The organism is Geminicoccus harenae, assembly GCF_019800005.1.
Lineage (GTDB): Bacteria > Pseudomonadota > Alphaproteobacteria > Geminicoccales > Geminicoccaceae > Geminicoccus > Geminicoccus harenae.
The window spans coordinates 169,803-226,017 of record NZ_JABGCL010000006.1; the positions used below are offsets into that span (position 1 = coordinate 169,803).

A 56,215-nucleotide genomic window follows, 5' to 3' on the forward strand; every position below is an offset into this window, starting at 1 on the left:
CAGCACTCGCCGGCTACCGGGTGAAGCTGGTCGACATCAATCCCGAGCAGCTTGCGGCCGCGATGAGCAAGATCGCGGTCGGCCTCGACCGGCAGATCAGGAAGGGCCTGTTGGACGAGGCGGCCAGGACGGCTGCCATGGATCGCATCACCGCGTCCGGTGCGCTGGAGGATCTCGCCGACTGCGAGCTGGTGGTGGAGGCCGCCACGGAGAACGAGCAGGTCAAGAAGGCGATCTTCCGGGACCTGCTCGTCCATCTGCGCAAGGACGCGATCATTGCGTCCAACACCAGCTCGATCCCGATCACCCGGCTGGCAGCGGCGACCGACCGGCCGGAACGCTTCATCGGCATGCACTTCATGAACCCGGTGCCGGCCATGAAGCTGATCGAGGTGATTCGCGGGATCGCGACCGAGGAGGATACCTATCTTGCGATCCGCGAGGTGACGGAGCGGCTAGGCAAGACGCCGGTCACGGCCGAGGACTTCCCGGCCTTCATCGTCAACCGGATCCTCCTGCCGATGATCAACGAGGCGGTCTACACGCTCTACGAGGGTGTCGGGAACGTCGAGAGCATCGACACGGCGATGCGCCTGGGCGCCAACCACCCGATGGGCCCGCTGGAGCTCGCGGACTTCATCGGCCTCGATACCTGCCTGGCGGTCATGCAGGTCCTCTACGAGGGGCTGGCCGACAGCAAGTACCGGCCTTGCCCGCTGCTCGTGAAATATGTCGAGGCCGGCTGGCTCGGCCGCAAGGTCAAGCGCGGCTTCTACGACTATCGCGGCGAGCAGCCTGTCCCGACCCGTTGACGCGTCCGGCGTCGGCGTGGCGGAATGTCCTGCCCCGGCCGGCTGCCGTGAGGCTCTGGTGAGGAAGGAAGGCGCGGTGGCAACACGGAACGGGCTGTTCTGGGCGTTCCTCGGGCTCCTTTGCCTGCCGGCGACGGCACAGGCGGTAGAGCTCGCCTCGCATCGCGCTGCCTACCGGCTGAGCCTGGCCGAGGGCGGGGACGGCGCGGTGACCTCCGTCCGCGGCGGTCTGGTCATGGAATGGAAAAAGGCCTGCGACGGCTGGACGAGCAGCCAGCGTCTGGCCTTCCAGGCCGGGCAGGCCGAGGGGCCGCCCTTCTCCTATGACGTCCGCTTCTCCTCCTGGGAGTCGGACACGGACGACCGGCTGCATTTCTCCATGCGCTCCTTCGACAATGGCAAGCCGGCCGAGGAGTTCAGGGGCGAGGCATCCCTGCCGGAGAGCGGCGGCGACGGGCGCGCAGAATTCTCCGTCCCGCCGGGCAAGTCGGTAGCCCTGCCCGCCGGCACCCTGTTCCCGACCAGGCACATCAAGGCGCTGATCGCGGCCGCGGAGCGGGGCGAGAGCTTCGTGTCCGTGCCGGTGTTCGATGGCAGCGGCCTGGATGCGCTCAGCAACGTCAGCGCGGTGATCGGCCGGAACTGGCCGGGCGAGGCCGGACGGCCCGCCGCCTGGACCATGAACCTCGCCTATCACAAGTTCACCGACTACTCCGAGGAGCCGGAGTTCCAGCTGAGCTTCCGCCTGCGCGCGGATGGCGTCACCGACGACATCACGCTGGATTACGGCCAGTTCGTGTTGCATGGCACGCTGGACGAGCTGGAGCAGCTCCCGGCCCCCACCTGCGACTGACGCCGACGGCCCCGTCGCCGGAACGACGGGGCCGCCAGGACCAAGGTCAGGAGGGGACGGCTTCCAGTTCCTCGCGCACGCTCGGGCGGCCGGTCACGGCCTGACGAGCCCGGCTCGACCTGCGGCGTGCGGAGGGTGCTGCCTGGGCGCAGCCGATCGCCAGGATCGCCGTATAGAACATCGCGATCGCCGGCATCTGGATCGAGAAGTCGACCAGGGCATGCAGCCCGACCAGCAGGGTCGCACCCACGGCCGCCAGAGTGAACACCCGGTCGCGCCGCCGCCGGAACAGGCCGCGCAGGCAGGCCCCGAACAGGATGGCCATCGCACCGTAGAGCAGGATGGTGGCCGGGATCCCGATCTCCAGGAGATGCTCGACGTAAGTGTTGTGCGCGAGGTCGTAGATCAGGTGGAAGCGCTCGTCATTGTGCGCCTGGAACACCGCCTGGAACGAGCCCAGGCCATGGCCGAGCCAGGGGCGGTCCGCGATCAGGCCGAACGAGATGATCCAGGCGGCGAGCCGGCCGGCACCCCCCTGGTCGAACTGCATGTCGAGCTGCTCCAGCCGGGCCAGCACGCCCTCGCCGCTGGCTGCGACGATCCACACACCCGCTGCCGCCACGACCAGAACCGCGGTGGCGATCATGCTGGCGCGCGGCCGGGTGGCGACCAGCGCGATGATCACCATCATGGGCAGCGCCAGCGCGGCGCTCAGGAAGCCGCCGCGCGAGTGGCTGAGGATCGAGGCAGTGGCGACGACGAAGAAGGCGCCGAGCTTGATCAGCAGCGCCGGCCGGACGTTCTGGAAGGTGTCCACCAGATAGGCGCGCAGGCTGGAGCCGGGTGATTCCTCGAGATCCTGGATGATGTGGGCGAGGATCAGGACGAGGCCGAGATTGGCGAAGGTCGCCCAGGAGTTGCGGTTGACGAAGGTCGAGGTGACGTCGCCGACATAGGCCACCGGCCCGAACCCGGCCACGGTCTCGAACTCCAGGCCCCACGCGATCAGGCCATAGACGGCATAGAGAGTGATCACCGCCATCATCACGTGGTGGAGCAGGACGGCGAGCCGGCGGTCGGTGGCCGCCACCAGCACCGCGATGAACAGCCCCACATAGCCGGTGAAGCGGACGAGCTGGAATATGCCGGCGTCGGGGTCGATGGAGATGGACCCGACGCCGGTGCCGTCGGGGGCATAGGACCAGCCGGGATGGGCGAAGGGGGTGCCGATCTGTGGCAGCACCTGCACGATGCACCAGCCGATCACGACCAGGACCAGGAGGCCGGCCAGCAGGACCGGTGCGGTAAATGGTCGCCGCTCGGGCAGTGCCGGCAGCAGCACCGCCAGTGCCGCGGTCGCCAGGCCCAGCACCGTCAAGGTGAGGGCCGCCAGGGGGATGACGCTGCCGAGGGGCCAGGGGGCGATCGCCAACAGCAGGGAAAGCCAGACTGTGAGGGCTGCACGCAGATGCCACGCGGACATGGGGTTCCTTGCCGTATTCTTGCCACGTACCGGTTTGAGACCTGAAATTCACCCCAGACAACAAAAGAATGTGCGTCAAAAGCGAACATGATGCACCCTTGTTCAGAGGGACGAAATCCGTATCATCGGAAGGAGAGAAATGGAGGTACGTCCATGCGACGGGTACTGCTTTCGGCATGCGCTGGCCTTGCGCTTGTGGCCGGTATTGGTTTTGCGGGCGCGGCTTCGGCCCAGGAACAGGTCGTGCCGCGCACCGAGGTGATGACGGTCTTCGGTGAGGCCACCGACGTCACCGTGGTTCGCGCCACGCTGTTCGAGCTTTATGGCGCCTGGCCGCAGGGCTTCGAGCCGCGGGCGACGCGGCCGGTGCCGGCTGGCTGGAGCGCGGATCTGCCGGTCACGCTGCGCGGTGAGGGCTACTACAACGCGAAGCTCTACTGGAAGTTCAACAGCGACTCCGGGCTGTTCGAGCCGAAGGCGCGTATCGCGTTCTATCGCTCGCTCTCGCCCGAGGACGTGATCGCCAACGGCGATTTCCGCCTCGGCCTGGCTTCGCCTGGCGGTGAGCCCTTCCAGGATGCGAGCGGCAATCCGATCATCAATCCCGTGACCCTCACGCCGGTTGAAACGGTCAGCCCGACCGCCACCGGCTTCGGTGCGTGAACCTGATCAGGATTGTTGGCTGATGCGCGCTTCGTCCGTGGGGAGGCTCTTTCCGTGGGCGGGGCGCGCCGCCGTCTGCTTACTGCTGGCGGCGGGCCTCTACTTCGCCGCCGGTCAGTTCGCGGCGACCATCGAGCGCGTGGGTGCACCCTCGGCGGTGGCCATGCTCGCTGCCTCCGACTCCGTTGCGCCACAGGCAGTGCGCCGTGCCGAGGACGTATGCTCTGTCGGCCTGGAGCAGGCGAGGACAGCGGATGCGCTGCGCTACTGCGGCATGATCGGCCTGGTCGAGCTCCCGGGTGCGACACCATCGGAGCAGGCTGATCGGTATCGTCAATCAGCCGAGTTCTTGAAGGCGTCGCTCGACCGGTCACCGTTCAACGGCGCCACCTGGCTCTATCTCGCCGTGGCCATGCAGGCGATGGGTGATCGGGCGAATGCCGCGGAAGCGTTCGACACTTCCTACGAGGTAGATGCGATCGCCGCGGGCATGGCCGGAATGCGCGTGAGCATCGGGCTCGGCATGCTGGACGCGCTGAAGCCGATCACGCTGTGGAGCCTCGACGCAGAGATCCAGTCGCTCGGCCGGCGCAACATCCGCTACCTGCACGGCCTCGCACGCACGCCTGGTCAGTTGCAATATGTGGCTACCACCTTGATGGTGGACCCACAGCTGTTCGCCCGCTTCATGCGCGAGGTGAACGCACCACCTCCCGGGGTTGCTCGTCGATGAAGTTCATGCTCGGCGTTGTCGCCGCCTTGGCCCTGGCGCCGATCCTTCCTTCCCAGGCAGCGCAGTACAGCACGGTCACCGCAGCGGATATCGAATCGCTGCTGAATGGGCCGGACCAGGACAAGTCGGTCGCGACCTTCTACATCGCCGGCGTGATGGATGCGCTGTCCCTGCAGAACTCGATGCTCGAGGAGCAGGGCATGCCGCTCTTCTGCCCGCCTGAGCAGGAGGACCTGCGTGCCGTGACGCTCGGGCCGAAGCTCGCAGAGCATATCGGCGAACTGCGCAAGCGCGCCCGGTCCAAGGACTCGCTGGGGAGCATCACCGCCGGCACCATCCTGACCGTCATGCTGTCGGGCGAGTACCCCTGCGAGATCGACCCGCAGGGGGGCACGCTGGTGCCGCCTACCACGGCACCCTGACGCGTCGGCGGTTAGCGCCCCCAGCGCAATGCGGGGGTGTGCACCGGCGCATCCCATAGCCCGGTCAGCCGGTCATCGAGGGCGGTGACCGTCAGCGAGCAGCCGGCCATTTCCAGCGAGGTCGTGTAGTTGCCGACCAGGGAACGCGCGACCTTCACCCCCTTGGCGTCGAGCTGCCGGCTGGCCTGCTCGAACATCAAATAGAGCTCCATCAGCGGCGTGCCGCCGAAGCCGTTGACGTGGAGCAGCACGGGCTGGCCGGGCTTCGGCGCCAGGTCCTGCAGGATCGCGGTCACCATCTCCTCGGCGATCGCGTCGGCGCGGGCCAGCTTCTCCCGCCGGCGACCCGGCTCGCCATGGATGCCGACCCCCATCTCCATCTCGTCCTCGCCGAGCGTGAAGGTCGGCGAGCCGGCGGCCGGCACGATGCAGGAACTGAACGCCACGCCCATCGAGGCGGTGCGCGCGGCGACATCGTCGCCCAGTGCCTTGAGGGCGGCCAGGTCGGCGCCGGTCTCGGCCGCGGCACCGGTGATCCGCTCGACGATCATGGTGCCCGCGACGCCGCGCCTTCCGACGGTGAAGCTCGAGTTCTCGACCGCCACGTCGTCGGCCACCAGCACGGTGGCGCTCTCGCCCTCCAGCATCTCGGCAGCCATCTCGAAGTTCATGACGTCGCCGGAATAGTTCTTCACGATCCAGAGCCAGCCGGCGCCACCGTCGACCGCCGCCGCCGCGGCCACCATCTGGTCGGGCGTGGGCGAGGTGAAGACGTGGCCGGGGCAGGCGGCATCCAGCATGCCGTGGCCGACGAAGCCGGCATGGAGCGGCTCGTGGCCGGACCCGCCGCCCGAGAGCAGCGCCACCTTGCCCGGCCGCGGCGCATCCTTGCGCCGCACGAAGGTCGGGTCGAACGCGACCTCGACCAGATCGCCGTGGGCCAGGGCGAAGCCGCGCAGGCTCTCGCTCAAGATGTCGTCGACGTCGTTGATGAACTTCTTCATGCGTTTCCTCCCTCGGATGGTTCGAGCGGCTGCCGGGTGACCGTGCCGGCCTCCTTGTCGATCACCAGCCGGCCACGATGGAAGCCCGTCACCGAGGGCCGGTGCGCGATCGACACGATGGTCGCCTCGGGCAGGCGCTCGACCACCATGCGGTACATGGCCTCCTCGGTGGCCTCATCCAGCGCCGAGGTGGCCTCGTCGAGGAACAGCCAGTCGGGCCGGAGCAGGAGGGCGCGGGCGAAGGCCAGGCGCTGCTGCTCGCCAGGGGACAGGCTCATTGCCCAGTTGGCGACATCGTCCAGCCGGGTGACCAGATGCCCCAGGCGGCAGGCGGTCAGCGCCGCGCGCAGGGCCTCGTCATCCTCGGCGCCGGGCGTGCGGGGATAGAGCAGCGCCTCGCGCAGCGTGCCGATCGGCATGTAGGGCTTCTGCGGGACGAACAGCACATGGCTGTCTGCCGGGGTGCGGACGCTGCCGGAGCCGAACGGCCACAGCCCGGCCAGCACCCGGAACAGGGTGGTCTTGCCGCTGCCGGACGGGCCTTGGAGCACCAGCCGGTCGCCGGGCTCGATCGTCAAGTCGACGTCGCGCAGGAGCGGCGTGCCGTTGGGCAGGTGGACGTTCACCTGCCGGATCGTCAGCTCCCTGCCCGGGTGCGGTGCCACCTCGATCCCGGGTTCCTCGCGCTGCTGGCGGCGGGCCTCGATCATCGCGTCGCTGAACGTGGTCAGCCGGTCGACCACCGCCTTCCAGTCCGCCAGGACCGTGAAGTTGTCGACGAACCAGGACAGGCTGCTCTGGACCTGGGCGAACGCGCCCGCGGTCTGGGTGAGCGCGCCGAACGGGATCTGGCCCGAGAAGTAGCGTGGCGCCTGCATGACCACCGGGAAGATGCTGGCGACCTGGCTGTAGAAGACGGTCAGCCAGGTCAGCCGCTTGTAGTAGGTCATGTACTGCCAGTAGGTGTCGTAGATCCTGCCGAACGCCTGCTGGAGCCGGCTGCGCTCCTGCATCTCGCCACCATACAAGGCAATGCTCTCGGCGTTCTCGCGGGTGCGCACCATGCGGTAGCGGAAGTCCGCGTTGTAGCGCTCCAGCTCGAAATTGACCCTGACCAGGGGGCGGCCGATCCGGTAGGTGAGCCAGGAACCCAGCACGGCATAGACGATGGCCGTCCAGAACATGTAGGCCGGCACCTCGATGCCGCCCATCACCGGCAGGGTGATGGAGCCGGACAGGTTCCAGAGCACGACCGTGAAGGTGATCAGCGTCGCCACCTCCATGATCAGGCCTAACCCAAGGCTGAGCGTGGTCCGGGTGAAGGATTCCACGTCCTGCTCGATCCGCTGCTCCGGGTTGTCCGTTCCGGTATGGGCCAGCTCCATCCGGTAGTAGGTGCGGTCGCGCAGCCAGTCGCTGAAATAGACATCGGTCAGCCAGCGCCGCCAGCGAATGGTCAGGAACAGGGTGAGCCAGTAGCGATAGACCGCGATCACCAGATAGACGACAACTAGGCCAACCCAGGAGAAGAACAGGGCCTCGAAGCTGTCGAAGGACAGCAGCAGCCGCCAGAAGGTCGCCGCGTCCTTCTCCTGCAGGGCCGTGTAGAAGTCACGGTTCCAGCTGTTGAGGTTCTTGCTCATCCAGACGAGGAAGAACCCCATGGCGATGATCACGCCCAGCAGGCCCAGGGCCAGGAACCGTTCCTCGGACTTGAGGAAGTAGGGCTTGGCCAGCGCCCAGACCTTGCCCAGGACATGGCCGGTATCGGCGATCTTCCTGGTCAGGTCGCGGCCGCGCCCCGTCTTCGCAGTCTTGCCCTCGGCCGTACCGATCAATGCGGGTCTCCATGGTCCTGGCGTGGCGCCGGATCATAGGAACAGGGGTTTGGCGCGAAAGCCACACCCATGCAATTCCCCGCGAGCGGCGCGTGAGATCAGCCGCCGGCAGCCCGCTCCCGGGCGAGCTTCTGCCGATAGGCCTCGGCCTCCCAGCCCATCAGGGCTGCCACCTCCTCGGGCGGCAGATAGACCATCTCGGCATCGGCCGGGAAGCGCTCCAGGACCAGGGCCAGGCACAGGGCTAGCTCGTCACCCGCCGGCCCGAGATCGGCCCGGACCAGGGCGCCGACGCCCTCGACCAGGGCCAGCTTCGCCGTCTCGCCCTCCGGGACTGCTTCGGCGGTGATCGGCAGTTGCGCTATCCGGTCGGCCAGGAAGATGGCGTGGTCCGGCCAGCCGACCCCGCCCGTGGCGAGTGCGACCCGGCGCGGGTCGAGGGCCACCTCGTGGACCTTGGCGTGGACCGGCAGGCGCCAGCCGGGCGAGGCGGCCAGCACCCGCTGGAGCTGCGGCAGGTCGGGCTCGTCCGAGGGGGCGACCGGCAGGGCCACCCGCGCCTCCAGCTCGCGATGCAGCTCCTCCAGTTCCTCGGCACTGTCGGCACCATAGACGAGGCCGTGATTCTTCAGGACCAAGACGTCGGCCGGGTGCTCGGCCATGGCCTTGGCCACCGCCCGGGTGAGCGGCACGCCCGGCATCACGTAGGGGATCCAGTGCCAGTCCAGCCCGTCAAGCCGGGCGGCGATCCGTTGCCTGCCGTCCTTCGCCGCGGCGAACGCGATCCCGGCCACCGAGTGGGTGTGGCTGACGAACCGGTGCGGCAGGAGGGCATGCAGGCTGGTCTCGATCGACGGGCGGAGCTTGCCTTCCAGGACCTCCGGCTTGGCCGGCTCGTCCTCGCCCGCCTCGATCCGCCGGCGCACGCCGGAGAGGCGCAGCGGCACGAACACGTTCTCGGCGAGCGCGTCCTTGAGCTGCAGGCCGGACGCCTTCACCCAGAGCGTGTCGTCGATCTTGACCGAGGTGTTGCCGCCGGCCGCCTGCACCACCGCCGGGTCCGCCCCGATCGCGGCCGAGAACCGTCGCAGGGCTTCCAGATCCTTGTCCACGCTCGAGGCTCCTCTGACTGCCTGGGGCGCTTGTAGCGCGCCGCATGGGCGAGCGCGAGCGTCTGGAACAGATGTACAGGAGGTGTTCAAACGAACTGGGACCGGCAGTGTCCCGGGCCCGGTTGCCGGTCGGCTCGGGTTCGTTCGTGCAGATTCGCTCCAGCGGATGACGGGCCACGACAGATCAGTCGTTGCGGCCCGCAGTGGGCCAAGCACTGAAATTGCTCGGTTTCTCGGGTTCGTTCGTGCAAAAAGACCTTTCAAGTCCCAGCATGGCGAGCATCCAGGTGTCGGGCCGCAGGATCAGGCATGATAGCTGATGCAGGACCTGGATCCTAGCAGTGGAAAGGTCGGGCCAGCGGCCTTGTGGCAGCCTGAGCTGGCGCTGCCGGAACGGCGCCGAGTTGGCGCAGCTTGCCAGCCGAGTTTGGGTCCCGGTGCAGGTCCGCTGACCTGATGCGCGCCCATCTGGCGCCACCCGTCTGAGGTGAACACGCCCGAGTTCCGTAAATCACAGTGGTATATACGAATTCACGGCCCTGTGACCAATTATCACGGTCCCGTGATGGCGGCAGGGCTTTATCCTGCTCTGTGCCGATGCCGGAACCAAGGCTGCAATAGGTTTGCCTGGGTGCCGAGGTTGCCGGGCCGGTTATCGAAGACCTGAAGATTGATCGCCGCAGTGCCATAGGGCCCCCGGAAGAGTTCTGTAGATTACTCAAGGGCGCGTGAACAATTCATGTGCGTGTCGTCGGCTGACTTCTTGAAGGGTCTGCCAAAAGCAAGCGGGGGTCATCCATGATCATCAAGAACGGTACCGAGGGCAACGATGCCATCTATGGCACATCCCAGGCAGAGCTGATTCGCGGCTTCGGCGGGCTCGACCGCATCTTCGCCCGGGCCGGCGACGACGTGGTGCTCGGTGGCGACGGCGACGACCGGATCTATGGCGGGCTCGGCGCCGATACGCTGTGGGGCGGTGCCGGCAACGACATCATTTTCACGGACCGGGAATATGTCCTCACCCTGCCCGAGGACGGGTCCGGCGACCGGGTCTATGCCGGGGACGGCAACGACCAGGTCTATGGCGAGTTCGGCGACGACTATATCGACGGCGGTGCCGGCAACGACACGCTCCATGGCGGCTTCACCGGCAACGACATCATCACCGGTGGGGCGGGCGACGACGAGATCGAGGGCCATAACGGCAGCGACCTGATCTTCGGCGCCGGTGGTGACGACCATATCAGCGGCGATGGCGACAAGTGGACGGTCGATGGCGATGACCGCCTCTTCGGTGGCATCGGCGACGACGTGATCGAGGGCTGGGAGGGCGACGATCTGCTGGAAGGCGGGTCGGGCAACGACCGGCTGGACGGCGGCGAGGGCAACGACCGGCTGATCGGCGGCACGGGTGACGACGTGCTGGTGGGTGGCGACGGCGACGACGAGATCAACGGCCTGTTCGGCGACGACGTCATGACCGGCGGGGCAGGGGCCGACACGTTCATCCTCCTGCGCATCGACGGGGATGCCGACACCATCACCGACTTCCAGGCCGGGATCGACAGGATCGATCTGCGCGGCGCGGGCAACCGGGCCGACGACGTCATCGCTTCTGCTGAAGTGATCAATGGCAGCACCGTGCTGCATCTTGGAGAGAGCCACACGGTCACGCTGACCGACGTGACCGGCATCAACGCCACCTGGTTCGGCTGAGTTCATTCGGCCCGCGGCAAGCCGCACCGGCAGTTCCCCGACCAGGAGCAAGGTGATGATGCCTACCTCCGTCCAGACCGCTCCCCGGACGCTCCCCGCGCAAGTCGCGCGAGGGCCGGCCGCGGGGCTGCCGCGCGTCGCTTTCCTCGGCCAGCCGCGCGATGGCCTGACGACCTCCGGCCCGCAGCATGGATCGGTGGCGATCGTTCTTGCCGAATTGATGCGTGCGCTGGCCGGGCAGTTCCAGCCGAGCGCCATCGCACCGGTCATGACGGGGCAGGTGCCGGGCGAGGAGCGGAATGCGGAGGGGCAAGCCGTCTATCGGGTTCCGGCAGATAACCGTCAGATCGAGAAGGCACTGGAGCTCCTGGACCCCAGGCCGATGCCCCGCTCGTTGCGGCCAGCCTACTATCGCTCCTACTTTCAGCAGGCTGCCTCGGTGCTCGCCCGGTCCAGGCCGGACCTGATTCACGTGATGTCCTGGGCGCAAGCGGCTCCATTGCTGCGTGAGGCCCTGCCGCATGTCCCCCTGGTGCTGCATCTGCACGACGACATGCTCACGCGCGTGAGCCCGGAACTGGCCGAACAGCGTATCACTCCCTTCGCTGCGGTCGTGACTTGCAGCCGCTGGCTGGCGGCTACGTTGCAGCGCCATGTTCCCCTCTATGCCGACCGGATCGTGGCGATCGGCAATGGCATCGATCCCTTGCTGTTCGGCGGACCGCCGCGGCCTCGGCCTGCCGAGGTCAGAAAGCTGGTGATGGTCGGCCGCATCTCCCCGGAGAAGGGGCCGCATGTGCTGCTCGATGCGTTCGTGCGCATCGCATCGTCCTATCCCTCCCTCACCCTGGACCTGATCGGCCCGCCCGGCTTCCTGCCCCTGAGACAGGCCAGGCTGATGGCGCGCGGCATGCCGGCGATGCAGGAGGCCGTCGACCGGCTGTACGGCAAAGGGCTCCGGCCGTTCTGGACGCAGTTGTTCAAGCCCGGCCGGCAGTTGCAGGAGCGGCTGCTCGCGACGGTCCCGAAGGAGCTGCACCGCCGCATCCGGTTCCTGGGGCCGCAGTCGCACGACCGGCTGGCGGAACTCTATCGCGAGGCCGATGTGCTGGTTCAGCCCTCGGTCTGGAAGGAGGCCTTCGGCATGCCGGTCGCCGAGGCGATGGCTGCGGGCCTGCCGGTGATCGCGTCCGCCGATGCGGGGCTGCTCGATCTGGTGGAACACGGCAGAACCGGTCTGCTCGTACCGCCGGGCGACGCCGCAGCCCTCGCCGCGGCGATCGCCGATCTGGCTGCCCATCCGGCAAGAGCACACGCCTATGGCGCTGCCGGCAGGAAGCAGGCACTGGCTTCCCACACCTGGGACGTCGTGGCGCAGCGGCTCGCCGGAGTCTACGACAGGGTGCTCACTGGAACGCTCGGGATCCGTTAGTTCTCGAATCATCCAGGGGCAGGTGCGGGACAGAGGCGTCGGGTCGAGCCTGGACGTCCGGCAGTCCGGCCAGGTCCGGCAATGGCGTGCATTGTGGACGCCGATATCGGCAGCCGTGAGCCAGTTATACACGCCGCTATTGCAGTATACGCCAGTTGCCCGGCAGAAAGGCGCCAGCACCCGGAGCCGGTGAAGGACGTCATGAAAGCCCGACTGCTTGCCCTAGCCCTGTTCGGCCTGTGGTCCTGCGGCATCGCGCAGGCCGCGGAGCCGGCCGGGATGATCGTGTACCAGACTGATTTCGGCCTGCGCGACAGTGCGGTGGCCGAGATGAAGGGGGTGGCCAAGCAGGTCGACCGGGAGCTCGAGCTGTTCGACAACACCCACGAGATCCCGCCCTTCGACATCTGGGCGGCTTCCTTCCACCTGGCCCATCTGGTGCCCTACTGGCCGCAAGGTACGGTGTTCGTCTCGGTGGTCGATCCGGGCGTCGGGACGGAGCGCGGGGCGGTGGTCGCGAAGCTGAAGTCCGGCCATTACTATGTCGGGCCGGATAACGGCTCGCTCACCCTGGTGGCCGAGCAGATCGGGGTCGAGGCGGTGCGCAGCATCGATTCCGAGAAGAACCGGCTGCCGGGCTCGGAGCACTCGCACACCTTCCACGGGCGCGACATCTTCTCCTACAACGCCGCACGCCTCGCCGCGGGCCAGGCGACGTTCGAATCGTTCGGCCCCGCCCTCGAGGGCGACGTGGTCCGGATCCCCTACCAGCATGCGGAAGTGGTGGATGGGACGGCACGGGGCGTGATCCCGATGCTCGACGTCAACTACGGCAATGTCTGGAGCAATATCGACCGGCTCACCTTCGAGAAGCTGGGCATCGCGAAGAAGGAGCCGGTCCGGGTGCGGATCTCGCGCGGGGGCGAGCAGGTCCTGGACATGGTGATGCCCTATGTCGACACGTTCGGCGACGTGCCGGAGGGCCAGCCGCTGCTCTACCTGAACTCGGTGGACGAGATGGCGCTCGCCATCAATTATGGCAGCTTCGCCGACGCCCACAGCATCGGCTCCGGCCCGGACTGGACGATCAGCCTGTCACGGCCCTGAAGGCCGCCAGTCACCGGTAAATCACCCACTGCTCCGCAACGTCGGACGCGCCCAGCCGTTGACCACGGCTGACCGTTGCCGGCGGGAATTCTGCATGACATCCGATCAGATCCTGTCCTTCCTCGTCGTGGGCGGCATGATGCTGCTCTTCATCTGGGGGCGCCTGCGCTACGACCTGGTGGCGATCATCGCCCTGATCGCGGCGCTGGCACTGGGCATCGTCCCCTATGAGGAGGCGTTCACCGGCTTTTCCGACGAGATCGTCGTCATCGTCGGCAGCGCTCTGGTGGTGAGCGCCGCGGTGGCCCGCACCGGCATCATGGAGGCGATCCTGCAGCTTGTGGCACCCAGGGTCCGGGCGGTGCCGGTGCAACTGGTCCTGCTGGTCGGCACGGTGACGGTGCTGTCCGCCTTCGTGAAGAATATCGGCGCCCTGGCGATCATGCTGCCGATCGCCTTCCAGATGGCCAAGCGCTCCCACGTCTCGCCTTCGGTGTTCCTGATGCCGATGGCGTTCGGCTCGCTGCTGGGCGGCCTCATGACCCTGATCGGGACCTCGCCCAACATCATCGTCTCCCGCCTGCGCGAGGAGATGACCGGCGAGCCGTTCCGCATGTTCGACTTCACGCCGGTGGCGCTCGGCCTGTCGGTGCTGGGCGTCGGTTTCCTGGCGCTGGCCTACCGCCTCCTGCCCGAACGGCGCGGCGCTGCGACCATGAACGAGGCGCTGGACATCAAGGACTACATCACCGAGGCCAAGGTGCTGCCGGAATCGGTGGTGGCCGGCACCAGCCTGGGCAGCCTCAACGAGCGGTTCGACCACGAGGTCAAGGTGACCGGCCTGATCCGCGGCGCCGGCCATCGGCTTTCGCCCCTGCCCGACCTCCGGCTGGAGGCGGACGACCTCCTGCTGCTCCAGGGCGAGCCGGAGGCGCTGGAGCGCGCGGTCAAGCGGGCGGAGCTGGAGCTGGAGGGGCGGCGGCGGATCGCCGAGGGCAGCAACAGCGACGACGAGATCGGCAGCATCGAGGCGGTGGTGGGCCCACGCTCCTTCCTGGCCGGGCAATCGGCAGGCCGGCTGGCGCTCTACGACAGCTACGAGGTCAACCTCCTGGCAGTCAGCCGCAGCGGGCAGCGCTTCACCGAGCGGCTGCGCGACATCACCCTGCAGGGCGGCGACGTGCTGCTGCTGAAGGGCAATCTGGCGCGGCTGCCCGAGCGGCTGAAGGAGCTGGGCTGCCTGCCGCTCGCCAAGCGCGAGCTGCGCCTGGGCAACGTGCGCAGCAGCCTTGTCCCGGTCGCGATCCTGGCCCTGGCGATGGGGCTCACTGCCGTGGGCCTGGTCCCGGTGGCGGTCGCCTTTTTCACCGCGGCCGGCGCCATGGTGGTGACCGGCGCCCTTTCGCTCCGCGAGGCCTATGACTCGGTCGAGTGGCCGATCCTGGTGATGCTGGGTGCCCTGATCCCGGTCAGCGCCTCGATCCACGCCACCGGCGGCACCGAGTTGATCGCGGGCTGGCTGTCCATGGCAGCCAATATGCTGCCGGCCTGGGGTGCCCTGGCGCTGATCATGGTGGCGGGGATGGCGGTGACGCCGTTCCTCAACAACGCCGCCACCGTCCTGGTGATGGGCCCGATCGCGGCCAGCTTCGCCACCCAGCTCGGCTACCGCCCCGACGCCTTCCTGATGGCGGTCGCGATCGGCGCCGGCTGCGACTTCCTCACCCCGATTGGCCACCAGTGCAACACGCTGGTGCTGGGGCCGGGCGGCTACCGGTTCGGCGACTACGCCCGGCTGGGCGCCCCGCTCTCGCTCCTGGTGGTGCTGGTGGGCGTGCCGCTGATCATCCTGGTCTGGGGGCTCTAGCGAGCCGGCTGCTTCGCCTCGACCTTGGGCAGGAAGCGGTCCCAGCGCACCACCATGCGCTCGTGCCGCCCCTGGCCGATCCGGTCGACCCCGTCATGCAGCTCCACCTTCCAGCCGATCCGGCGGCCCTCGACCTTGTCGACCTCGAGCGTCACGGTGACGGTGAGCCCGGGCGGGGTGGCGGCTTCGTGGCTGGCCTCGATGAACACGCCGAGCGAGCCTTCGCCCGCCTCGAAGCAGGGCTTGAGGTGGTCCAGGCAGGCCCATTCGATCAGGCCGACCATGAAGCCGGTGGCGAACACGTCCGGCATCGCCCGCCAGTCCGGGCTTTCCGGGTAGAGATGCGGGACGGTCTTGTCCGGCGGCACCAGGTAGGTGAAGCGGTGGCGGTCCCCGACCTTCAAGAGCGGCAGCATGACGGCATCTCCCCCTGGTGGGAGCGGTCGGCTTGTGTCACGAGAATGTCAAGGAACGTGGTCATGAGCGCCACGACCATGGCGGTCAGGGGAACGAAAAGCATGCTGGACAGGCTGAAGACGGTGGCACTGCACGGGGTGGCCGCGCTGGCACTGGTGGCGCTGGGTACCGGCACGGCGCAGGCGCTCGATGCGCGCTACACGGACGCCAACGGTGATCTGGTCGCCGACACGCCGACCGATCCCGCCGAGCAGATCGACCCGGACACGCTGATCTTCGCCTACACGCCAGTGGAGGATCCCGCGGTCTATGCCCAGGTCTGGCAGGGCTTCCTCGACCATATGGAGGAGGTGACCGGCAAGTCGGTGCAGTTCTTCCCGGTCCAGTCCAACGCCGCGCAGATCGAGGCGATGCGGGCCGGGCGCCTGCACGTGGCGGGCTTCAACACCGGCTCCAACCCGCTGGCGGTCAACTGCGCCGGCTTCGTGCCGTTCGCGATGATGGCGTCCAAGGACGACCAGTTCGGCTACGAGATGGAGATCATCACCTATCCCGGCTCGGGCGTGGAGAAGGTCGAGGACATCAAGGGCAAGAAGATGGCCTTTACCGCCGAGACCTCGAATTCCGGCTACAAGGCGCCCTCGGCCCTGCTGAAGCAGGAGTTCGGGATGGAGGCCGGGGCCGACTACGAGCCGGTCTTCTCGGGCAAGCACGACAACTCGGTGCTGGGTGTCGCCAACAAGGACTATGTGGCGGCCGCGATCGCCAACTCGGTGAAGGAGCGGATGCTGGCCCGCGAGGTGGTGCCGGCCGACTCGCTGAAGGTGATCTACACCTCCGAGACCTTCCCCACGACCGGCTACGGCTATGTCTACAACCTGAAGCCGGAGCTGGCGGAGAAGGTCAAGGAGGCGTTCTTCAGCTTCGAGTGGGAAGGCAGCGACCTGCTCAAGGAGTTCTCGACCTCCGAGCCGCCGCAGGAGAAGTTCATGCCGATCACCTACCAGGAGAACTGGAAGGTCGTGCGCGACATCGACCAAGCCATGGGCGTTTCCTACGCCTGCAATTGAAGGCGGGGCCGATGCTGCGGATCGAACGGCTGGTCAAGAAATACCGCACCGGGGACGCCGCCTTGCGCGGCGTCGACCTCGAGGTCGCCAAGGGCGAGGTGATCGGGCTGATCGGCCCGTCCGGGGCCGGCAAGTCCACGCTGATCCGCTGCGTCAACCGGCTGGTCGAGCCCAGTGGCGGGCGGATCTTCCTGGGCGACGAGGAGCTCACCGCCATGTCGGGCGGGGCGCTGCGCCGTGCCCGGCGCCGGATCGGCATGATCTTCCAGGAATATGCCCTGGTCGAGCGGCTGACCGTAATGGAGAACGTGCTGTCCGGCCGGCTGGGCTATGTCGGCTTCTGGGCCAGCTATTTCCGCCGCTTTCCCCCGGAGGACGTCGAGCGGGCGTTCGCGACGCTGGACCGGGTGGGCCTCCTCGACCATGTCGACAAGCGCGCCGACGCGCTTTCCGGCGGGCAGCGCCAGCGGGTGGGCATCGCCCGGGCCTTGGTGCAGAGCCCGGAGCTGCTGCTGATCGACGAGCCCACCGCCAGCCTCGACCCCAAGACCTCGCGCCAGGTGATGCGCCTGCTGCTGGAACTGTGCCAGGAGCAGGGGCTGGCGGCGATCGTCAACATCCATGACGTGATGCTGGCGCAGATGTTCCTCCCCCGGATCGTGGGGCTGCGCGCCGGCGAGGTCGTCTATGACGGGCCGGCTACCGGCCTCTCGCCCGACGTGCTGACCCGGATCTATGGCGAGGAGGACTGGTCGAAGACCGGGCCGCGCGACGAGGACGAGGACGTGCATCCGCGTCCGCCCATGCCGCGCGCCGACGAGATCGCGGCCGAGGCGCCATGAGCACGGTCGCGGCGGCGGGCTACCCCAGGGCCTGGCGCAGGCCGCCCTTCTTCCGCAACCGCACGCTCAAATGGGCGCTGGTGACGGGTGCCGTCGTCTATCTCCTGCTGGCATTGGCCTCGGTCGAGGTGAACTGGGCGCGGCTGAGCGAGGGCTGGCTGCGCGCGGCCCGGCTGTTCGCCGGCTTCCTCACCCCGGACTTCGTCAGCCGCTGGGGCGACATCTGGCAGGGCCTGATCGAGAGCCTGACCATGACGGTCACCTCGACGGTGGCCGGCATCCTCCTGTCCGTGCCGATTGCCCTCGGGGCGGCGCGCAACCTCGCGCCCTGGTGGCTCTATGGCATCTGCCGCGGGATCATCGCGCTGGCGCGCGTGTTCCAGGAGATCATCATCGCGATCTTCTTCGTCGCGATGGTGGGCTTCGGGCCGTTCGCGGGCTTCCTCACCCTGTCGCTCTCGACGATCGGCTTCCTGGCCAAGCTGCTGGCCGACGACATCGAGGAAGCCGATCCCTCCCAGGTCGAGGCGGTCCGGGCGACCGGGGCCGGCTGGTGGCAGACGGTCGACTACGCCATCGCCAGCCAGGTGATGCCGCGCCTGATCGGGCTCTCGGCCTACCGGTTCGACATCAATTTCCGCGAGTCGGCGGTGGTGGGCATCGTGGGCGCGGGCGGGATCGGCGCCACGCTGAACACGGCGCTGGACCGCTACGAGTTCGATTCCGCTGCCGCCATCCTGCTCATCATCATCGGCATCGTGATGCTGTGCGAGTACGGCTCGGGCATGATCCGCAAGAGGATCCAGTAATGGCCGTGCTCACCGACGCATCCGGGTCGCCCAGAGGCTGGCGGCTGCGCACCGGCAAGGACAGCCTCGTGCGCTGGTTCGGCTGGCTCGCCCTGGTGGCGCTCACCGTGTTCTGCTGGCGGGTGATGACCGCCGACACGATCTGGGTGTTCGTCCAGGACGCGCCGACCCAGGCCGCCGACATCTTCGGCCGGATGGTCCCGCCGCGCTGGGACTATGCCAACCGGCTGTGGTGGCCGCTCTGGGACACGCTCAACATCGCGACACTCGGCACGATCATCGCGCTGGTCCTGGCCGTGCCGCTGGCGTTCCTGGCCGCGCGCAACACCACGCCCAGCGTGATGTTCGTCCGGCCGGTGGCCCTGTTCATCATCGTGGCCTCGCGCTCGATCAACGCGCTGATCTGGGGCCTGCTCCTGGTGGCGGTGCTGGGGCCGGGCGTGCTGGCCGGCATCATCGCCATCGCGCTCCGCGCGATCGGCTTCATCGGCAAGCTGCTCTACGAGGCGATCGAGGAGATCGACGAGCGCCAGGTCGAGGCGATCAAGGCGACCGGCGCATCCGGCGCGCAGGTCATGGCCTACGGGATCGTGCCGCAGATCCTGCCGGCACTGGCCACGATCGCGGTGTTCCGCTGGGACATCAACATTCGCGAATCCACCGTGCTGGGCCTCGTGGGTGCGGGCGGGCTGGGCCTGGCGCTGGAGGCGTCGCTCAACACGCTGGCCTGGCCGCAGGTGACGGTGATCCTGCTGATGATCCTGGCCACCGTGCTGGTGAGCGAGTGGGTCACCGCCAAGGTGCGGCGGGCGATCATCTAGTCGCGGCCAGGCAGGCATCGGCCCGGGCGGAGACGAATCCTGCTCGGGCACTTGCCCACGTCATGCTATGGTGCCGCCTCGGGTCGGTCAGGACGTGCGACCCGGGGAGGCCGGACAATGCAAGGGGACGGGACCGACACCTATCATCTGGTCGGCATCATTCTCCGCTTCCTCACCCGCAGCCGGGAGGGCGGGCCGGACTACAGCCTGGTCGAGGCGCTGGTGAGCCCGGGGGGCGGCCCGCCGCTCAACCGGCACCCGGCGGACGACGAGGGCTTCTATGTCCTGGACGGGCGGATGCGCTTCACGATCGGCGAGCGCAGCTTCGAGGCAGGGCCGGGCGCGTTCGTGCCGATCCCGGTGGGCGAGGTCCACACCTTCACCAATGTCGGCACGACGCCGGCGCGGATGCTGATCCTGAACGTGCCGGGCCGGCTCCACGACCGCTTCTTCAGCCAGGCCGGCGACCCGATGCCGAGCGGCACGACCACGTTCCCGAAGAACGTGGCCCCGCCGGACGTGCCCCGGCTCCTGGAACTCGGCCGACAGAACGGGATCGAGTTCCTGCTGCCCGGCCATTGAGGCCGCGGCGCCGGCTGGATCGTCATCCAGCCGTCGTCATGCCGTCACCTGCCGGTGACGGCCGGCGCATGCCCACCTGCTAGGCGTCCACGCGTCCACTGGATGAGGAGAGATCCATTGCAGGCGAAGTCCGACTATCTTCCGTTCGGCACGCTGGACGGCCAGATCCCGATCGTGGTCGGCCATCGCGGGGCGAGCGGCTACCGGCCCGAGCACACGCTCGAATCCTATCAGACCGCGATCGAGATGGGCGCGGACCTCATCGAGCCAGACGTGGTCGCCACCAGCGACGGCCACCTGATCGCCCGCCACGAGAACCTGCTGGCCGGCGTGCAGCTCAACCCGGATGGCTCGATCCTGTTCGATGCCGAAGGCAGGCCGGTGGTCACCGAGGCGACCAACAATGTCGCGGAGTATGACGGCAACGGCGACGGGGAACCCGAGTTTTACGACCGCCTGACGGTCAAGACGATCGACGGCCGCCAGGTCGGCGGCTGGTTCAGCGAGGACTTCACCCTCGACGAGATCAAGCAACTGGGTGCCCGTGAGCGCATCGGCGAGATCCGGCCGGGCAGTGCCGCCTATGACGACCAGTTCGAGATCCCGACCTTCCGGGAAGTGGTGGAACTGGCCCAGCAGGCCAGCACCGAGACCGGCCGGCCGATCGGCGTCTATGTCGAGACCAAGCACCCGACCTATTTCGCGCTGGAGGGCACCCACCAGAACGAGGACAAGAACGGCAACGGCGTGCTCGACGCCGGGGAGGACATCAACGCGAACGGCTCGCTCGATGTGGTGAACGGCGGCGGGAAGATCGGGATCAGCCTCGGTCAGGCGGTGGTGGACACCCTAGTCGAGGCCGGCTTCACCCATCCCGAGCAGGTCTACATCCAGTCGTTCGAGGTGGCGAACCTCATCGAGCTGCAGAACGAGATCATGCCGAAGGCCGGGGTCGACCTGCCGCTCGTGCAACTGATGAGCGGCACCGGCTCGCAGGCCTACGACATCGCCTACAACTTCCTTTCAGGCGACCCCGCGGCCGATCCCTCCGTCTATGACGGCTTCCTGATCGGGGTGAGCGGGGCCACGACCTATGGCGACCTCGCGACCGCGGACGGGCTGAAGTCGATCGCCGCCTATGCGGAGGGTGTCGGCCCCACCACCAGCCTGATCCTGCCGACCGAGGCGCTGGCGACCCCGATCGATGCGGACGGCGACGGTATCGCGGAGACCGGCAGCAAGCTGACCGGCCAGGTCACCGACTTCATCCGGCTCGCCCATGATGCCGGCATGCAGGTGCATCCCTACACGCTGCGCGCCGAGCCGGTGTTCCTTCCGGCCGATGCCGAGGGCAATGCGCAGAGCATGGCGGACTTCGCCCGGCTGTTCATCAAGGCCGGGGCCGACGGCTTCTTCACCGACAACCCGGACATCGGCCGCGCGGTAGTGGACGGGATCACGTCAGGCTACCCGTTCCTGCAGCTGAACGAAGAGCAGCCGTTCCTGCCGGCAGAGGCACTCGGCATCCAGGGCGACCTGTTCGACCTGTCCGCGCAAGACGGGCCGATCACGGTCGAGGTCGACCTGCTGGAACAGGTCGGCAAGCTCGACAACGTGCTGGGCGCCTATACCTACGATGCCGATGGCACCATAACCGGGGTGGATGTCCTGTTCGCCCATGCGGGCACCGGTGATACCGAGGCTTCGGTCCGGGTGGAGGAGGACGAGAATCTCGGCTTCTTCCTGATCTCGGACGGGGCCGCGCTGAACGAGGGCCTGGATGGCGGCGAGCTGCGTTTCGTACGGGGCGGCAGCGAGGAAGCCGGCTCCATCCATGACGGTACCGAGCTGGCGCTGATGCTCGAGCAGCCGGACGGCAGCCTGGAGGCGGTGCTGGGCGAGGTGTTCCACAGCGTCGATGCCGACCCGGATGCGCCAGGCAACGCGCTCAACCCAGGCGGTGGCACCCAGGTGGTGAGCGGCTTCTACCAGGGGCGGACCGCACTGGGCTTCGAGGACCTGAACGTCGCCTCGGGCCGGGCCGATGGCGACTACAACGACCTCGTCGTGAGCGTCCGCTCGGTGGCGGTCGAGCCCGGCTGAGCCCAAAGCCTGAGCAGGGCGAGGGAGCGGCCATACGGCCGCTCACCTTGCCTGCCTTTTCCGGCCGGAGGAACCGCCGGAAGCCGCGGCCGGTTGCTGCTGCGCACTGGCCGGACGTGCCGTGCTTCCGTTCACGCCCGCTGCCGGAGGCGAACACTTGCTGGCCCTGCACGCCCGGTCCTGGCTTCTGGCCCTGCTGCTCGGGATCGGCCTGCTGAAGGTCCTGCCGATCCATGCGCAGGAGCAGGAAGGCGGGGACCAGCCGGCCCAGCCGCCGGTGGTGACCGTGGCGCCGGTCGAGGAACGGCCGCTTGCGACCGAGACCAGCTTCATCGGCCGGGTGGAGGCAATCCGCGCCGTGGACGTACGCGCCCAGGTCAGCGGCTTTGTCGAGGACGTCGCCTTCGAGGAAGGTGCCCTGGTCGAGGCGGGCGACCTGCTGGTCACCCTGGATGCGCGGCGGTTCGCTGCGGCCGCGCGGGCGGCGGAGGCACGGCTGGCAGGTGCCAGGGCCAGTGCCGCGCAGGCGCGGCAGACACTGGCACGCCAGGAGGAGCTGGTGGAGCGGCAGACCGTGTCGGAGGCGGCGTTCGAGGATGCCCTGGCCGCGAGCGAGAGTGCGGAGGCCGACGTGGCGATCGCCGAGGCCGACCTACAGAGCGCCAGGCTCGATGTCGAGGATGCCACGGTCGAGGCACCGATCAGCGGCAAGATCGGGGCCGCCCTTTTGACGGAAGGAGCGGTGGCCGGGCCGCAGGGCCAGCCGCTCGCCCGCATCGTGCAGCTCGACCCGATCCGGGTGGTGTTTGCGCTCACCGAGGGCGAGCTGGTCGACCTGCGCCAGGCGGGGCCAGAGGCGCGGGGTGAGTGGGTGCTGAGCCTGCGCCTGCCCAACGGCACGACCTATGCGGAGGAAGGGCGCTTCGACTTCATCGGCGGCGAGGTCGATCCCAGCACCGGCACCGTGCCGGTCCGGGTGGAGTTCGCCAATCCCGACGCGATCCTCCTGCCCGGCCAGTTCGTGACCCTGGTCGCGACGGAGGCGAACCCACCGCGCCTGCCGGTGGTGCCGAGCGCTGCCGTCCTGCAGGACCGGGACGGGCGCTATGTGTTCGTGCTGGGCGACGATGACAAGGTCGCGCGCCGCGATGTCCGGCTGGGCAGCACCATGAACGGTGTGGTCGCGGTGGAGGAGGGGCTGGAGCCCGGCGAGGTGATCGTCGTCCAGGGCCTCCAGCGGATCGGCGACAACCAGCAGGTCCAGGCACGGCGGGAGGATCCGCCGGCGGATGAGCACGGCGGCAGCGGCCGGGACCGCTCATGATCTCGGGGCCGTTCATCTCCCGGCCGCGCTTGGCCGGCGCCATTTCCATCGTGATCGCCCTGGCCGGCGCGATCGCCGCCCTGTTCCTGCCGATCGAGCAGTATCCCGACCTGTCGCCGCCGAGGGTCAACGTGGCGGCCACCTATCCGGGCGCGGATGCGCAGGTGATCGCCGACACGGTCGGGGCGCCGATCGAGGCGGCGGTCAACGGCGTCGATGGCATGATCTACATGTCCTCGACCAGCGCCAATGCCGGTACCTACCGGCTGTCGGTGAGCTTCGAGGTCGGCACCGACCCCGACATCGCCCAGGTCAACGTGCAGAACCGGGTGCAGCTCGCCACGGCACAGCTGCCTACCCAGGTGGCCGAGCAGGGGGTGACCGTCCGCACCAGCTCGCCCGACTTCGTGATGTCGCTGGGCTTCACGGCCGATGAAGGCACGCTCACGCCGATCGAGGTCGGCAACTATGTGAGCACCCAGGTCGCCGATGCCCTGTCCCGGATTGACGGGGTCGGCGAGGCCAACCCGATCGGCAGCACCGATTACAGCATGCGGGTCTGGCTGGACACGCGCCGGCTGATCGCCCTGGGGCTGACCCCGCAGGACGTGGCGACCGCGATCTCCCAGCAGAACATCCAGGCCTCGCTGGGCCAGGTCGGCGCCAGCCCGGCGCCGGAGGGGCAGAACGAGACACTGACCATCTCTGCCCAGGGGCGGCTGGAGGACCCGGAAGCGTTCGGCGACATCATCGTCCGGACCGGCGAGGGCGGCGCCACCGTGCGGGTGCGGGACCTCGGCCGGGTGGAACTGGGCTCCCAGGACTATCAGTCGGTCGCCTATGTGGATGGCCAGGTCGCGACCCTCCTGCAGATCCAGCAAGCGCCGGGCGCCAACCAGCTGGCCACCGCCGATGCGGTCCTGGCCGAACTGTCCCGGCTGGAAGCGAACTTCCCCGAGGGGCTGCGCTATACGCTGGTCTACGACGCCACCGCCTTCGTGCGCGCCTCGCTGGAGGAGATCCTGTTCACGCTCGGGATCACCTTCGCCATCGTGGTCGCGGTGACCTACCTGTTCCTGCAGAACTGGCGGGCGACGCTGATCCCGGCACTCGCCGTGCCGGTGTCGCTGATCGGCACCTTCGCCGTCCTGCTGGCGGTCGGCTACAGCATCAACATCATCACCCTGCTGGCGGTGCTTCTGGCGATCGGGCTGGTGGTCGACGACGCCATCCTGGTGGTGGAGAACGTGTCCCGCCTCCTGGAGGACGAAGGCGATCTGACCCCCGCCGAGGCGGTGCGCCGCGCGATGGACCAGGTCACCGGCCCGATCATCGCGACGACCCTCGTCCTGCTCGCCGTATTCGTGCCGACCGCCTTCCTGCCAGGGTTGACCGGGCGCCTTTATGCCCAGTTCGCGGTCACCATCTCGGCAGCCATGGTGCTGTCCTCGATCGTGGCGCTGACGCTGAGCCCGGCGCTGGCGGCGGCCCTCTTACGCCGCGAGCACGATTCCTGGCGGGTCCTGACCCTGTTCGGCCGGGGGCTGGAGCGGACCCGGCAGGGCTATGGCCGGGTCGCCGGCTGGATCATCGGCCGTTCGGTGGTGGCCCTGCTGGTGGTGCTGGCGGCCGGCGGGCTGGCGGGCTTCCTGTTCCTGAAGCTGCCCTCGACCTTGGTGCCGGACGAGGACCAGGGGGCCCTGTTCTTCGACGTCGCCCTGCCGGAGGGAGCGTCGCTGCAGCGGACCCAGGAGGCGGTCGCCGAGATCCAGGACGTGCTCAGCGAGAACGAGGCGGTTCAGTCGGTGATCACCTCGGCGGGCTACCGGCTCCTCCAGTCGTCCCGCCGCCCCGATGCCGGCTTCGGCCTCGCCAGCCTCGAGGAATGGGGCGAGCGCGAAGGCGAGGCGCAGCAGCTGGACGGGCTGATCGCCGACCTCACTGCCCGGTTCCGGCAGATGCCGCAGGCGCAGGTCCAGGCCTTCCCGCCGCCGGCCATCCCGGGCATCGGCTCGATCGGCGGGCTGGAGCTGCAGTTGCAGGCGCAGAACGGCCAGTCGGTCAGCGAGCTGGGAGAGGTCGCCCGCTCGCTGATCGCCCGGCTGAACGAGGACCCGGCGATCGGCAGCGCGTTCACCACCCTGTCGAGCTCGGTGCCGCAGATCCGGCTGCTGGTCGACCGCAACCGCGCGCAAAGCTTCGGCGTGCCGGTCGCCAACGTGTTCGCCACGGTCGGCGCGCAGTTCGGGCCGCGCTACGTCAATGACTTCAACCTCAGCGACCGGGTCTACCAGGTGCAGATCCAGGCGGAGGCGGAGGATCGCGCCCGGCCGGAAGACATCCTGGCGCTGTTCGTGCGCAACGACCAGGGCGAGATGGTGCCGCTGCGGGCGATCGCCGGGATCGAGCGCGACCTGGGGCCCTACACGATCACCCGCTACAATCTCTATCCCACGGCGGTGGTCAACGTGCAGCCTACGGAGGGTGGCAGCAGCGGGGCGGCGATCGCGGCGGTGGAGGCGGCCGCCGACAGCCTGCCCGACGGCTTCGGCTACGAATGGTCCGGCCTTGCCTACCAGCAGCAGGAGAGTGCCGGGCAGACGCCCTACATCTTCCTCCTGGCCCTGGTGTTCGCCTTTCTGTTCCTGGTGGGCCAGTACGAAAGCTGGCTCCTGCCGCTCGGCATCGTGCTCTCCCTGGCGATCGCAGCACTCGGTGCCGTTGCGGCGCTCCACCTGTTCGGCCTGGAGAACAGCATCTATGCCCAGATCGGCCTCGTGCTGCTGATCGGGCTGGCCAGCAAGAACGCGATCCTGATCGTCGAGTTCGCCAAGCTGCAGCATGAGGAGCAGGGCAAGTCGATCGAGGAGGCGGCGCTGACCGGGGCGAAGCAGCGCTTCCGGGCGGTGGTGATGACCGCGCTGTCCTTCATCCTGGGCACCGCGCCGCTGGTGTTCGCCTCGGGGGCCGGTGCGGGAGCCAGGACTGCCATCGGCGTCACCGTGGTGTTCGGCATGCTTGCCGCCACCGCGGTGGGAAGCTTCTTCGTCCCGGCCCTCTATGCAGTGCTGGAGAACCTAGCCGAGTGGCGGGTGGGCCGGCGGAAGCCGAAGCCGCATCAGGACGGCACGGCTCCCGCGGCAGGGCGCTGAACGCCCGCGCTCAGTCCCGCGCCATCTCCAGCTCACGCTGGCGGCCGAGCTGGGTCATCCATTCCTTGAAGCGCGGCTGGGCCCGGAGCTGGTGGGCGTAGTGCCGGGTCAGCGCCTCGGTCAGCCGGCCGCCACGGTCCAGCGCCTCGTCGGCGAAGCGGACCATGCGCGAGTTGGGCCAGGCCTGCGGGCGGATCTCGCGCAGGCGCTGGAACAGGTGGTCCGCGTCCTCGTCCGGGCGGACCTGGGCCATGAGGGTCAGCATCGCCGCGGTCGAGCGGGATACGCCCATGTGGCAGTGGACCAGGAGATGGCCCTCGGTGCGGCCGGTGCGCGATTCGGTCAGCTCTGCGCCGAAGCGCAGGATGTCCTGGACGTGCTCCGGCTGGGGCAGGATCTGGCCGGGCCTGGGCTCGATGATGTCGTGGAAGCGCAGCGTGGTCCGCTCGTGCGCATCATAGCGGTCGAACGCGGCGATCTCCGGCGCCTCGGGATCCAGGATCGAGAGGACGTGGGTGACCAGCCGCTTGTCGTGCGACGGCAGCTCCTCGATGCCGCAGATCGTGAGCATGGAGATCGAGATCGATTGCATGACGGTCGTCCGCTCGTCAGGTGATCGCCGTCCGGGCCTTGCCCTTCAGGCCGAGAATCTGGCGTGCCTCGTCCGGCGTGGCAATCTCCAGGCCGAGGCCTTCCACGATCTGCCGGGCCCGGGCCACCTGCTGGGCGTTGCTCTCGGCCAGGCGGCCGGGCCCGTCCCAGAGATTGTCCTCCAGGCCCACCCGGACATGGCCGCCTTGCGCTGCGGCGGTGGCGGCGATGTTCATCTGGTTGCGGCCGGCACCCAGCACCGACCAGACATACTGGTCGCCGAACAGCCGGTCGGCGGTGCGCTTCATGTGCGCGATGTCGTCCGGATGGGTGCCGATGCCGCCCAGGATGCCGAACACGGTCTGGACGAACAGCGGACCCTTCACCAGGCCGGCATCCAGGAAATGCGCCAGGTTGTAGAGATGCGCCGTGTCGTAGCACTCGAACTCGAAGCGCGTCCCGGCATCGCCCAGCTCCTCCAGGATATAGGCGATGTCGGCATAAGTGTTGCGGAAGATCAGGCCGCGGCTGTTCTCCAGGTGCTGCTGCTCCCACTCGTGCGCGAACTGCTTGTAGCGCTTGAGCATGGGGAACAGGCCGAAATTCATCGAGCCCATGTTCAGGCTGGCGAGTTCCGGCTGAAAGGTCCGGGCCGGGACGACGCGCTCCTGCACGGTCATGTGCGGGGCGCCGCCCGTGGTGATGTTGATGATCGCGTCCGCCTCGGCATGGACCTTCGGCAGGAACTTCGCGAACGCCTCGGCCGACTGGTCGGGCCGGCCAGTCTCGGGGTTGCGGGCATGGAGGTGGACGATCGCGGCCCCGGCCTTGGACGCGGCGATCGCCTGCTCGGCGATCTGGTCGGGCGTCACCGGCAGATGCGGCGACATGGAGGGCGTGTGGATCGCGCCGGTCAGCGCGCAGGAGATGATGACCTTGCGAGGGGCGGCCATGATCAGTCTCCGATCTCTTGGGACGAGGCCTGCTTCTGGCGGAGCAGGGCCATCAGGCGCCGGTCGCGCCAGCGCGAGCGCTCGGCGAGCTTGTCGAGCGGCAGGCGGGCGCGGCGGTCGGCCAGCACCTTCTGCAGGACTTCCGGTGCTTCCCAGTCGACGCGGCGCTGCTGGTCGACATGCATCTCGCGATACATGTGCTGGAAGCGGGCGATATAGTCGGCGATGCCGCCCGGCGCGTTCAGGTCGATGGTCTCGAACGGGCCCATGAACGACCAGCGCAGCGCTAGGCCGTGCTTGACCGCGGCATCGACATCCTCCGGGCCGGCGAAGCCGTCGGCGACCAGGCGGAAGCCCTCCTCCATGAGCGCGCCCTGCAGGCGGTTGACCACGAAGCCGTCGATCTCGCGGCCCATCACCACCGGCTTCTGGCCGATCGCGGCCATGACCTCGACCGCACGACGCATGGTCTCGGGCGAAGTCCAGGGGGCGGGGACCAGCTCCACGCATGGGATCAGGTGGGGCGGGTTGAGCGGGTGGGAGACCAGGCAGCGCTCCTTGCCCGGCAGGCCCTCGGTGAAGGAGGAGGGGACGAGGGCCGAGGTCGAGCTGCCGAGCACGGCGGTGGCGGGGGCCAGCCGGTCCAGCTCGCGCCACAGCTCCTGCTTCACGTCCAGCTTCTCGGGCGCGCTCTCCTGCATCCAGGCCGCACCGTCCAGCGCCGTGGCGAGGTCGGGGGCGGTCCTGATCCGGGCCAGGACCTCGGCCGGCTGCTGGCCCTGGAGGAGGCCGGCCTGGTGGAGGTCGTCGGCAATGGTGCGGGCCAGCTCCAGGCTCTTCTCCGCAGCCCCCTCGACGGGATCCCACATCGCCACGTCCCAGCCGCCGCGCGCGAACGCGACCGCCCAGCCTCGACCGACCAGCCCGCAGCCGACGATCGCCACCTTCTCCGCCATCACCAGATCCTCACAAGCTCTCGACATTGCCGCACACGCCGAGCGACTGCCCGGACAGGTTGCGGCCCAAGGACGAACACAGGAACAGGACGGTGCCGGCGACGTCGTCACCGCTCACCATCCGCCGCAGCGACACGCGCTCCAGATAGCGCCGCTCCATCTCGGCGGCCTCCACGCCCATCTCCTGGGCGCGGGCCTCGATCACGCCGGCCATGCGCGGGCCCTCGACGATGCCCGGCAGGATCGCGTTCACCCGGATCCCGGCCGGGCCCAGCTCCTTGGCCAGCGACTGGGTGAGGCCGATCACGCCCCATTTCGCCGCGGCATAGGGGGTGCGGAAGGCGTAGCCGAACCGGCCGGCGGCCGAGCTCATGTTGACGATGCAGCTTTCCAGGTTGCGCTTGAGCAGCGGCACCGCCAGGCGGGTGACCAGGAACATGCCGGTAAGGTCGACCTCCAGGCAGCGCCGCCACTCGGCCGGGTCGATGGCCTCGATCGCCCCGGTGGGACCGGCGATCCCGGCATTGTTGACCAGCGCGTCCAGCCCGCCCAGCTCCCGCGCCACGTCGGCGAAGAGTTCTTCGACCTCTTCATCCACGGCCACGTCGCACACGCTGCCCGACAGGTTCAGGTGCTGGTCGGTCAGCTCGCGCAGCGCCGCCGCGTCGGTATCGCAGATATGGACGCGGGCGCCCGCCTTGAGCAGGGCGAGCGTGATGGCTTGGCCGATGCCCGAGGCACCGGCCGTGACCAGCACCCGGTAGCCCGGCGGGAGCAGCAGGCTCGGCTCGACGGTCACCGTTTCCTCCAAGGCTCAGCCATGCAGGGCCTTCATCTCCCCGATGCCGCGGCTCATCGCAGAACGGAGCACCGCGACGTCGGTGCCGTAGCCCAGGCAACGATAGCCGCGCTCGACCTGAGCCTTCATGAACGTCATGTCGGCATCGGCGGTGGCGGCGGTCTTGCCGGTGTTCTTCGCCGCGGCGGCCAGGCCCTCGAAGGCGCGGATCATCACCGGGTCCTCGAACCGGCCGGGCATGCCGAAATCGTCGGACATGTCGAAATGGCCCATCCAGCCGATGTCGAGGCCGGGCGTGGCCAGGATCGCCTCGGCATTCTCCAGGCCCTTCTTCGTCTCGATCAGGGCGATCAGCGCGATCCGCTCGTTGGCGGCTTTTTGCGCCTCCACCGCACCCATGGCCCGATAGCCTTCCTGGGCGAAGCCGAACGCGCAGCCGCGCTTGCCTTCGGGGCGATAGCGCGCCCATTCGACCAGCTCGCGCGCTTCCTCCGGCGTTTCCAGCATCGGCGCCATGATGCCGTCCACGCCGGCGTCGAGCAGGGTGGCGACATGGGCATAGGACTTGGCCGCCGGCCGGGCCCAGACGGTGATGCCGAGCCCGCGGGCATAGGCGACCTGCTGCCTGATCGTCTCGACGCCGACGCCGCTATGCTCGGTGTCGAGCAGCACGAACTCGCAGCCGGAAGCGTGCAGGAGTGCGGTCAGCCCCGGCGTAAAGAACTCGAACGCCATGGTCCCGTACGCCATGCCGCCGCCGTTCAGCTTCGCCCGCAACGCCGTTGCAGCATCCATGTCCAGCACTCCCCCTTCTTGTCGGCGGGCGCAACCTAGACGTGGCGGGGCGGGGAGGCCAGGGGCAGGCTCAACCGGCCCGGCGGATGCGGACGGGGACCGACTTGTAGGACGGCGTCCCGCTGCGCCGGTCATGGTTGGCCAGCACCACCAGCCCGTTGGCTTCAGGATAATAGGCGGCGGCGGTGCCGGCCGCGATGTCGTGGGCTACGGCGGTCATGCCGCGCAGGATGCGTGGCTGGTCCCGGTCATTGCCCCTGGCGAGCTCGACATCCACGAGGTCACCGTGGCCCAGGCCGCGCGCCGCCAGGTCCTGGGCGCTGACGAACACCACGTCCCGCCGGCCGGTGATGCCGCGGTAGCGGTCGTTCAGCCCGTAGATCGTGGTGTTGTACTGGTCGTGGCTGCGGATCGTGGTGAGGATCAGGGCGTCCTGGCAGCTGTCGTCGGCCGCCTCGCCGAGGCCCGGCGCCACCAGGAAGGTCGCCTTGCCGGTGGGGGTATGCCACCGACGTTCCGAGGCGGCGATCGGCAGCCGGAAACCGCCTGGCGACTGGATGCGCTCGTTGTAGCCGGCGAAGTCCGGGAAGACCGCCTCGATCTTGTCCCGGATCCGCTCGTAGTCGGCCACCAGCCATGCCCAGTCGACCTTCGTCTGCGGCAGGGTCGCCAGGGCCAGGCCGGCGACGATGGCGGGCTCAGAGCGCAGATGCTCGGATGCCGGCGTGAGGGTGCCTTGCGAGGCGTGCACCATCGACATCGAATCCTCGACGGTGACCGACTGCATGCCGCTTTCCTGCATGTCGATCTCGGTGCGGCCGAGGCAGGGCAGGATGAAGGTTTCCTTCGCCGTCAGCAGGTGCGACCGGTTGAGCTTGGTCGCGACATGGACGGCCAGGTCCAGCCGGCGCATGCCGGCGAAGGCAGCCTCGGGGTCCGCCATGGCCAGCGGCAGGTTGCCGCCCATGCAGACCAGCGCCCTGGCGCGCCCGTCACACATGGCCTGGATCGCCTCGACCGCACCATGGCCCTTCCTGCGCGGCGGGGCGAAGCCGAAGACCCGCTCGATATTGTCCAGGAGGCTGGCCGGCGGGATCTCGGTGATCCCGACCGTCCGGTCGCCCTGCACGTTGGAGTGGCCGCGCAGCGGGCAGATGCCGGCCCCCTGACGGCCGATATTGCCGCGCAGCAGCAGGAGATTGGCGATCTGCTGGACGTTCTGCGTGCCGTGGCGGTGCTGAGTGATCCCCATGCCGTAGCAGATGATGGTGTTCTTCGCCCGGGCATAGATGCTGGCGGCTTCCCCGAGCTGCGCCCTTGTCAGGCCGGAGGCGGCCTCAATGGCGTCCCAGGACAGTCCAGCAAGATCGGTGCGGAGCGCCTCCAGGCCCACGGTGTGCTCGGCGATGAACTCCCGGTCGAGCAGGCCCGGCCCGCCACGGGCCAGGTCCTCGGCATCCGCTTCGATCAGCGCCTTCATGATGCCCTTCAGCATGGCCAGGTCGCCACCGGCCTTGAGCTGGTAATAGAAGGACGAGATCTTCGTGGAGCGGAAGGTCAGCATCTCCAGCGGGCTCTGCGGGGAGGCGAACCGCTCCAGGCTGCGCTCGCGCAGCGGGTTGAACGCCACGATCGGCACGCCGCGCTTCGCCGCATTGCGCAGCGTGCTCAGCATCCGGGGATGGTTGGTGCCAGGATTGTGGCCGATGCAGAAGATCGCGTCGCAATGGTCGAAATCTTCCAGCGTCACGGTGCCCTTGCCGACGCCGATCGATTCCGGCAGCCCGACGCTGGTGGCTTCGTGGCACATGTTCGAGCAGTCCGGGAAATTGTTGGTCCCGAACTCGCGCACGAACAGCTGGTACAGAAAGGCCGCCTCGTTGGAGGTCCGGCCGGAGGTGTAGAACTCGGCCATGTCCGGATCCGGCAGGGCCTGCAGTGCTTGGCCGATCCGCTGGAACGCCTCGTCCCAGGCGATGGGGCGGAAATGGTCCGTGGCGGCGTCGTAGGCCATGGGATGGGTGAGGCGGCCCTGTGCCTCCAGCTCATGGTCGGAGAAGTTCCACAGGTCCGTGACGGAATGCTCGGCGAAGAATGCCGGCGTCGTCCGCCGTCCGGTCGCCTCCCAGGATACGGCCTTGGCGCCGTTCTCGCAGAACTCGAAGGACGAGGTGTGCCTCGGGTCGGGCCAGGCACAGCCAGGGCAGTCGAAGCCGGAGGGCTGGTTGGCCCGCAGCAGCGCCCGGACCTCGGAGCTCACTGCCATCTCGCCCTTGATGGCCTTGGCCACTGCCTGCAGGGCGCCCCAGCCGCCGGCCGGTCCGCCATACGGGCCTACGCCCGGCACCTTGTCCTTTGCCATCCGCGCACTCCGGTCACGAGGGCGTCATTGCCCGGGGCATCCGGTCTCCAACCGGGAAGAGGAGCAATGGTGCCATAGCACAGGACTTACGGTCGGACCGGCTACCCGAACCGGCAATGATCCCGCAGGTCAGCCCGCGGAGGGCTTGGGCGGCCACCGCCACCCCCGCAACGCCTCCACCAGCCGCTCGCCATCCAGCGCCGGCACCACATGGCCCTTCGGCCGGAAGGTCGGCGTCGGCTCGGACAGCAGCATCGCGTCCAGGACCGCTTCCTCCGTTGCGTCGATCACCGCCTGGTAGATCGGGTCGAGCAGCGGGTCGGTCAGGCAGCGCAGGGACTGGACCAGGGGCGGCTCGGGCGGCGGCATGGGTGCGGGCAGGGCGGTGGAGAGGGCCAGGAACAGGTCGCCGGACGAGTTGCCGCCGACCGCACCGGAGCGGCCGATGCCGAGCCCGGCGCGGCGGGCCACGCGCTGGAGCTGGTGGGGCAGGAGCGGGGCGTCGGTTGCGACCACTACGATCACCGAGCCCTGTTCCTCGCCACGCCAGGAAGAGAGGCCGAGCAGGGGGGCGATCGGGATGCCGTCGACACGGAGCTGGTCGATCCGGCCATGATTGGCCTGGACCAGCACGCCCAGCGTGTAGGGGCCGCCCGGCAGGTCGAGGATGCGGGAGGCGGAGCCGGTGCCGCCCTTCTGCTCATAGGCGATCATGCCGGTGCCACCGCCCACCGAGCCCAGCGGGAACGGGCCAGACCCGGCGCCGTCCAGGGCGGCGCGGACATGGGTCTCGGTGACGTGGCGGCCGAAGATGTCGTTCAGGATGCCGTCATAGGTCTCGGCCACCACCGGCAGCAGCCAGAGATGCTCGGCCTGAACCTGGTCGGCGAAGCGGTCGACCATCCAGCCGACCACGGCATGATGGGCGATGCCGACCGCGGCCGTGTTGGTGATGAGAATCGGCCCCTGGCTCCAGCCGGCGTCCTGGATCCAGTGCGACCCGGTCATCTCGCCATTGCCGTTCAGGACCGCGATGCCGGCCCACCAGGGCGTCAGCAGCTCGGCGGCCGGTCGGGGCAGGAGTGCGGTGACGCCGGTGCGGACACCGTTCTCCGGCCGGACCAGCGTGGTGAGGCCCACCGCGACGCCCGGCACGTCGGTGACGAGGTTGAGCGGGCCGGGCGTGCCGGAGCGGACCAGCCCCAGTTCACGGGCGCGGCACGGCCGGGGCAGGGCGGTGCTCATGCGTTGCCGCAGAGATGGACCCGGCCCGGCTCGAACACGGTATGCCGGCCGTACAGGCGGTTGCCGTAGAGCAGCGGCTCGCCGGCGCCGATCTCGGCATCGCCGACCGCGCCGATGAAGATCGAGTGGGTCCCGCCCTCGTGCGCTTCCAGCAGCGTGCAGGTGAAGCTGGCCGCGGCACCCACCAGCACCGGTGCGGTGGCCGGCATCTCGCGCCACTGGCCGGCCCGGAACTCGTAGGGGCGGCCCTGGAGCGGCTTGCCGGAAAAGCAGGCGGCGATCTCGACCTGATCGGCCGCCAGCACATTGACCGCGAACGCGCCATTGGCGAGCAGGGCGCTGGCCAGCGGGTTGTCCCTGGGGACGCAGACCAGGAGCATGGGCGGTGCGGACGACACGGCGGTCATGGCGCTGACGGTGACGCCGAACCGGCCGGCATCGCCGTCCGTAGTGACCACCGAGACGCTGGACGCGACGCGGTGCATCGCACCCTCGAACTGGTCCCGGAGATCGGCGGCGAACACCTGGTGGCTCATCCGGGACGCCTGGAAATGGGCAGGTCGATCTTGCTCATGGAGCTTGTCTTAGCGCAGTCCGGCGGCAGGGACGACGACTTCGTGCACCCGGTGGCGGCGATGCAACGCAGGGCAGGCCAGCGCCCCCTGCGTTGACGACGGCCGGTTCCTCCGCCCAGTGGCCGTGCTAACGGCAGGACCGTGTCGGGAAGCAATGGCGGCGGCCGATGTCGCCGCGGTTCGAGAAGGTGGAAGGCGATGGCAGTGGTTCGCTACCAGCGGGGCGAGAGCGACGAGCGGCCCTGGGGGCGCTGGGAGGTGCTGGACACGGGTGCCACCCATGCGGTGAAGCGCATTACGGTGAAGCCCGGCGCGAAACTGTCCCTGCAGCGGCACAAGCACCGCGCCGAACACTGGGTGGTCGGCCAGGGTAAGGTCCGGGTCACCCGTGACGAGGACAGCCTGGTGCTGATCGCCGGCCAGGCCGTGTACCTGCCGCTCGGCTGCGTGCACCGCATGGAGAATATCGGCGACGTCGACCTCGTCATCATCGAGGTCCAGATCGGCGAGAATCTGGACGAGAACGACATCGAGCGGCTGGAGGACGTCTACGGGCGGACCTGACCGCCAGCGCGGCGGCCAGGCCGCCGCGTCATGATCCCCCCTCCACCACCTCCGTCTTCGCCACGCCCATCGCGCGGGCCAGTGCCCGCAGGCGCTGGTCGACCACGTCGCCGAACGGCATGGAGCCGTCGGCGGGCAGGCCCAGGATCAGGGTCTTGCGGTCCTGGCGGACATAGGCGCGGTTCAGGATCTCGGCGACGGCGCCGGACAGGCGGAAGCCCAGGGTGAGGGCGCGGCCGAGTCGTTCCGCCCAGATGCGCTCGCTCGGGCTGACCAGGGACAGGAGCGAGGCCAGGGTCGGGTCGCCGGGGGGGCCGTCCTGGCGGATGTAGAGCGCGTAGGCCAGGCGGGCGCGCTCGGCATGGTCCAGCGCCAGGAGCGGCATCTGGCTCAGCGCCATCAGGATCATGTGCGCCCGGGCATCGGGATGGTCGCGCCAGCCGATGTCGGCCAGATGGCAGGCGGCTTCCCGCAGGCGCCGGTCGTGCAGCTCCTCGTTGGGGAACAGGCTGTCGGTCCAGCGGACCAGGGCCTCGCCCATGGCGGGGTCGCGGTTCCAGGTCCGCCCGACCTCCACCGCCTCGACCAGGAGCGGATCCTGGTCGATCTCGGCATCGGCCAAGTGGCGGATCAGGCGGCCCTCGCGCAGGCCGAACGCGGAGAACACCGCCTGGCGCGGCCTGGTCGCGCGCACCACCCGCTCGAACAGGACCAAAGCCTGGGAGAAGGTCTCGACCCGGCGCTTGGGCACGCCTGGCAGGTCGGCCATGGCGGCGGCATCATAGCGGCTGAGTTCCCTGGCAAAGGCCTGCGCCTCGCTGCGCGGCATGGCGAAGCCGTGCAGGACGCGCAGCGGCCCGCTCTGCATGGCGAGGCGCACCCGCGCGATCGCCCGCCAGCCGCCGCCCACGATGAACAGGTCCTCGCCGACCGTGTCCTCCAGGAACGCGGCGATGCCGTGCAGCATGGCGTCGACATGGCGCCGGGCGGCCGCCATGTCGCCGGCGAAGCGATCGCCGATGCGCAGCGTGCCGAGCGGCAGGCTGATGCTCTCGCCGGGACGGCCCGCATGGATCCGCGCGAACTCCAGGCTGCCGCCGCCCAGATCGACCACCAGGCCTTCCGGGCGATGGAAGCCGGCGCGTACGCCGAGGGCGGTGAAGTAGGCCTCCTCCTGGCCGGAGAGGATGCTGATGGGCACGCCCACCGCCTCCTGCGCCTGGCGGATGAATTCCTGGCCGTTGCTGGCCGAGCGCGACGCCTCGGTGGCGCAGACGTCCAGGGCGGCCACCCGCATCGCCCGGGCGAGCTGGCCAAAGCGCGCCAGCGTGCGGATGGCGCTCTGCACGCCGGCGGGGCTGAGCTGGCCGGTGCGTTCCAGCCCCTTGCCCAGCGCGCACATCACCTTCTCGTTGAAGCGCACCACCGGCGTGCGCGAGATCCGGTCATAGACCACCAGGCGCACCGAGTTCGAGCCGATGTCGACCACGGCGACCGGGCGGTCGTCGCCCTGGCCGGCCTGTGCCGGGAGATGGGGTACCGGGGCCAGGGCGTTCATGAATCGGTGCGGGCGATCGACACGCGGGTGGTTCCCTTCTTGCGCATGGCGCTGCCCCGGCCGGACAGGCTGGGGTTGGTCATGAAGTACTTGTGGGCAGAGAACGGCTCACCTTCCGGCTGGATCCGCGTGTAGGTGCCGTCCGGCTCGAGCAGCCAGCTCCCGGCCGTGTCCTTCAGGTTCGCCACCATCACCTGCGACATGATCTGCTGGTGCACCGTGTCGTTCTCGATCGGCACCAGCGTCTCGACCCGCCGGTCGAGGTTGCGGCCCATCCAGTCGGCCGAGCTGATGAACACCTTGGCCTGCTTGGACGGCAGGCCGTGGCCGTTGCCGAAGCAGACCACCCGGGCATGCTCCAGGAAGCGGCCGACCAGGCTCTTGACCCGGATGTTCTCCGAGAGGCCCGGCACGCCCGGGCGCAGGCAGCAGATGCCGCGGATGACCAGGTCGATCTGCACGCCGGCCCTGGACGCCCGGTACAGGGCGGCGATGATGCCCTTGTCGACCAGCGAGTTCATCTTGGCCCAGATCGCGGCCTTGCGCCCGGCCTTGGCGTGCTGGATCTCGGCCTCGATGTTCTCCATCAGCTTGGTGCGCAGCGAGTAGGGGGCGACGCCGATCTTCTCGAGGCCGGTGGGCTCGACATAGCCGGTCATGAAGTGGAAGGCGCGTGCCGCGTCACGGCCGAGTGCCGGGTCGCAGGTGAAGAAGGAGAAGTCGGTGTAGATCTTGGCAGTGACCGGATGATAGTTGCCAGTGCCGAAATGGACATAGGTCGAGAACTCGCCGCCTTCCCGGCGGACCACCATCGAGACCTTGGCGTGGACCTTCAGGTTGATGAAGCCGAACACGACCTGGACGCCGGCCCGCTCCAGGCGCCGCGCCAGGCGGATGTTGCGGTCCTCGTCGAACCGGGCCTTGAGCTCGACCAGCGCCGTCACCGACTTGCCGCCCTCGGCCGCCTCCACCAGCGCCTTGACGATCGGGCTGTCCTCGCTGGTGCGATAGAGCGTCTGCTTGATCGCCACCACGTTCGGGTCGAGTGCGGCCTGGGTCAGGAACTGCAGGACGACCTCGAAGCTCTCGTAAGGGTGGTGGACGATCAGGTCCTTGGCCCGGATCGCGGCGAAGCAGTCGCCGCCATAGTCGCGGATCCGCTCCGGGAAGCGTGGCGTGTAGGGCGGGAACAAGAGGTCGTTGCGCCCGCAGTTCACGATCTGCTTGGCGGCATCCAGGCCGAGCAGGCCTTCCAGCTCCAGAAGCTCCGAGGACGAGACGTGCAGATGGTCGAGCAGGAAGCGCTTCAGCTCGTCCGGCATGGTGGTGTCCATGGTCAGCCGGATCACCGAGCCGCGGCGGCGGCGCTTCAGCGCGGTCTCCCATTGCCGGACCAGGTCCTCCGCCTCCTCCTCCAGCTCGATGTCGCTGTCGCGGATCACTCGGAAATGGCCGAAGCTCTGGACCTCGAAGCCGGGGAACAGCTTGTCGAAGTAGCGGACCACGAGCTGTTCCAGCCGCACGAACCGGGCAGCAGCACCCGGCAGGCGGACGAAGCGGTCCAGATGGTTCGGCAGGACCAGCAGGCTCACCAGGTTCTCGCCGCGCCGCCTCGCCAGCTGGAGCACGATGCCCAGGCCCAGGTTCGGCACGAACGGGAAGGGGTGGGCCGGGTCGATCGCGATCGGGGTGAGCACGCTGGACAGTTCGGGAAACAGCCGTTCCGCGAACCACGCGAGATCGACGTCGGTCAGCTCGTCCACGTCGCAGACCACGACATTCTCGGTGCGCAGCATGGCGGTCAGCTCGCGCCAGGCGCGCTGCTGGTCGCCCATCAGCGAGAAGACCCGCGCATGGATGGCTTCGAGCTGCTCCTCCGGCGTGCGGCCGTCGTCGGAGGGCGAGCGCACCCCGGCCGCCACCAGCCCCTTCAGGCCGGCGACGCGCACCATGTAGAACTCGTCGAGGTTGGAGGCGGAGATGGACAGAAAGCGCAGCCGCTCCAGGAGCGGGTGCTGCGGGTTGAACGCCTCGGCCAGGACCCGCTCGTTGAAGGCCAGCCAGGACAGCTCGCGGTTGATGAGGTCCTGCGGGCCGACGCGGAAGGGGCTGGCCCCCTCGTCGGTGACGAGCGGCGGGATCTCGCTCGTGACCGTCGCGACATTCTCGTCCATACCGACCTCTCCACCCAGAAGGCCCCAGCCGTGACCGTGCCTCGTTCTTCCCGCCAGGCCGTTCCTCCCAAGGGAATGGGCCTACACATGGCAGCCCGGCTCGGCAAGAACGGGTCTGGCCGACCATGGTGACGGTTCTGCTGTTGCGCCACGCGAAATCACGCTGGGACGAGCCGGACCTGGCCGACCATGATCGCGGGCTGGCGCCGCGGGGCCTGCGCGCCGCACCCGCCATGGGGCGCCATGCCGCGCGTCAGGGCTGGCTGCCCGACCGGGTGATCGCCTCCACGGCCCGCCGGGCGGCCGAGACGGCCAGGCTGTTCCTTGAGGGGGCGAAGCTGGAGCGGCGGATCGAGCCGGTGCCGCAGATCTACGAGGCCACCGCCCGGACGCTCCTGTCCCTGCTCCAGACCCAGCCGGGCGGGGACAGCATCCTCCTGGTCGGCCACGACCCGGGCATCCACGACCTGGCGCTGGAACTGGTGGGGAGCGGTGTCGACCAGGAGCTGGACCGCAAGTTCCCGACCGCGGCGCTGGCGGTGATCGAGCTGCCGGTTGAGCATTTCGCCGACCTGCGCAGCGGCAACGGACGGCTCATTGCCTTCGTCCGGCCGCGTGAGTTGGGCTGAACGGGCGGACGGCTTGGCGGCAGTACGGCGCGTCAGTGGCCCATGACGGGACTCAGGCCGCCGGCCTGCCCTTCAGCAGGTCGCGGATCTCGGTGAGCAGGGCCACGTCGGCCGGTATCTCGGGTGCCTTCGGCTCGTCGGTGACCTCGCGCTCGGTCAGGCGCTTGATGTTGTTCACCTGCTTGATGACGATGAACAGGGCAAAGGCGACGATCAGGAACTTGATCACAGCGTTGATGAAGTTGCCGTAGGCGATCACCGCGGTGCCGGCGTCGCGGGCGGCGGTGAGGCTCGGGTAGCTCTGGTCCCAGTTGGTGAGCTGGATGTACTTGTCGGAGAAGTCGATGCCGCCCATGAGCACGCCCAGCGGGGGCATGATCACGTCGTCGACCAGCGAGCTGACGATGGCGGTAAATGCAGCGCCGATGATGATGCCGACCGCCAGGTCGACGACGTTGCCCTTGAGCGCGAATTCCTTGAATTCCTGCAGCATCGACATCGGCCGCTCTCCCTGGTCCTGTCGCAAGACAAGGTCAGGATGAACGGACGACCTGCACCGGTCAATTCAGCGCAAGTGACGTGAGCGTCATCGTCCCGGCCAGTTCCTCGCCCGGCGCCAGGATATGGGCGCCGGTGTCGTCGCGGCCGGGCATGTTCACGGCATTGCCGGCATGGCTGATCGGCTCGACGCAGAAATGATCCTCGCCCCGCGGGATGTAGACGATCAGGTGGTTCAGGACCGGGTCGCCGGCGATGCGCAGGCCGCGCCGCTCGTTCGGCCAGCGTATCGTGGCCGCACCGGTGAAGCCGGCGAAGATGTGGTCCAGGACCATCTCCTCCACCTTGCGCTCCTCCCGGAAGTCGGCCCAGGGCGGGACCGGGACCCGCTCGGTCGAGACCTTGGTGGCATCGGTGAGCCAGACCGAATCGACCTCGGCCTGGATGGTGGCGCCGGAATGGCGGTCCAGATAGGGGTGGTGGCCGATGCCGAACGGCATGGCCCGCTCGCCCGTGTTGCGCACGCCGATCTCGACCCGCAGCGTGCCTTCCATCAGCCGGAAGCGCTGCCAGGCGCGGTAGCGGAACGGCACCCAGCGATGCTCGTGATGGAACACCATGGCGGCACTGGTTTCGTCCTGGCTCGCGACCGTCCAGGAGCCCATCCAGCCGTCGCCGTGGATCGCATGCGGCTCGGGCAGGAAGTTCAGGGGGAGTTGGTAGTCCTGGCCCTCGAAGCTGAAGCGGCCGTGCTGGATCCGCCCGGCGAACGGCACCAGCGGGAAGGAGGCGTAGGCGATCGGGTCGCGCAGGTCGCCACGGCTGGCGCGCAGCAGGTCGAAGCCGTCGTCGCGAAAGCTGCGGATGGCACCGCCGCCTGCCGGGTCCACGACCAGTTCCAAGTTGCCGTGGCGCAGGGTGACGAGCGGCGCATCGATCATGGCTCACCTTTTCGGGCCAGAACGGGAAACGCCGCCGACAGCGCCGGCGGCGTTCCCTGAACTACGTCGCGGGACCGGCCTCTGCCAGTCCGCCCGACCATGTCACCATCGACGCAGGGTCACTGGCCGAGGCAGGTGTCGGCGTTCTCCTGGGTGCAGACATCCAGGCCGGTATAGGTCGGGTCCGCCGGCGGATCGCCGCCCTCCTTGATCTTCAGCAGCGCGTTCATGCTCTGGTAGCCCATCTCGAACGGCCGCTGGCCGACCTGGCCCAGCGAAAGGCCCTTCTTCAGCAGCTCCATCTGCGGCGGCAGCGTGTCGGCGACCACGATCGCCAGTTCCTTGCTGTCGAGCTTGTCCTTGTACTTGCTGACCACCGCCTCATAGGCGTTCGGTATGAACTGCGGGAAGCCGCCGGTGGGCACGAAGGCATCCAGGTCGCTGAACTTGGCGAGGATGTCCTCCAGCTGCTGCACCGAGCGCGGCAGGTCGTCGTCGCTGTAGAGCGGGCAGCCTTCCACCTCGGTCCAGCCGCCCTGGCCGGTCAGCCGTTCGCCGGGCGCTGCCTCCGACTTGGTACCGGCGAGCGTGTCGCGGATGCCCTGCATCCGCTCGTTGTGGTTGGAGGCGGCCGCCCCGCCCGACTGGATGCAGATCGTGCCGCCGTCCGGCTTGATGCCCTGCACCAGCTTGGCCAGGTTCACGCCGATGTCGTAATTGTAGGTGCCGATATAGGCCAGGCGGTTGCCCTTGTCCTTCTCGAGCACGTCGGAGTCCCAGGTCAGCACGGGAATGCCGGCGTCCTTGGCGGCACCCAGCGCCCGGCCCATCGCCGCGGCGTTGGACGGCGAGACCGCGATGCCGTCGATGCCGCGCGCGATCAGGTCGTTGACGATCGCCACCTGCTCGTCGCCGCCGCCATGCTCGCCGGGGCCGATATATTCGCAGGTGAACTTGCCGCCGGACTCCTCCTGGGCCTTCATGCAGCCGTCGCGCGCGAAGTCGAAGAACGGGATGTTCATCCCCTTGGGCACCAGCGCGAACGTGTAGCTCTCCTGCGCGCTGGCACCGGACGTTCCGAACGCACCCACCACCGCGGTGGCGATGCCTGCCAACAACAGCTTCCTCATGGGTCTCGACCTCCCTGAACCGGGCTTTGTGAGGGGGACAGAGCCATCCCCCGCCGGACCCGCCCCTTCTAGTCCGACTTCTTCCCGCGGATCCGCTCGAGCAGGACCGCCAGAACGATGAAGACACCGACGAAGGTGCCCTGCCAGTTGCTGTCCACGCCGGCCATCAGCAGCGCGTTGCGGATGACCTCGATGAGCGCAGCACCGACGAAGGCGCCATAGGCGCCGCCCTCGCCGCCCATCAGGTTGGCGCCGCCGATCACGGTGGAGGCGATCACGCGCAGTTCGTAGCCGGTGCCCAGCGCATTGATCGCGGAGCCCTGCCAGCCGACGATCATGACCGCGGCGATGCCGGCGGTCAGGCCGGCCGCCACATAGGCCTGCAGCTTGATCCGGTCGACCGGCACGCCGGTCAGCCGGGCGGCGTTCTCGTTGCCGCCGATGGCATAGAGATAGCGGCCCCAGGCGCTGAAGTTGAAGATCAGGCCGAACACGGCGGTCAGCAGCACCAGCATCCAGACCGGGTTCGAGATGCCCAGGATCTGGCCGCCGCCGATCCAGTTGAACTGGTCGGCATAGGGGCCGAACTCGTAGATCATCTTGTTCTGCGACAGCACCACCGCCAGCGAGCGCGCCACGGACAGCATGCCGAGCGTCACCACGAAGGGCGGCAGGCGCAGATAGGCGATCAGCGCGCCGTTGACCGCACCGGCCAGGGCACCCGTGGCGAGCCCGGCCAGCACCGCGACCAGCCAGTGGCTCTCCGCCTGCAGCAGCAGTCCGCAGACCACGCCCACCAGGCCCATCACCGAGCCCACCGACAGGTCGATCCCGCCGGTCAGGATCACCGCGGTCATGCCGAGCGCCATGATGCCGATGAAGGCGAAGTTGCGGGTGATGTTGTACAGGTTGCCGGCGGTCATGAAGGTGGGCTCCACCCAGTTCATGATCAGGCAGATCAGGACCAGGGCGATCGTCACCCAGAAGGGCTGGCTGGCGAAGATCTTCTGGGCGAGGCTGCGCTCCTTGAGTGCCGTGACCTCGTCGATCCGGGCGAAGTCCTGGGGGGCGGCAGGATGCTGGGTGCTGTCGGCCATGTTGCCCTCGCCTCAGGCTGCGCGGATGGCACCGGTGATGAGGCCGGTGACCTCTTCCGGCGAGCTGTCGGCGATGCGCTTGTCGGCGACCTTGGTGCCGCGGCGCATCACCACGACCCGGTCGCAGACCGTGAACACGTCGGGCATGCGGTGGCTGATCAGGACCACCGCCATGCCCTTGTCGCGCAGCCGCAGGATCAGATCGAGCACCTCCTTGACCTGGCGGACCGAGATCGCCGCGGTCGGCTCGTCCATCAGCACGACCTTGGCGTCCTTCAGCCGGGTGCGGGCGATCGCCACCGCCTGGCGCTGGCCGCCGGACATCCGCCTGACCAGGTCGCGCGGCCGGGTCTCCGACTTCAGCTCGGCGAAGATCTCGCCGGCACGCGCATACATCTGCGCATAGTCCAGGAACTTGAACGGCCCGTACGACTTCTTGGGTTCCCGGCCCAGGAACACGTTCTCGGCGGCGGTCAGGTTGTTGCAGAGGGCCAGGTCCTGATAGACCACCTCCACGCCGCGCTCGCGCGCATCGGCCGGCTTGTGGAAGTGCTGGACCTCGCCATCCAGCCGGATCTCGCCGGTGCTCGGCCGGAAGTTGCCGGCGATGCACTTGACCAGGGTGGACTTGCCCGCGCCGTTGTCGCCCATCAGCCCCACGACCTCGCCGCGCTCCAGGTCGAGATCGACCCCGCGCAGTGCCTCGATCGCGCCGAAATGCTTGCTGATGTCGCGCAGTTCGAGCAGCGCCATCCCGTTCCGACCTCCCCCTGGCGGCCCGATCGTGCGAGCCGGCTTCATTGAGGAAGACCATACACAGGCACCTTTTCGCGTAAAGTCAGATTAATCGTACCTGTTACCCTGTTACGTCGGGAGCCCGGCGGCGAACCGGCGGATGCGGCGGGCGGCCTCGTCCAGTTCCGGATCGGGCACGGTCAGGCTGACCCGGACATGGCCGGCTGCCGGGCCGCCGAACGCATCCCCGGAAAGCACCGAGACCTCGGCCTCGGCCAGCAGGCGACGGGCGAAGCGGTCGGGATCCAGGCTGGTGCCCTGCACGTCGACCATCACGAACATCCCGCCGGCCGGACGCCGCACGATCAGGCCCGGCGCATCCGCCAGTGCCGCGCAGAAGCGGTCGCGCCGGGCCCGGTAGATCCGGTGATGCTCCGCCAGCTCCGGATGCGGCTCGGCCAGGGCCACGGTGGCGGCGTCCTGAATGAAGTCGGGCAGGCCGTAGAGCATGGCGAGCGCCAGCTCGTAGATCGTGGCGGTCACCCTTTGTGGCCCGATCACCCAGCCGACTCGCCAGCCGGTCATCGCATGCGACTTAGAGAGCGAGCTGACCACCACGGCATGGTCGTTCATGCCCGGAATGGCCGAAGGGCTGACATGGCTGCCCTCGTAGATCAGATCGGCATAGACCTCGTCGGAGATCAGCCAGAGGCCGTGCTGCTTCGCGAGCCGGCACAGCGCCTCGATCTCGGCCCGGGTGAACACCGCGCCGGTCGGGTTGTTCGGCGTGTTGATCAGGATGGCGCGGGTACGCTCGCCGATCGCGCGTTCGATCGCCGCCAGATCCGGGCGGAAGCCGGTTTCGGCATCGAGCGGCACGTTCACCATCACCGCGGCGGCCGCGGCGATCGTGGCCGGGTAGGTGACATAGGCCGGGGCCGGGACCACCACCTCGTCGCCCGGGTTCAGCAGGCACTGGCAGGCGGCGAACAGGGCACATTGCGCCCCGGCCAGCACCACGACCTGCTCCGGGTCGATCGGGCGGCCGGTGAGCCGGCCATGGTGCCGGGCGATCGCCTGGCGCAGCGCCGGCTTGCCCTGCACGTCGGCATAATGGGTGTGGCCGGCATCCAGCGCCGCCTTGGCGGCCTCGCGGATCCGGGCGGGTGTCGTGAAGTCGGGATCGCCCACCGAGAGGATGATCACGTCCTCGCCGCGCCGCGCCCGTGCGGTCGCATCGTAGTGGATCAGCCAGGCATCGGTGGCCGGACCGGCCAGGCCGCTGGTCCAGGCGGCAAGCGCTGGTGCCCTCATGAACGCTCGGCTCCCTTTACGTCGTGGCCCGCTGTCCGGAAGGATGCCGGGCCGACCCCAGCCCAACAAGCGCCCCGCCGCCCCCAAAGGAACCCGCCCGATGCCGAGCGTCCGCCGCCTCCTGCCCTCCGACCTGCCCGCCTGGGAAGGGCTGTTCACCGGCTACTGCCGCTTCTACCGGGCGGACGTGCCGGACGAGGTGCGCCGCTCGACCTTCGAGCGCCTGTGCGCGGGCGACGATCTGGTGGGCCTGGTGGCGGTCGACGAGGGCGACCGGCCGATCGGCCTGATGCACCTGGTCTTCCACCCCTCCACCTGGTCCAGCCGGATCTACTGCTATATCGAGGATCTCTATGTCGAACCGGCCCATCGCGGCGGCGACGTGGCCAAGTCCCTGTTCGACGCTGGCTACGCGCTGGCCGATGAGCGCCAGGCCGACCGGACCTACTGGCTGACCCAGGAGTTCAACGCACCGGCCCGCTCGCTCTACGACACGGTCGGGCACCGGACATCGTTCATCGTCTATGCGCGCTGAGCGCGGATCGCGATCCAGAAGCTCATCTGCGCCACCAGCCCGCCCAGGGCCAGCACCAGGCCTGCGGCGAGCGCCGGGTCGGGGCCGGCCGCGACCAGGGCGGTGAAGCCGGCACCGACCGTCATCTGGATGAAGCCGTACAGGCCGGCGGCCGATCCGGTCAGGCGCGGGTCGATGCTGATCGCCCGGGTGAGGGCGGCCGGGCTGGACATGCCGGCCCCCAGCGTCATCAGGGACATAGTGCCGGCCGCCACCGCCACCGTGAGCAGCCCCAGCAGCTCGGCGGCGAGGAAGGCCAGCGAGCTGGCCAGCACCAGCAGGGTGGCGCCGACCAGCAGGCGCTCCATGGTGACCCGGCCGATCAGCCGGCCGGTCAGGACGTTGCCGGCGGCCATGCCGACCATCAGCAGGCCCAGATAGATCCCGACCTCGTGGAGCGGGCGGTGCAGCTCGTGGACGAACAGGAAGGGGGCCGCCGCGATGAAGGCATAGATCGCGGTGGTGGTGCAGCCGCCGCCCACGGCGAAGCCGACGAAGACCGGCGAGCGCAGGAGGTGGCGATAGTCCTGGAGGAGGGAGCGGGTGCTGAGCTGCCCGCTCGGCCGGCCGGTCTCGGGCAGGAGCCGCCAGACCGAGAGGAGGTTCACCGCACCCAGCGTCACCAGTGCCAGGAAGATCGAGCGCCAGCCGAGGGTGGCGGAGAGGGTGCTGCCGCTCATCGGCGCCAGGGCCGGGCCGGCCATGGTCATGAGGTTGAGCAGGGCCAGGCGACGCACGGCGTCGTGGGACCCCGTGGTATCGCGCACGATGGCGCGGCCGAGTGCGAGCCCGGCGCAGCCGCCCAAGGCCTGGAGCAGGCGGGCGGCGATCAGGGAGCCGGCACCTGGTGCCAGGGCCGCGCCCAGCCCGGCGGCAGTGTAGAGGGTGAGGCCGGCCAGCAGGGTGGGGCGGCGGCCGAAGCAGTCGGAAAGCGGGCCGTAGACGAGCTGCCCCACCGCCAAGCCGACGATGTAGAGGCTGATCGTCATCTGCATGGCGCCGACGCTGGCATCCAAGTCGGCGGCCGCGGCCGGCAGGGCCGGCACGAACATGTGCATGGCCAGCGTGCCGCTGAAGGTCACCAGTACCAGGAGCCAGAGCGGTGGCTGGCGGAGGGCAGCGGATTGGCGGGAAGCGTCGGCGGCTTGGGGCATGGGCCATTGATGCGGCGCTGTCTGCCAGCAAGGCAACCGCTGCCCGGCAGGCCAGCCATGCCGTCAGTGCGTATCGAATGCCGCCTGGATGGCCGACCGGTCCGCGCCGGCGAGCAGGGCCAGTTGCAGGAGCACGCGCGCCTTGCCGGGCTTGAGCTCGCCGGCATGGACGAAGCCCAACGCCGCGTCGTCGACCTCGCCCGTGGCCAGCACCGCGCCCGCCGGCAGCCTGGTGCTGCGCGCCACGGCGATGCCCCGTCCGGCTGCCTCCGCCAGGGCGCCCAGGGCGATCCTGGTCATGTTGCCGTTACCGACCCCGGCGACCACGATGCCCTTGGCACCCGCCGCGACCGCCGCATCGATCAGCTCGCGGCCCATCCCGGCATGGGCATGGAGGATCACGACCCTGGGCAGCGCGTCATGGCCGGCGAGGTCGAAGCCGGCCGGGCGCGGGTCGGGGGGGCGGTGGAAGCGGGGGCGGCCGCCAGCCATCGTGCCGAGCGGGCCGCGTTCGGGTGCCTGGAAGGCGTCCACGCGGTTGGCGTGGGCCTTGTAGACGTCGCGCGCGGCGAAGACCTGGTCGTTCATCACGGCCAGCACGCCACGGTTTCGGGCGGCGGGATCGGCCGCCACGGCGATCGCGGCGGAGAGGTTGGCCGGCCCGTCGGCACCGATTGCGGTGGCCGGGCGCATGGCGCCGGTGAACACGATCGGCAGTTCGGCCCGGACGGTCAGCTCGGCGAACCAAGCAGTCTCCTCCAGCGTGTCGGTGCCGTGGGTGACGATGATGCCGGCAAGGCCCGGCTCGGTTGCCAGCGCGGCCAGCCGGCGGGCCAGCTTCAGCCAGACCGCGTCGTGCATGTCCTGGCTGCCGATGCTGACGAGCTGCTCGCCGCGGATGGCGGCGACGCGGTCCAGGCCGGGCAGGGCGGCCAGCAGGGCGTCGATGGCGAAGCTGCCGGCGGTGTAGCCGTGGGCGACGTCCTGCGCGCCGGCGATGGTGCCGCCGGTGGCCAGGACGTGGACGAGGGGCAGCGCGGTCACGGCCGCACCCCCTTGCCGTAGTGGCGCTCGATCCGCGCCTGGATCACCTCGAACACGGCGGAGAGCAGCCAGTAGATCAGCGCCGCCGTGATCAGCATCTCCATGTATTTGAACTCGGCGCGGCCATAGGTGCGGGCCAGGAACATCAGCTCCCACACGCCCATCACCGAGACCAGCGAGCTGTCCTTCAGCATGGCGATGAACTGGTTGCCGGTGGGCGGGATGACCAGCCGCATCGCCTGGGGCAGGACGACGAGGCGCATCGCCTGGGCATCGGTCAGCCCCAGCGAGGCGGCGGCCTCACGCTGGCCGCGCCCGACCGCCTCGATCCCGGCACGGAAGATCTCGGCCATGTAGGCGCCGTAGCACAAGGAGAGCGCGATGATCCCGGCCGGCACCGCCTCCAGGACCAGACCGATCTGCGGCAGGCCCAGATAGATCAGCAACACCTGCAGGAGCAGCGGCGTGCCGCGGAAGAAGCTGATGTAGAAGGTGGCCACCCCGAAGGCCAGGCCGTTGCCGGACAGCCTGGCCAGCGCGCCCACCAGGGCCAGCAGGGTGGCGAAGGTGATCGAGACCAGGCAGATCACCACGGTCAGGACGGCACCCTGCAGGAAGGCCTGGCCGGCGCCGAACCCGAGCAGGCCCGGCACGTTGGCCAGGATGAAGCGGTAGTCCAGCCCGAAGCTCCAGAAGAACAGGGCGAAGACCAGCAAGAGTTCGGCCCAGGCCAGCAGCACCTGGAACTCGAACGGCATCCGGCGCAGGACCAGGATGTTGGCGATCGCGAGGCCGGCCACGAGCAGGCTGCCGACCAGCCGGGCCAGGAGCGGAGGCAGCCCGGCCAGGCCCGGCACGGTCCAGGGGAACGCGGCGGCGATCAGGAAGACGATCAGGCCGATCAGGGTCAGGCGGGCGTCCCGCCGGTCGAGGAGGTCTGCCAATATGCTCACTGGGTCAGGTCGGCGCCGTAATACTGCGCGGACAGCCGGGCGAGCGTGCCGTCCGCCTTCATCTCGTCGACGATCCGGGTGATCTCGGCAGCGAGTTCCGGGTCGCCCTTGTCGATCGCGACCGAGAGCGGCTCCTTGAACAAAGGCTCGCCGACGATCTTGAACGGGTAGCCGCGCTCGATCGCGTCCAGGACGGTCGGCAGGGCGGTGAAGGCCGCATCGAGGCGCACGCCGTCCCCTAAGCGCAGATCGTCCAGGGCCAGCAGGTCGGTGTCGTAGGTGCGGATCTCCGCATCGTCGATCTGGTAGGTGAAGGGCGGCGCATCGGCCACGTCGATGGTCAGGTCCTTCTTCAGATAGCTCTCATAGGTGGTGGCGACGCCGACCCCGATCCGCTTGCCGCCGGCATCGGCGGGGGTGGTGATCGTCTGGTTGTCCTTGTGGACCACGAGCGAGGCCGGGGTGAAGTAATAGACCGCCGGGAAGTCCAGGACCTGCGCGCGTTCCTTCGTGGGCGTCATGCTGCCAACCGAGATGTCCCAGCGGCCCGCCCAGCGCCCGGCGGTGATCACGTCCCAGCCGGGCGTGACGAAGCGGATGTCCACGCCCAGGCGCTTGGCGATCTCCCGACCAACATCGATGTCGAAGCCCTGGAACTCGTTGGTCATCGGATCGAGCGAGGATTGCGGGGGATATTCCGGATCGGTGCTCATCGTCAGCACGCCGGCCTCCCTGATCCGGTCGAGCGCCTCACCGGCGGACACTTCGGCCGCAACCAGGAACGAGAGGGCGGCTGCGAGCAGGGCACCACGACGCGAGAGCGGCATTTCGTTTCCCCCGGAACAACGCGATATTACAGCCAGGATGACGAGGCGCGTCCGGCACGGCAAGCTCGGCGCGCTCCGGCTGCCGATGCCGCCGGGACCTGACCGGGAGGAGGATGAGCCCATGACGACGCCGGCCTTTTCCGGAATCTGGCCGATCCTCTACGCCTTCTTCGACGAGCAGGACCGGCTCGACGAAGGGGCGGTGCTGCGCCAGGTCGAGGCCTGCATCACCGCCGGTGCGGACGGGATCGCGGCACTGGGCTTGGCCACCGAGGTCGCCAAGCTCATGCCCGACGAGCGCGCCACGCTGCTGCGCTGGCTGGCCCGGACCGTCGATGGGCGGGTGCCGGTCGCGGTCACGGTGTTCGGCGAGAGCGAGGCCGAGCAGGTCGCGTTTGTGCGCATGGCGGCGGAGCTCGGTGCTTCCTGGGTGATCCTGCAGCCGCCGCCCCGCCGGCCGCTGCCCGAGGACGAGCTGCTCCACTTCTTCGGCCGGGTCATCGACGCCTGCCCGATCCCGGCCGCGATCCAGAACGCGCCGGACTATCTGGGCGTGGGCCTGGGCGACGTGGCGATCCGGCGGCTGAGGGACCGCCACCCCAACTTCCTCCTGCTCAAGGGCGAGGGCTCGGCGGTCTCGATCCGGCGCACCATCGACGCGCTCAAGGGCGAGGTCGCGGTGTTCAACGGCCGGGGCGGGCTGGAGCTGCCGGACATCCTGCGCGCCGGCTGTGCGGGGATGATCCCGGCCCCGGAGCTGGTCGACGTCCAGGTCGCGATCTGGCGGGCGACCCAGGCCGGAGAGTGGGCGGAGGCCGACCGGCTCTATGCCGAGGTGCTGCCGCTCATCGTGTTCGTGATGCAGTCGATCCCGCACCTCGTCACCTACGGCAAGCGCGCGGCTGCGCATCGCCTGGGGCTGGGACCGGTCCACGACCGGGCGCCTGGCGACCTGCCCACCCCGTTCGGCCTGGCGGTGCTCGACCGGCTGCTGGCACCGCTGCCGCCGCTGCTCTGAACCGTACCGGATGGTGTCGCTTTCACGCGGGGGCGCCGAGGCGGCAGGGCCATGGGGCAACCCTTCCGGGCGTGAAAAGCCATGTCGCTTTCACGAAACCCGGCAGGCCGATGCGCACCAGAAATGCGGCCCATCCGACCCCATATACTGGGCTGTCGGGGCTCCATCCCGGCAGCGGCGCGGGGATGACCGTCCATGGCGGTGGCGTTTCGGGATCTGTTCGGGCGGCGGAACACGGCCGGAGGTGCCGAGATCGCGGCACAGGTGACCGGGCTGGCGCAAGGCTGGTCGATCGAGATCACCGCCAGGCAGGCGGCCAAGCTGGAGCGGCTGCCGCTGCCCAAGGGTACGCGGGTCAACATCGCTTACCTGCCGGACGAGGAACCCTCGGCGATCCTGCAGACCGCGGCGCGGCTGGTGTTCGAGGGCATGGTGCCGGTACCGCACGTGCCGGCGCGCACCCTGCCGTCGGCCATGGCGCTCGACACCTATCTGCGGGGCTTGGCGGCGGTGGGCGTGCGGGAGGCGCTGGTGATCGGCGGCGGTGTCGCCCAGCAGCAGGGGCCGTTCGCCAGCAGCATGGACGTGCTGAGAAGTGGCCTGTTTGAAGAGTTGGGCTTCAGCCGGGTCGCGGTGGCGGGCCATCCCGAGGGGAGCCCGGACATCTCCGTCGAGGGCTTGGCCGCAGCGCTGGCCGAGAAGAACGCGTGGGCGGAGGCGGCGGGCCTCACCGTCGAGCTGATGACCCAGTTCTGCTTCGATGCCGGCAAGGTGGCGGCGTGGGAGCGGGCGATCCGTGCTGCCGGCAACCGGCTGCCGATCCGGGTGGGCCTACCGGGCCCGGCCTCGATCAAGAGCCTCCTGCGCTATGCCCAGATGTGCGGCGTGGGCAATTCGCTGGCCTTCCTCAGCAAGCGGGGCGGCAACGTCCTGCAGCTCGTCACTGCCGCCGAGCCGGACGGCTTCATCGTCGACCTCGCCAGGGCCCTGGCGGGCGAGCCCGGCCATCTGGTGGCCGGCCTGCACTTCTACCCATTCGGCGGCTTCGAGAAGACCGCGCACTATGCGGATGCCGTCGCGGCGGGCCGCTTCACCGTAGAGGGCGACGGCCAGGGCTTCAGCCTCACCGCCTGAACCGGCCTCGCCGCCACTCACGACCGTGCCTATGCTGGCCTCCTGCAGGGGAGGCAGCGGGGATGGCCGACGATTTCCAGCGCTTCGAGCGCGACGTCCATGATCGGCTGGCGCCGACCTATCGCGATCGGTTCGAGCCGGTCACCGCCCTGGCGGTGGAAGGGCTGCTGGAGGCGGCGGGGGTGCGGGAAGGGGTGCGCCATGGCGACCTCGCGGCCGGCAGCGGCGTGGTGGCGCTGGGCGCCCTGGCGAAGGGGGCGAGCGTCGATGCCTATGACCTGAGCCCCGGCATGCTGGCGATCCTGGAAGGGCGGGCGCCCGCGATCCATGCCGTCGCCGCCTCGGTCGACCGGCTACCGGTCGCGGACGGCCACTACGACACGCTGACCATGGGCTTCGGCATCGGCCACCTGCCGGCGCCTGAGGCGGCGGTGGCCGAGGCGCTGCGGGTGCTCAAACCCGGCGGGCGGATCGCCCTGTCCTGGTGGGCGGATCGCGACGAGAACCGGGTGAACGGCCTGTTCGTCGACCTGATCGAGGAACTGGCGCTGACGGCACCGCCCGAGCGCCTGCCGCCCGGGCCCCCGATCTTCCGCTTCGCCGACCGCAAGGCGCTGGTGTGCCTGCTGGAGGACGCAGGGTTCACCGACGTGTGCCTGGAGACCCTGGCGTTCCGTCATGTCGTGCCGGCCGCTGTCGACTGGTGGGCGATCGGCCGGGGTGCGTTCGCCCGGGTGTCGGCGATCCTGGATGCCCAGTCGGCGCAGGCGCAGGAGCGGATCCGCACCCTGTTCCTGGAGCGGGCGGAGACCTATCGGGACGGCGACGGCATCGCGATCCCGATCAGGTTCCACGTGGTGAGCGGCAGTGCGCCTCGATCTGAGGACTGAGGGCCCGCCAGGCTCAGGTCACGAAATTGTCGGCGGTCAGCCTGGTCACGTCGAACAGGGTGATGGTGCCCTGGCCCCAGCCATAGCCGTCGCCGACGAAGGTCGGCTGCCCGGGCTCGGTGTAGGTGACGTCGGTGACCGGGGTGAAGGCGCCGAGATCGATCACCAGGCTCCTGGCTGCCATACCGTTGAACGAGGCCGATCTCGTGGACACGGCGTCGTCGGCGCTGGTGATGACGCCGTCGCTGTTGCTGTCCAGGTCGGCGAACCTGAAGTCATAGCTCTGCGCCTCGCCCGTGGCGGAATTGCTCTGCCGCCAGGAGAACTCCAGCCGGTCGCTGGCGTCGAAGTCGGTGATCAGGTCGTTGACGTGAAAGAAGACATTGGTGGGGCTGTCGGCGGCTTCACGGTCGCCATGCATGCGGTAGGCGAAGATGTCGGCACCCTCGCCGCCGGTCATGACCGTCCGCTCGCCGGGACGGGCCTCGCTGCTGGCCAGGTCGTCGTTGCCTGCCCCGCCGATCAGCCGGTCGCTGCCGATCCCGCCGCGGAGGTGATCATCACCGGCGCCGCCGTCCAGGCGATCGTCGCCAAAGCCGCCGAACAGCCAGTCGTCGCCGTTCTCGCCGCGCATGTTGTCGTCGGACGTGCCGCCATAGGCGGTATCGTTGCCATCCCCGGCGAACAGGGTCAAAGCACCGTCGTTCTCCGGCCAGCTCAGCTGGTAGGGCATGTCGATCTGGTCGTCACCGCTGCCGGCATAGACGACATTGGCGCCGCCGCCGGGAAGGATCCGGTCGTTGCCGTCGCCGCCGAGCACGAGGTCGTCGCCGACCGTGGCATAGATCCGGTCGTCGCCCGCCCCGCCCTCCAGATGCTCGTTGCCTCCCTCGGCCCGGGGCAACTCGTCGACCTCGTAAGGGCGGTAGCCGCCGACCAGCAGGTCGTTGCCGACCCCGCCCAGCAGGTGATCGTCGCCAGGTCCGCCATAGAGGTCGTCGTTGCCGGCATCGCCGTGGATCGTGTCGTTGCCGAGATCACCCCACAGCCGGTCGCGGCTGTCGCCGCCGGACAGCAGGTCGTTGCCGTCGCCGCCACTCAGCCGGTCCCACCCGGCATCGCCCCACAGGCGGTCGTCCTCGTTCTCGCCGTAGAGCAGGTCGTCGCCCGGCCCGCCATACAGCTCGTCCCTGCCGTTGTTGGCATGGATCGTGTCGTTGCCGGCATCGCCCCAGAGGCGGTCGCGGCCGTCACCGTCCCAGATGACGTCGTTGCCATCGCCGCCGCTGACCCGGTCGTGGCCGGAGGCACCCTTGATCAGGTCATTGCCCGCCTCGGCGCGCAGGAGGTCGTCGCCGTCCCCGCCCGAAAGCTCGTCGTTGCCGGTCCCGCCGTAGAGCGTGTCGTTGCCGCCGTCGCCCCAGAGCCGGTCGCGGTCGCGGCCGCCCTCGATATGGTCGTTGCCGTCGCCGCCGCTGACCATGTCGAAGCCGTCTTCGCCATAGATCCGGTCGTTGCCTTCCTGGCCGAAGATCAGGTCGCCGCCGGCCCGGCCGAACAGGGTGTCGTTGCCCTTCAGCCCGTCGATCGTGTCGGCCGCGACCGTGCCGTAGATCCGGTCGTTGCCATTGGTCCCGGTGAGTGTCGCCATCTGCCGACTCCCTGGTCGCGGCGATGAGGCCCGTGATGATCGTTCCTCATGACTCCGATTGCAGCGATCCGGGGATCACCATTACGTGATGACAAACGAATTATTTACACTTGGTAATTTTTTGCCATAGTCGGCTGAGCCAGAAAGCAGTGGCGACAGGCGCCGGGGCGGCGCCGGCTGGCCGGAAGCCTGCCAGCCGGCGCCTGCCTGATCAGAGCCCCAGCTTCTTCGCCACGATCTCGTTGACCACGCCCGGATTGGCCTTGCCGCCCGTGGCCTTCATGACTTGGCCGGTGAACCAGCCGGCGACCTTCGGGTTCTTCTGGACGGTGGCGACCTGGCCCGGATTGTCGGCGATCAGCTTGTCGATGATCGCTTCGATGGCGCCGGTGTCGGTCACCTGCTTCATCCCGCGCTCCTCGACGATCTTGTCCGGCGCATCGCCGGTCTCGAACATGATCGCGAAGACGTCCTTGGCGAGCCGGCCGGAAAGGGTGCCGTCCTTGATCAGGGACAGGAGCTTGCCGAGGTCGGCAGCGCTGATCGGGCTGTCGGTGATGGACTTGCCGGCCTTGTTCAGCTGGCCGAACAGCTCGGTGATGATCCAGTTCGCGGCCTGCTTCGGATCGCCGTGCCTGGCGGCCTCCTCGTAATATTCGGAGGTCTCGCGCTCGGCGACCAGCACCCCGGCGTCGTAGGACGAGAGGCCGTATTCCGTCATGAAGCGGGCGCGCTTCTCGTCGGGCAGCTCCGGCAGGGTCGCCTTGATCTGCTCGACGAAGTCGTCCGGCAGCTCCAGCGGCAGCAGGTCGGGGTCCGGGAAGTAGCGGTAGTCGTGCGCCTCTTCCTTGGAGCGCATCGAGCGGGTCTCGCCCTTCACCGAATCGAACAGGCGGGTCTCCTGCTCGATCACCCCGCCGCTTTCCAGGATGTCGACCTGGCGACGCGCCTCATACTCGATGGCGCGGGCCACGAAGCGCATGGAGTTGACGTTCTTGATCTCGCAGCGCGTGCCGAACGGCTGCCCTGGCTTGCGCACCGAGACGTTGGCGTCGCAACGGAGCGAGCCTTCCTCCATGTTGCCGTCGCACGTCCCGAGATAGCGCAGGATCGAGCGCAGCTTGCGCATGTAGAGGACGGCTTCCTCGGGATCGCGGATGTCCGGCTCGCTCACGATCTCCATGAGCGCCACGCCCGAGCGGTTCAGGTCGATCAGCGTGGTGTCGTGGCCCTGGTCGTGGATCGACTTGCCGGCGTCCTGCTCCAGATGGAGGCGGGTGATGCCGATCGGGCGCTGCGTGCCGTCCGGCATGTCCAGGATCAGCTCGCCCTTGCCCACGATCGGGTGCTGGTACTGGCTGATCTGGTAGCCCTGCGGCAGGTCCGGATAGAAATAGTTCTTCCGCTCGAACACCGAGACCTTGTTGATCTCGGCCTTCAGGCCGAGGCCAGTGCGGACAGCCTGCTCGACGCAATAGGCGTTCACCACCGGCAGCATGCCGGGCATGCCGGCATCGACCGGGCTGACCTGGGTGTTGGGCTCGGCGCCATAGGCGGTGGCCGCACCGCTGAACAGCTTGGCCTGGCTGGAAACCTGCGCGTGCACCTCGAGACCGACCACGATCTCCCAGGTGCCGGTGTTGCCTTCGATGGTCCAGCTCATGCCCGAGCCTCGATTCCGTAGGGAAGCGTGTTGAACTGCGCGGCCTCTTCCAGCGCCGCACCGATCTGGAGGACGGTCGGCTCGTCCCAGGGCTTGCCCATGATCTGCAGGCCCAGCGGCAGGCCGTCCGAGGACAGGCCGGCCGGCACGCTCATGCCCGGCAGGCCCGTCAGGTTGGCGGTCACGGTGAACACGTCGTTCAGGTACATGGCGACCGGGTCGTCCG

General features: G+C 68.9%; 51 protein-coding genes (2 of these 51 only partly in view). 23 read left to right on the plus strand and 28 right to left on the minus strand.

Going from position 1 to position 56,215, the window contains the following annotated elements; genetic code table 11:
* Positions 1-812: the 3' portion of a 3-hydroxybutyryl-CoA dehydrogenase gene (locus tag HLA95_RS07310; RefSeq protein ID WP_191059136.1), read on the plus strand. Its footprint begins 94 nt before the window's first position; 812 of the gene's 906 nt are visible here — the last part of the coding sequence; the start codon falls outside the window, past its left edge; it ends in the stop codon at positions 810-812.
* A 76-nt stretch (positions 813-888) separates the two neighbouring features.
* Complete coding sequence (locus HLA95_RS07315) at positions 889-1,665, plus strand: EipB family protein (RefSeq protein ID WP_191059137.1); 777 nt, start codon at positions 889-891, stop codon at positions 1,663-1,665.
* Positions 1,666-1,711: 46 nt separating this feature from the next.
* Here HLA95_RS07315 and HLA95_RS07320 read toward each other — a convergent pair whose 3' ends face one another.
* Positions 1,712-3,148 carry an O-antigen ligase family protein gene (locus HLA95_RS07320; protein WP_191059138.1) on the minus strand — a complete coding sequence of 479 codons (1,437 nt, stop codon included), beginning with the start codon at positions 3,146-3,148 and terminating at the stop codon, positions 1,712-1,714.
* A 153-nt stretch (positions 3,149-3,301) separates the two neighbouring features.
* On the opposite strand from HLA95_RS07320, the gene HLA95_RS07325 reads away from it, so the two are divergent.
* The 3 genes from HLA95_RS07325 to HLA95_RS07335 are packed head-to-tail and all read left to right on the plus strand — an operon-like array spanning position 3,302 to position 4,966.
* Positions 3,302-3,811, plus strand: a complete 510-nt coding sequence (locus HLA95_RS07325; RefSeq protein WP_191059139.1) for a hypothetical protein — start codon at positions 3,302-3,304, stop codon at positions 3,809-3,811.
* Between the two features lie 22 nt (positions 3,812-3,833).
* Positions 3,834-4,544 (plus strand): hypothetical protein, encoded by a 711-nt coding sequence (locus HLA95_RS07330; protein ID WP_191059140.1) that lies wholly within the window; start codon positions 3,834-3,836, stop codon positions 4,542-4,544.
* Positions 4,545-4,549: 5 nt separating this feature from the next.
* Entirely contained in the window at positions 4,550-4,966 is a 417-nt protein-coding gene (locus tag HLA95_RS07335; protein ID WP_191059141.1) for a hypothetical protein, read from the plus strand.
* 11 nt (positions 4,967-4,977) lie between these two features.
* On the opposite strand, the gene dhaK is transcribed toward HLA95_RS07335, so the two are convergent.
* The 3 genes from dhaK to HLA95_RS07350 form a co-directional block, all read right to left on the minus strand.
* A complete protein-coding gene (gene dhaK, locus HLA95_RS07340; RefSeq protein WP_222182887.1) occupies positions 4,978-5,970 on the minus strand; it encodes a dihydroxyacetone kinase subunit DhaK in 993 nt (330 codons plus the stop codon).
* A complete protein-coding gene (locus HLA95_RS07345) occupies positions 5,967-7,808 on the minus strand; it encodes an ABC transporter ATP-binding protein/permease (protein WP_222182889.1) in 1,842 nt (613 codons plus the stop codon). The genes dhaK and HLA95_RS07345 overlap by 4 nt, the downstream gene beginning before the upstream one ends.
* Positions 7,809-7,906: 98 nt before the next feature.
* A complete protein-coding gene (locus tag HLA95_RS07350) occupies positions 7,907-8,920 on the minus strand; it encodes a class II aldolase/adducin family protein (RefSeq protein ID WP_222182892.1) in 1,014 nt (337 codons plus the stop codon).
* 798 nt (positions 8,921-9,718) lie between these two features.
* Between HLA95_RS07350 and HLA95_RS07355 the strand changes: the two genes are divergently transcribed.
* From HLA95_RS07355 to HLA95_RS07370, 4 genes are all read left to right on the plus strand, one after another.
* Positions 9,719-10,639 (plus strand): calcium-binding protein, encoded by a 921-nt coding sequence (locus HLA95_RS07355; protein ID WP_191057471.1) that lies wholly within the window; start codon positions 9,719-9,721, stop codon positions 10,637-10,639.
* Positions 10,640-10,694: 55 nt separating this feature from the next.
* On the plus strand, positions 10,695-12,071 hold the full coding sequence (locus tag HLA95_RS07360) for a glycosyltransferase family 4 protein (protein ID WP_191057472.1): 1,377 nt from the start codon (positions 10,695-10,697) through the stop codon (positions 12,069-12,071).
* 201 nt (positions 12,072-12,272) lie between these two features.
* On the plus strand, positions 12,273-13,178 hold the full coding sequence (locus tag HLA95_RS07365) for an SAM hydrolase/SAM-dependent halogenase family protein (RefSeq protein ID WP_191057473.1): 906 nt from the start codon (positions 12,273-12,275) through the stop codon (positions 13,176-13,178).
* 94 nt (positions 13,179-13,272) lie between these two features.
* The gene (locus HLA95_RS07370) at positions 13,273-15,045 is read left to right on the plus strand and encodes an SLC13 family permease (RefSeq protein WP_191057474.1); all 1,773 of its coding nucleotides are present in this window, start codon (positions 13,273-13,275) and stop codon (positions 15,043-15,045) included.
* Here the strand turns inward: HLA95_RS07370 and HLA95_RS07375 are convergent.
* The gene (locus HLA95_RS07375) at positions 15,042-15,461 is read right to left on the minus strand and encodes a thioesterase family protein (protein ID WP_191057475.1); all 420 of its coding nucleotides are present in this window, start codon (positions 15,459-15,461) and stop codon (positions 15,042-15,044) included. The two genes, HLA95_RS07370 and HLA95_RS07375, sit on opposite strands and share 4 nt — an antisense overlap.
* Positions 15,462-15,563: 102 nt before the next feature.
* Here HLA95_RS07375 and phnD point away from each other — a divergent pair, with 102 nt between their 5' ends.
* From phnD to HLA95_RS07415, 8 genes are all read left to right on the plus strand, one after another.
* On the plus strand, positions 15,564-16,532 hold the full coding sequence (gene phnD, locus HLA95_RS07380) for a phosphate/phosphite/phosphonate ABC transporter substrate-binding protein (protein ID WP_191057476.1): 969 nt from the start codon (positions 15,564-15,566) through the stop codon (positions 16,530-16,532).
* An 11-nt stretch (positions 16,533-16,543) separates the two neighbouring features.
* Complete coding sequence (gene phnC / locus HLA95_RS07385; RefSeq protein WP_191057477.1) at positions 16,544-17,374, plus strand: phosphonate ABC transporter ATP-binding protein; 831 nt, start codon at positions 16,544-16,546, stop codon at positions 17,372-17,374.
* Positions 17,371-18,183, plus strand: coding sequence for a phosphonate ABC transporter, permease protein PhnE (gene phnE, locus HLA95_RS07390; protein ID WP_191057478.1), 813 nt, complete (start codon positions 17,371-17,373; stop codon positions 18,181-18,183). Before phnC ends, phnE (HLA95_RS07390) begins: the two co-directional genes overlap by 4 nt.
* A complete protein-coding gene (gene phnE, locus HLA95_RS07395) occupies positions 18,183-19,004 on the plus strand; it encodes a phosphonate ABC transporter, permease protein PhnE (protein WP_191057479.1) in 822 nt (273 codons plus the stop codon). Before phnE (HLA95_RS07390) ends, phnE (HLA95_RS07395) begins: the two co-directional genes overlap by 1 nt.
* Before the next feature lie 117 nt (positions 19,005-19,121).
* Positions 19,122-19,586, plus strand: a complete 465-nt coding sequence (locus HLA95_RS07400; protein WP_191057480.1) for a cupin domain-containing protein — start codon at positions 19,122-19,124, stop codon at positions 19,584-19,586.
* Positions 19,587-19,703: 117 nt separating this feature from the next.
* A complete protein-coding gene (locus HLA95_RS07405) occupies positions 19,704-21,689 on the plus strand; it encodes a glycerophosphodiester phosphodiesterase family protein (protein WP_222182894.1) in 1,986 nt (661 codons plus the stop codon).
* Positions 21,690-21,846: 157 nt separating this feature from the next.
* Positions 21,847-23,013 (plus strand): efflux RND transporter periplasmic adaptor subunit, encoded by a 1,167-nt coding sequence (locus HLA95_RS07410; protein ID WP_191057482.1) that lies wholly within the window; start codon positions 21,847-21,849, stop codon positions 23,011-23,013.
* Positions 23,010-26,165, plus strand: coding sequence for an efflux RND transporter permease subunit (locus HLA95_RS07415; protein WP_191057483.1), 3,156 nt, complete (start codon positions 23,010-23,012; stop codon positions 26,163-26,165). The genes HLA95_RS07410 and HLA95_RS07415 overlap by 4 nt, the downstream gene beginning before the upstream one ends.
* A 10-nt stretch (positions 26,166-26,175) precedes the next feature.
* Here the strand turns inward: HLA95_RS07415 and HLA95_RS07420 are convergent, their stop codons facing one another.
* The 8 genes from HLA95_RS07420 to HLA95_RS07455 form a co-directional block, all read right to left on the minus strand.
* Positions 26,176-26,757: a tyrosine phosphatase family protein gene (locus HLA95_RS07420; protein WP_191057484.1), complete on the minus strand. Its 582-nt coding sequence runs from the start codon at positions 26,755-26,757 to the stop codon at positions 26,176-26,178.
* Between the two features lie 16 nt (positions 26,758-26,773).
* The gene (kce, locus tag HLA95_RS07425) at positions 26,774-27,709 is read right to left on the minus strand and encodes a 3,5-dioxohexanoate:acetyl-CoA acetone transferase (RefSeq protein ID WP_191057485.1); all 936 of its coding nucleotides are present in this window, start codon (positions 27,707-27,709) and stop codon (positions 26,774-26,776) included.
* Between the two features lie 2 nt (positions 27,710-27,711).
* Positions 27,712-28,665 carry a 3-hydroxyacyl-CoA dehydrogenase gene (locus HLA95_RS07430; RefSeq protein ID WP_191057486.1) on the minus strand — a complete coding sequence of 318 codons (954 nt, stop codon included), beginning with the start codon at positions 28,663-28,665 and terminating at the stop codon, positions 27,712-27,714.
* Between the two features lie 10 nt (positions 28,666-28,675).
* On the minus strand, positions 28,676-29,464 hold the full coding sequence (locus tag HLA95_RS07435; protein ID WP_191057487.1) for an SDR family oxidoreductase: 789 nt from the start codon (positions 29,462-29,464) through the stop codon (positions 28,676-28,678).
* A gap of 15 nt (positions 29,465-29,479) precedes the next feature.
* A complete protein-coding gene (locus HLA95_RS07440) occupies positions 29,480-30,259 on the minus strand; it encodes an HpcH/HpaI aldolase family protein (protein WP_191057488.1) in 780 nt (259 codons plus the stop codon).
* A gap of 70 nt (positions 30,260-30,329) precedes the next feature.
* Positions 30,330-32,621 (minus strand): FdhF/YdeP family oxidoreductase, encoded by a 2,292-nt coding sequence (locus HLA95_RS07445; RefSeq protein ID WP_191057489.1) that lies wholly within the window; start codon positions 32,619-32,621, stop codon positions 30,330-30,332.
* A gap of 129 nt (positions 32,622-32,750) precedes the next feature.
* Positions 32,751-33,866: a DmpA family aminopeptidase gene (locus HLA95_RS07450; protein WP_191057490.1), complete on the minus strand. Its 1,116-nt coding sequence runs from the start codon at positions 33,864-33,866 to the stop codon at positions 32,751-32,753.
* Complete coding sequence (locus HLA95_RS07455) at positions 33,863-34,402, minus strand: flavin reductase family protein (protein ID WP_191057491.1); 540 nt, start codon at positions 34,400-34,402, stop codon at positions 33,863-33,865. Before HLA95_RS07455 ends, HLA95_RS07450 begins: the two co-directional genes overlap by 4 nt.
* 237 nt (positions 34,403-34,639) lie before the next feature.
* Here HLA95_RS07455 and HLA95_RS07460 point away from each other — a divergent pair, with 237 nt between their 5' ends.
* Positions 34,640-35,005, plus strand: coding sequence for a phosphomannose isomerase type II C-terminal cupin domain (locus tag HLA95_RS07460; RefSeq protein ID WP_191057492.1), 366 nt, complete (start codon positions 34,640-34,642; stop codon positions 35,003-35,005).
* A 28-nt stretch (positions 35,006-35,033) separates the two neighbouring features.
* Here HLA95_RS07460 and HLA95_RS07465 read toward each other — a convergent pair whose 3' ends face one another.
* Together HLA95_RS07465 and HLA95_RS07470 are read right to left on the minus strand one after the other, a co-directional pair.
* Positions 35,034-36,563 carry a Ppx/GppA phosphatase family protein gene (locus tag HLA95_RS07465; RefSeq protein ID WP_191057493.1) on the minus strand — a complete coding sequence of 510 codons (1,530 nt, stop codon included), beginning with the start codon at positions 36,561-36,563 and terminating at the stop codon, positions 35,034-35,036.
* Positions 36,560-38,737, minus strand: a complete 2,178-nt coding sequence (locus HLA95_RS07470; RefSeq protein WP_191057494.1) for an RNA degradosome polyphosphate kinase — start codon at positions 38,735-38,737, stop codon at positions 36,560-36,562. Before HLA95_RS07470 ends, HLA95_RS07465 begins: the two co-directional genes overlap by 4 nt.
* 125 nt (positions 38,738-38,862) lie before the next feature.
* Between HLA95_RS07470 and HLA95_RS07475 the strand changes: the two genes are divergently transcribed.
* Complete coding sequence (locus tag HLA95_RS07475) at positions 38,863-39,366, plus strand: SixA phosphatase family protein (RefSeq protein ID WP_222182896.1); 504 nt, start codon at positions 38,863-38,865, stop codon at positions 39,364-39,366.
* A gap of 52 nt (positions 39,367-39,418) precedes the next feature.
* Here the strand turns inward: HLA95_RS07475 and mscL are convergent, their stop codons facing one another.
* From mscL to HLA95_RS07505, 6 genes are all read right to left on the minus strand, one after another.
* Entirely contained in the window at positions 39,419-39,859 is a 441-nt protein-coding gene (gene mscL / locus HLA95_RS07480) for a large conductance mechanosensitive channel protein MscL (protein WP_191059712.1), read from the minus strand.
* A gap of 67 nt (positions 39,860-39,926) precedes the next feature.
* Positions 39,927-40,805 carry an aldose 1-epimerase gene (locus HLA95_RS07485; RefSeq protein WP_191059710.1) on the minus strand — a complete coding sequence of 293 codons (879 nt, stop codon included), beginning with the start codon at positions 40,803-40,805 and terminating at the stop codon, positions 39,927-39,929.
* A gap of 119 nt (positions 40,806-40,924) precedes the next feature.
* Positions 40,925-41,935 (minus strand): sugar-binding protein, encoded by a 1,011-nt coding sequence (locus HLA95_RS07490; RefSeq protein WP_191059709.1) that lies wholly within the window; start codon positions 41,933-41,935, stop codon positions 40,925-40,927.
* 68 nt (positions 41,936-42,003) lie between these two features.
* On the minus strand, positions 42,004-43,032 hold the full coding sequence (locus HLA95_RS07495) for an ABC transporter permease (RefSeq protein ID WP_191059708.1): 1,029 nt from the start codon (positions 43,030-43,032) through the stop codon (positions 42,004-42,006).
* Between the two features lie 12 nt (positions 43,033-43,044).
* Entirely contained in the window at positions 43,045-43,785 is a 741-nt protein-coding gene (locus HLA95_RS07500) for an ATP-binding cassette domain-containing protein (protein WP_191059707.1), read from the minus strand.
* A gap of 111 nt (positions 43,786-43,896) precedes the next feature.
* Complete coding sequence (locus HLA95_RS07505) at positions 43,897-45,081, minus strand: pyridoxal phosphate-dependent aminotransferase (RefSeq protein WP_191059706.1); 1,185 nt, start codon at positions 45,079-45,081, stop codon at positions 43,897-43,899.
* Positions 45,082-45,181: 100 nt separating this feature from the next.
* Between HLA95_RS07505 and HLA95_RS07510 the strand changes: the two genes are divergently transcribed.
* Entirely contained in the window at positions 45,182-45,616 is a 435-nt protein-coding gene (locus HLA95_RS07510) for a GNAT family N-acetyltransferase (protein ID WP_191059705.1), read from the plus strand.
* Here HLA95_RS07510 and HLA95_RS07515 read toward each other — a convergent pair.
* The 4 genes from HLA95_RS07515 to HLA95_RS07530 form a co-directional block, all read right to left on the minus strand.
* Positions 45,604-46,809 carry a Bcr/CflA family efflux MFS transporter gene (locus HLA95_RS07515; protein ID WP_191059704.1) on the minus strand — a complete coding sequence of 402 codons (1,206 nt, stop codon included), beginning with the start codon at positions 46,807-46,809 and terminating at the stop codon, positions 45,604-45,606. The two genes, HLA95_RS07510 and HLA95_RS07515, sit on opposite strands and share 13 nt — an antisense overlap.
* 63 nt (positions 46,810-46,872) lie before the next feature.
* Positions 46,873-47,853, minus strand: a complete 981-nt coding sequence (locus tag HLA95_RS07520; protein WP_222182899.1) for an asparaginase — start codon at positions 47,851-47,853, stop codon at positions 46,873-46,875.
* Positions 47,850-48,806: an amino acid ABC transporter permease gene (locus tag HLA95_RS07525; protein ID WP_223861556.1), complete on the minus strand. Its 957-nt coding sequence runs from the start codon at positions 48,804-48,806 to the stop codon at positions 47,850-47,852. The genes HLA95_RS07520 and HLA95_RS07525 overlap by 4 nt, the downstream gene beginning before the upstream one ends.
* Entirely contained in the window at positions 48,803-49,633 is an 831-nt protein-coding gene (locus HLA95_RS07530) for a transporter substrate-binding domain-containing protein (protein ID WP_191060175.1), read from the minus strand. The genes HLA95_RS07525 and HLA95_RS07530 overlap by 4 nt, the downstream gene beginning before the upstream one ends.
* 37 nt (positions 49,634-49,670) lie before the next feature.
* On the opposite strand from HLA95_RS07530, the gene HLA95_RS07535 reads away from it, so the two are divergent.
* The 3 genes from HLA95_RS07535 to HLA95_RS07545 all read left to right on the plus strand — a co-directional run bounded on the left by HLA95_RS07535 (position 49,671) and on the right by HLA95_RS07545 (position 52,675).
* A complete protein-coding gene (locus tag HLA95_RS07535; RefSeq protein ID WP_222182901.1) occupies positions 49,671-50,651 on the plus strand; it encodes a dihydrodipicolinate synthase family protein in 981 nt (326 codons plus the stop codon).
* A 195-nt stretch (positions 50,652-50,846) separates the two neighbouring features.
* The gene (locus HLA95_RS07540; RefSeq protein ID WP_191060173.1) at positions 50,847-51,785 is read left to right on the plus strand and encodes a methylenetetrahydrofolate reductase; all 939 of its coding nucleotides are present in this window, start codon (positions 50,847-50,849) and stop codon (positions 51,783-51,785) included.
* A 62-nt stretch (positions 51,786-51,847) separates the two neighbouring features.
* Positions 51,848-52,675, plus strand: a complete 828-nt coding sequence (locus HLA95_RS07545; protein ID WP_191060172.1) for a class I SAM-dependent methyltransferase — start codon at positions 51,848-51,850, stop codon at positions 52,673-52,675.
* Positions 52,676-52,688: 13 nt separating this feature from the next.
* On the opposite strand, the gene HLA95_RS07550 is transcribed toward HLA95_RS07545, so the two are convergent.
* The 3 genes from HLA95_RS07550 to gatA form a co-directional block, all read right to left on the minus strand.
* Entirely contained in the window at positions 52,689-54,326 is a 1,638-nt protein-coding gene (locus tag HLA95_RS07550) for a calcium-binding protein (protein WP_191060171.1), read from the minus strand.
* A gap of 211 nt (positions 54,327-54,537) precedes the next feature.
* Positions 54,538-55,989 carry an Asp-tRNA(Asn)/Glu-tRNA(Gln) amidotransferase subunit GatB gene (gatB, locus tag HLA95_RS07555; protein WP_191061814.1) on the minus strand — a complete coding sequence of 484 codons (1,452 nt, stop codon included), beginning with the start codon at positions 55,987-55,989 and terminating at the stop codon, positions 54,538-54,540.
* Positions 55,986-56,215: the final stretch of an Asp-tRNA(Asn)/Glu-tRNA(Gln) amidotransferase subunit GatA gene (gene gatA / locus HLA95_RS07560; protein WP_322100111.1), read on the minus strand. It continues 1,249 nt past the right edge of the window; the window shows 230 of its 1,479 coding nt (coding positions 1,250-1,479); its start codon lies off the right edge, out of view — the gene reads right to left on this strand; its stop codon occupies positions 55,986-55,988. Before gatA ends, gatB begins: the two co-directional genes overlap by 4 nt.

What these genes read in the sequence shown, in the direction of transcription:
- HLA95_RS07510 (WP_191059705.1), top strand. Translation starts at nt 45,182, where the DNA reads ATGCCGAGCGTCCGCCGCCTCCTGCCCTCCGACCTGCCCGCCTGGGAA.
- HLA95_RS07420 (WP_191057484.1), bottom strand. Translation starts at nt 26,757, where the DNA reads ATGCAATCGATCTCGATCTCCATGCTCACGATCTGCGGCATCGAGGAG.
- HLA95_RS07470 (WP_191057494.1), bottom strand. Translation starts at nt 38,737, where the DNA reads ATGGACGAGAATGTCGCGACGGTCACGAGCGAGATCCCGCCGCTCGTC.
- HLA95_RS07440 (WP_191057488.1), bottom strand. Translation starts at nt 30,259, where the DNA reads ATGGATGCTGCAACGGCGTTGCGGGCGAAGCTGAACGGCGGCGGCATG.
- HLA95_RS07545 (WP_191060172.1), top strand. Translation starts at nt 51,848, where the DNA reads ATGGCCGACGATTTCCAGCGCTTCGAGCGCGACGTCCATGATCGGCTG.
- HLA95_RS07335 (WP_191059141.1), top strand. Translation starts at nt 4,550, where the DNA reads ATGCTCGGCGTTGTCGCCGCCTTGGCCCTGGCGCCGATCCTTCCTTCC.
- HLA95_RS07375 (WP_191057475.1), bottom strand. Translation starts at nt 15,461, where the DNA reads ATGCTGCCGCTCTTGAAGGTCGGGGACCGCCACCGCTTCACCTACCTG.
- HLA95_RS07430 (WP_191057486.1), bottom strand. Translation starts at nt 28,665, where the DNA reads ATGGCGGAGAAGGTGGCGATCGTCGGCTGCGGGCTGGTCGGTCGAGGC.
- HLA95_RS07465 (WP_191057493.1), bottom strand. Translation starts at nt 36,563, where the DNA reads ATGAACGCCCTGGCCCCGGTACCCCATCTCCCGGCACAGGCCGGCCAG.
- HLA95_RS07475 (WP_222182896.1), top strand. Translation starts at nt 38,863, where the DNA reads ATGGTGACGGTTCTGCTGTTGCGCCACGCGAAATCACGCTGGGACGAG.
- phnD (WP_191057476.1), top strand. Translation starts at nt 15,564, where the DNA reads ATGCTGGACAGGCTGAAGACGGTGGCACTGCACGGGGTGGCCGCGCTG.
- phnE (WP_191057478.1), top strand. Translation starts at nt 17,371, where the DNA reads ATGAGCACGGTCGCGGCGGCGGGCTACCCCAGGGCCTGGCGCAGGCCG.
- HLA95_RS07500 (WP_191059707.1), bottom strand. Translation starts at nt 43,785, where the DNA reads ATGGCGCTGCTCGAACTGCGCGACATCAGCAAGCATTTCGGCGCGATC.
- phnC (WP_191057477.1), top strand. Translation starts at nt 16,544, where the DNA reads ATGCTGCGGATCGAACGGCTGGTCAAGAAATACCGCACCGGGGACGCC.
- HLA95_RS07355 (WP_191057471.1), top strand. Translation starts at nt 9,719, where the DNA reads ATGATCATCAAGAACGGTACCGAGGGCAACGATGCCATCTATGGCACA.
- HLA95_RS07460 (WP_191057492.1), top strand. Translation starts at nt 34,640, where the DNA reads ATGGCAGTGGTTCGCTACCAGCGGGGCGAGAGCGACGAGCGGCCCTGG.
- dhaK (WP_222182887.1), bottom strand. Translation starts at nt 5,970, where the DNA reads ATGAAGAAGTTCATCAACGACGTCGACGACATCTTGAGCGAGAGCCTG.
- HLA95_RS07320 (WP_191059138.1), bottom strand. Translation starts at nt 3,148, where the DNA reads ATGTCCGCGTGGCATCTGCGTGCAGCCCTCACAGTCTGGCTTTCCCTG.
- HLA95_RS07360 (WP_191057472.1), top strand. Translation starts at nt 10,695, where the DNA reads ATGATGCCTACCTCCGTCCAGACCGCTCCCCGGACGCTCCCCGCGCAA.
- HLA95_RS07370 (WP_191057474.1), top strand. Translation starts at nt 13,273, where the DNA reads ATGACATCCGATCAGATCCTGTCCTTCCTCGTCGTGGGCGGCATGATG.
- HLA95_RS07490 (WP_191059709.1), bottom strand. Translation starts at nt 41,935, where the DNA reads ATGAGGAAGCTGTTGTTGGCAGGCATCGCCACCGCGGTGGTGGGTGCG.
- gatB (WP_191061814.1), bottom strand. Translation starts at nt 55,989, where the DNA reads ATGAGCTGGACCATCGAAGGCAACACCGGCACCTGGGAGATCGTGGTC.
- HLA95_RS07455 (WP_191057491.1), bottom strand. Translation starts at nt 34,402, where the DNA reads ATGAGCCACCAGGTGTTCGCCGCCGATCTCCGGGACCAGTTCGAGGGT.
- HLA95_RS07330 (WP_191059140.1), top strand. Translation starts at nt 3,834, where the DNA reads ATGCGCGCTTCGTCCGTGGGGAGGCTCTTTCCGTGGGCGGGGCGCGCC.
- mscL (WP_191059712.1), bottom strand. Translation starts at nt 39,859, where the DNA reads ATGCTGCAGGAATTCAAGGAATTCGCGCTCAAGGGCAACGTCGTCGAC.
- HLA95_RS07495 (WP_191059708.1), bottom strand. Translation starts at nt 43,032, where the DNA reads ATGGCCGACAGCACCCAGCATCCTGCCGCCCCCCAGGACTTCGCCCGG.
- HLA95_RS07535 (WP_222182901.1), top strand. Translation starts at nt 49,671, where the DNA reads ATGACGAGGCGCGTCCGGCACGGCAAGCTCGGCGCGCTCCGGCTGCCG.
- HLA95_RS07485 (WP_191059710.1), bottom strand. Translation starts at nt 40,805, where the DNA reads ATGATCGATGCGCCGCTCGTCACCCTGCGCCACGGCAACTTGGAACTG.
- phnE (WP_191057479.1), top strand. Translation starts at nt 18,183, where the DNA reads ATGGCCGTGCTCACCGACGCATCCGGGTCGCCCAGAGGCTGGCGGCTG.
- HLA95_RS07445 (WP_191057489.1), bottom strand. Translation starts at nt 32,621, where the DNA reads ATGGCAAAGGACAAGGTGCCGGGCGTAGGCCCGTATGGCGGACCGGCC.
- HLA95_RS07415 (WP_191057483.1), top strand. Translation starts at nt 23,010, where the DNA reads ATGATCTCGGGGCCGTTCATCTCCCGGCCGCGCTTGGCCGGCGCCATT.
- HLA95_RS07325 (WP_191059139.1), top strand. Translation starts at nt 3,302, where the DNA reads ATGCGACGGGTACTGCTTTCGGCATGCGCTGGCCTTGCGCTTGTGGCC.
- HLA95_RS07505 (WP_191059706.1), bottom strand. Translation starts at nt 45,081, where the DNA reads ATGAGGGCACCAGCGCTTGCCGCCTGGACCAGCGGCCTGGCCGGTCCG.
- HLA95_RS07365 (WP_191057473.1), top strand. Translation starts at nt 12,273, where the DNA reads ATGAAAGCCCGACTGCTTGCCCTAGCCCTGTTCGGCCTGTGGTCCTGC.
- HLA95_RS07530 (WP_191060175.1), bottom strand. Translation starts at nt 49,633, where the DNA reads ATGCCGCTCTCGCGTCGTGGTGCCCTGCTCGCAGCCGCCCTCTCGTTC.
- HLA95_RS07450 (WP_191057490.1), bottom strand. Translation starts at nt 33,866, where the DNA reads ATGAGCACCGCCCTGCCCCGGCCGTGCCGCGCCCGTGAACTGGGGCTG.
- HLA95_RS07515 (WP_191059704.1), bottom strand. Translation starts at nt 46,809, where the DNA reads ATGCCCCAAGCCGCCGACGCTTCCCGCCAATCCGCTGCCCTCCGCCAG.
- HLA95_RS07400 (WP_191057480.1), top strand. Translation starts at nt 19,122, where the DNA reads ATGCAAGGGGACGGGACCGACACCTATCATCTGGTCGGCATCATTCTC.
- HLA95_RS07540 (WP_191060173.1), top strand. Translation starts at nt 50,847, where the DNA reads ATGGCGGTGGCGTTTCGGGATCTGTTCGGGCGGCGGAACACGGCCGGA.
- HLA95_RS07550 (WP_191060171.1), bottom strand. Translation starts at nt 54,326, where the DNA reads ATGGCGACACTCACCGGGACCAATGGCAACGACCGGATCTACGGCACG.
- kce (WP_191057485.1), bottom strand. Translation starts at nt 27,709, where the DNA reads ATGGCCGCCCCTCGCAAGGTCATCATCTCCTGCGCGCTGACCGGCGCG.